This is a genomic window from Pseudomonas sp. B20, assembly GCF_020515755.1.
GTDB classification, from domain to species: domain Bacteria; phylum Pseudomonadota; class Gammaproteobacteria; order Pseudomonadales; family Pseudomonadaceae; genus Aquipseudomonas; species Aquipseudomonas syringae.
Genome location: NZ_JAHPJG010000002.1, coordinates 57,672 through 114,686 on the forward strand (window position 1 = coordinate 57,672; position 57,015 = coordinate 114,686).

The 57,015-nt window shown below is 59.5% G+C and carries 53 protein-coding genes and 2 tRNA genes (2 of these 55 running past the window's edge); 26 read left to right on the forward strand and 29 right to left on the reverse strand.

Annotation, left to right across the window (positions count from 1 at the left end; all coding sequences use genetic code 11):
• The 10 genes from murB to LIX91_RS03095 form a co-directional block, all read right to left on the reverse strand.
• Positions 1–236: the beginning of a UDP-N-acetylmuramate dehydrogenase gene (gene murB, locus LIX91_RS03050; protein WP_046270564.1), read on the reverse strand. The gene continues 784 nt to the left of window position 1, outside the view; only the first 236 of its 1,020 coding nucleotides appear in the window; the start codon lies at positions 234–236; its stop codon lies off the left edge, out of view.
• A 34-nt stretch (positions 237–270) separates the two neighbouring features.
• A complete protein-coding gene (kdsB, locus tag LIX91_RS03055; RefSeq protein WP_103688291.1) occupies positions 271–1,035 on the reverse strand; it encodes a 3-deoxy-manno-octulosonate cytidylyltransferase in 765 nt (254 codons plus the stop codon).
• Entirely contained in the window at positions 1,032–1,217 is a 186-nt protein-coding gene (locus LIX91_RS03060) for a Trm112 family protein (RefSeq protein WP_002552679.1), read from the reverse strand. Before LIX91_RS03060 ends, kdsB begins: the two co-directional genes overlap by 4 nt.
• A 17-nt stretch (positions 1,218–1,234) precedes the next feature.
• Positions 1,235–2,230, reverse strand: coding sequence for a tetraacyldisaccharide 4'-kinase (gene lpxK / locus LIX91_RS03065; RefSeq protein ID WP_226487958.1), 996 nt, complete (start codon positions 2,228–2,230; stop codon positions 1,235–1,237).
• On the reverse strand, positions 2,230–2,661 hold the full coding sequence (locus LIX91_RS03070; protein ID WP_003409582.1) for an ExbD/TolR family protein: 432 nt from the start codon (positions 2,659–2,661) through the stop codon (positions 2,230–2,232). Before LIX91_RS03070 ends, lpxK begins: the two co-directional genes overlap by 1 nt.
• On the reverse strand, positions 2,658–3,335 hold the full coding sequence (locus tag LIX91_RS03075; protein WP_002552676.1) for a MotA/TolQ/ExbB proton channel family protein: 678 nt from the start codon (positions 3,333–3,335) through the stop codon (positions 2,658–2,660). The genes LIX91_RS03070 and LIX91_RS03075 overlap by 4 nt, the downstream gene beginning before the upstream one ends.
• 81 nt (positions 3,336–3,416) lie before the next feature.
• Complete coding sequence (locus LIX91_RS03080) at positions 3,417–5,633, reverse strand: DNA internalization-related competence protein ComEC/Rec2 (protein ID WP_226487959.1); 2,217 nt, start codon at positions 5,631–5,633, stop codon at positions 3,417–3,419.
• 137 nt (positions 5,634–5,770) lie between these two features.
• Positions 5,771–6,559: an ABC transporter permease gene (locus LIX91_RS03085; protein WP_226487960.1), complete on the reverse strand. Its 789-nt coding sequence runs from the start codon at positions 6,557–6,559 to the stop codon at positions 5,771–5,773.
• Positions 6,556–7,488: an ABC transporter ATP-binding protein gene (locus tag LIX91_RS03090; RefSeq protein WP_003317464.1), complete on the reverse strand. Its 933-nt coding sequence runs from the start codon at positions 7,486–7,488 to the stop codon at positions 6,556–6,558. The genes LIX91_RS03085 and LIX91_RS03090 overlap by 4 nt, the downstream gene beginning before the upstream one ends.
• Positions 7,489–7,671: 183 nt before the next feature.
• Complete coding sequence (locus tag LIX91_RS03095) at positions 7,672–8,295, reverse strand: glutathione S-transferase (RefSeq protein WP_226487961.1); 624 nt, start codon at positions 8,293–8,295, stop codon at positions 7,672–7,674.
• 162 nt (positions 8,296–8,457) lie between these two features.
• Between LIX91_RS03095 and LIX91_RS03100 the strand changes: the two genes are divergently transcribed.
• From LIX91_RS03100 to LIX91_RS03110, 3 genes are all read left to right on the forward strand, one after another.
• Positions 8,458–10,905, forward strand: a complete 2,448-nt coding sequence (locus tag LIX91_RS03100; protein ID WP_003415665.1) for an acyl-CoA dehydrogenase — start codon at positions 8,458–8,460, stop codon at positions 10,903–10,905.
• Positions 10,906–10,981: 76 nt separating this feature from the next.
• Positions 10,982–11,392, forward strand: a complete 411-nt coding sequence (locus tag LIX91_RS03105; RefSeq protein ID WP_003317460.1) for a PA2817 family protein — start codon at positions 10,982–10,984, stop codon at positions 11,390–11,392.
• Between the two features lie 188 nt (positions 11,393–11,580).
• Positions 11,581–12,435, forward strand: coding sequence for a pirin family protein (locus LIX91_RS03110; protein ID WP_032698159.1), 855 nt, complete (start codon positions 11,581–11,583; stop codon positions 12,433–12,435).
• Between the two features lie 97 nt (positions 12,436–12,532).
• Here the strand turns inward: LIX91_RS03110 and aceE are convergent, their stop codons facing one another.
• Complete coding sequence (gene aceE / locus LIX91_RS03115; protein WP_226487962.1) at positions 12,533–15,202, reverse strand: pyruvate dehydrogenase (acetyl-transferring), homodimeric type; 2,670 nt, start codon at positions 15,200–15,202, stop codon at positions 12,533–12,535.
• A gap of 144 nt (positions 15,203–15,346) precedes the next feature.
• Here aceE and LIX91_RS03120 point away from each other — a divergent pair, with 144 nt between their 5' ends.
• A complete protein-coding gene (locus tag LIX91_RS03120) occupies positions 15,347–15,799 on the forward strand; it encodes a MarR family winged helix-turn-helix transcriptional regulator (protein WP_003415661.1) in 453 nt (150 codons plus the stop codon).
• Positions 15,800–15,801: 2 nt separating this feature from the next.
• Here the strand turns inward: LIX91_RS03120 and LIX91_RS03125 are convergent, their stop codons facing one another.
• The gene (locus LIX91_RS03125; RefSeq protein ID WP_003415660.1) at positions 15,802–16,905 is read right to left on the reverse strand and encodes a transketolase-like TK C-terminal-containing protein; all 1,104 of its coding nucleotides are present in this window, start codon (positions 16,903–16,905) and stop codon (positions 15,802–15,804) included.
• A gap of 287 nt (positions 16,906–17,192) precedes the next feature.
• Between LIX91_RS03125 and LIX91_RS03130 the strand changes: the two genes are divergently transcribed.
• A complete protein-coding gene (locus LIX91_RS03130) occupies positions 17,193–17,936 on the forward strand; it encodes a helix-turn-helix transcriptional regulator (protein WP_003409569.1) in 744 nt (247 codons plus the stop codon).
• Between the two features lies 1 nt (position 17,937).
• Here LIX91_RS03130 and LIX91_RS03135 read toward each other — a convergent pair whose 3' ends face one another.
• Complete coding sequence (locus LIX91_RS03135) at positions 17,938–18,618, reverse strand: acyl-homoserine-lactone synthase (protein WP_226487964.1); 681 nt, start codon at positions 18,616–18,618, stop codon at positions 17,938–17,940.
• A gap of 219 nt (positions 18,619–18,837) precedes the next feature.
• Between LIX91_RS03135 and LIX91_RS03140 the strand changes: the two genes are divergently transcribed.
• Genes LIX91_RS03140 through LIX91_RS03160 form a run of 5 tightly spaced genes read left to right on the forward strand, consistent with a single transcriptional unit; the run spans position 18,838 to position 22,409 of the window.
• Entirely contained in the window at positions 18,838–20,034 is a 1,197-nt protein-coding gene (locus LIX91_RS03140) for an aminotransferase class I/II-fold pyridoxal phosphate-dependent enzyme (RefSeq protein ID WP_003409565.1), read from the forward strand.
• Positions 20,027–20,545 carry a DUF6190 family protein gene (locus LIX91_RS03145; RefSeq protein WP_003415657.1) on the forward strand — a complete coding sequence of 173 codons (519 nt, stop codon included), beginning with the start codon at positions 20,027–20,029 and terminating at the stop codon, positions 20,543–20,545. The genes LIX91_RS03140 and LIX91_RS03145 overlap by 8 nt, the downstream gene beginning before the upstream one ends.
• Positions 20,535–21,332 (forward strand): dihydrodipicolinate synthase family protein, encoded by a 798-nt coding sequence (locus LIX91_RS03150; protein WP_046237672.1) that lies wholly within the window; start codon positions 20,535–20,537, stop codon positions 21,330–21,332. Before LIX91_RS03145 ends, LIX91_RS03150 begins: the two co-directional genes overlap by 11 nt.
• On the forward strand, positions 21,332–22,189 hold the full coding sequence (locus LIX91_RS03155; protein ID WP_226487965.1) for an iron-containing redox enzyme family protein: 858 nt from the start codon (positions 21,332–21,334) through the stop codon (positions 22,187–22,189). The genes LIX91_RS03150 and LIX91_RS03155 overlap by 1 nt, the downstream gene beginning before the upstream one ends.
• Positions 22,173–22,409 carry a Rieske (2Fe-2S) protein gene (locus LIX91_RS03160; RefSeq protein ID WP_080115709.1) on the forward strand — a complete coding sequence of 79 codons (237 nt, stop codon included), beginning with the start codon at positions 22,173–22,175 and terminating at the stop codon, positions 22,407–22,409. Before LIX91_RS03155 ends, LIX91_RS03160 begins: the two co-directional genes overlap by 17 nt.
• Before the next feature lie 41 nt (positions 22,410–22,450).
• On the opposite strand, the gene LIX91_RS03165 is transcribed toward LIX91_RS03160, so the two are convergent.
• Positions 22,451–23,632, reverse strand: coding sequence for a patatin-like phospholipase family protein (locus LIX91_RS03165; RefSeq protein ID WP_226487966.1), 1,182 nt, complete (start codon positions 23,630–23,632; stop codon positions 22,451–22,453).
• A gap of 32 nt (positions 23,633–23,664) precedes the next feature.
• Positions 23,665–24,597 (reverse strand): lipid A biosynthesis lauroyl acyltransferase, encoded by a 933-nt coding sequence (locus tag LIX91_RS03170; protein ID WP_003415653.1) that lies wholly within the window; start codon positions 24,595–24,597, stop codon positions 23,665–23,667.
• A 120-nt stretch (positions 24,598–24,717) separates the two neighbouring features.
• Here LIX91_RS03170 and minC point away from each other — a divergent pair, with 120 nt between their 5' ends.
• The 5 genes from minC (at position 24,718) to LIX91_RS03195 (ending at position 29,134) form a co-directional block, all read left to right on the forward strand.
• Positions 24,718–25,458 carry a septum site-determining protein MinC gene (gene minC, locus LIX91_RS03175; RefSeq protein WP_003415652.1) on the forward strand — a complete coding sequence of 247 codons (741 nt, stop codon included), beginning with the start codon at positions 24,718–24,720 and terminating at the stop codon, positions 25,456–25,458.
• 231 nt (positions 25,459–25,689) lie between these two features.
• Positions 25,690–26,502 (forward strand): septum site-determining protein MinD, encoded by an 813-nt coding sequence (minD, locus tag LIX91_RS03180; protein WP_003317454.1) that lies wholly within the window; start codon positions 25,690–25,692, stop codon positions 26,500–26,502.
• A complete protein-coding gene (gene minE / locus LIX91_RS03185; RefSeq protein ID WP_003317453.1) occupies positions 26,502–26,756 on the forward strand; it encodes a cell division topological specificity factor MinE in 255 nt (84 codons plus the stop codon). Before minD ends, minE begins: the two co-directional genes overlap by 1 nt.
• 90 nt (positions 26,757–26,846) lie before the next feature.
• Positions 26,847–27,482: an RluA family pseudouridine synthase gene (locus LIX91_RS03190; RefSeq protein ID WP_003317452.1), complete on the forward strand. Its 636-nt coding sequence runs from the start codon at positions 26,847–26,849 to the stop codon at positions 27,480–27,482.
• Positions 27,483–27,844: 362 nt separating this feature from the next.
• Positions 27,845–29,134, forward strand: a complete 1,290-nt coding sequence (locus tag LIX91_RS03195) for a M18 family aminopeptidase (RefSeq protein WP_226487967.1) — start codon at positions 27,845–27,847, stop codon at positions 29,132–29,134.
• Positions 29,135–29,389: 255 nt separating this feature from the next.
• Here the strand turns inward: LIX91_RS03195 and LIX91_RS03200 are convergent, their stop codons facing one another.
• Both LIX91_RS03200 and LIX91_RS03205 read right to left on the reverse strand, forming a co-directional pair.
• A complete protein-coding gene (locus LIX91_RS03200) occupies positions 29,390–33,292 on the reverse strand; it encodes an Ice nucleation protein (RefSeq protein ID WP_226487968.1) in 3,903 nt (1,300 codons plus the stop codon).
• Positions 33,293–33,749: 457 nt separating this feature from the next.
• A complete protein-coding gene (locus LIX91_RS03205) occupies positions 33,750–34,469 on the reverse strand; it encodes a UTRA domain-containing protein (RefSeq protein WP_003390893.1) in 720 nt (239 codons plus the stop codon).
• 354 nt (positions 34,470–34,823) lie between these two features.
• Here LIX91_RS03205 and LIX91_RS03210 point away from each other — a divergent pair, with 354 nt between their 5' ends.
• The 6 genes from LIX91_RS03210 (at position 34,824) to LIX91_RS03235 (ending at position 40,122) form a co-directional block, all read left to right on the forward strand.
• Positions 34,824–35,891, forward strand: coding sequence for an ABC transporter substrate-binding protein (locus LIX91_RS03210; protein WP_226487969.1), 1,068 nt, complete (start codon positions 34,824–34,826; stop codon positions 35,889–35,891).
• Between the two features lie 78 nt (positions 35,892–35,969).
• Entirely contained in the window at positions 35,970–36,776 is an 807-nt protein-coding gene (locus LIX91_RS03215; RefSeq protein ID WP_024662222.1) for an alkaline phosphatase family protein, read from the forward strand.
• Positions 36,773–37,615: an ABC transporter permease gene (locus LIX91_RS03220; protein WP_003421288.1), complete on the forward strand. Its 843-nt coding sequence runs from the start codon at positions 36,773–36,775 to the stop codon at positions 37,613–37,615. Before LIX91_RS03215 ends, LIX91_RS03220 begins: the two co-directional genes overlap by 4 nt.
• The gene (locus tag LIX91_RS03225; RefSeq protein WP_003346546.1) at positions 37,602–38,399 is read left to right on the forward strand and encodes an ABC transporter permease; all 798 of its coding nucleotides are present in this window, start codon (positions 37,602–37,604) and stop codon (positions 38,397–38,399) included. The genes LIX91_RS03220 and LIX91_RS03225 overlap by 14 nt, the downstream gene beginning before the upstream one ends.
• 1 nt (position 38,400) lies before the next feature.
• The gene (locus LIX91_RS03230; protein WP_003346544.1) at positions 38,401–39,390 is read left to right on the forward strand and encodes an ABC transporter ATP-binding protein; all 990 of its coding nucleotides are present in this window, start codon (positions 38,401–38,403) and stop codon (positions 39,388–39,390) included.
• Positions 39,391–39,468: 78 nt separating this feature from the next.
• Positions 39,469–40,122: an HAD family hydrolase gene (locus LIX91_RS03235; RefSeq protein WP_003415645.1), complete on the forward strand. Its 654-nt coding sequence runs from the start codon at positions 39,469–39,471 to the stop codon at positions 40,120–40,122.
• 19 nt (positions 40,123–40,141) lie between these two features.
• On the opposite strand, the gene LIX91_RS03240 is transcribed toward LIX91_RS03235, so the two are convergent.
• Positions 40,142–41,104, reverse strand: coding sequence for an NAD(P)H-quinone oxidoreductase (locus tag LIX91_RS03240; RefSeq protein ID WP_003409516.1), 963 nt, complete (start codon positions 41,102–41,104; stop codon positions 40,142–40,144).
• A gap of 138 nt (positions 41,105–41,242) precedes the next feature.
• Between LIX91_RS03240 and LIX91_RS03245 the strand changes: the two genes are divergently transcribed.
• Both LIX91_RS03245 and LIX91_RS03250 read left to right on the forward strand, forming a co-directional pair.
• The gene (locus LIX91_RS03245) at positions 41,243–43,324 is read left to right on the forward strand and encodes a carboxy terminal-processing peptidase (RefSeq protein WP_181016356.1); all 2,082 of its coding nucleotides are present in this window, start codon (positions 41,243–41,245) and stop codon (positions 43,322–43,324) included.
• Between the two features lie 117 nt (positions 43,325–43,441).
• Positions 43,442–45,214, forward strand: a complete 1,773-nt coding sequence (locus LIX91_RS03250) for a bifunctional diguanylate cyclase/phosphodiesterase (protein WP_100072385.1) — start codon at positions 43,442–43,444, stop codon at positions 45,212–45,214.
• Between the two features lie 17 nt (positions 45,215–45,231).
• Here the strand turns inward: LIX91_RS03250 and LIX91_RS03255 are convergent, their stop codons facing one another.
• From LIX91_RS03255 to LIX91_RS03275, 5 genes are all read right to left on the reverse strand, one after another.
• Positions 45,232–45,603 carry a hypothetical protein gene (locus LIX91_RS03255; protein ID WP_003317436.1) on the reverse strand — a complete coding sequence of 124 codons (372 nt, stop codon included), beginning with the start codon at positions 45,601–45,603 and terminating at the stop codon, positions 45,232–45,234.
• Positions 45,600–45,941, reverse strand: coding sequence for a multiprotein-bridging factor 1 family protein (locus tag LIX91_RS03260; RefSeq protein WP_003415640.1), 342 nt, complete (start codon positions 45,939–45,941; stop codon positions 45,600–45,602). Before LIX91_RS03260 ends, LIX91_RS03255 begins: the two co-directional genes overlap by 4 nt.
• 100 nt (positions 45,942–46,041) lie before the next feature.
• Positions 46,042–46,494 carry a YkvA family protein gene (locus tag LIX91_RS03265; RefSeq protein ID WP_226487970.1) on the reverse strand — a complete coding sequence of 151 codons (453 nt, stop codon included), beginning with the start codon at positions 46,492–46,494 and terminating at the stop codon, positions 46,042–46,044.
• A 366-nt stretch (positions 46,495–46,860) separates the two neighbouring features.
• On the reverse strand, positions 46,861–47,631 hold the full coding sequence (locus LIX91_RS03270) for an FKBP-type peptidyl-prolyl cis-trans isomerase (protein ID WP_226487971.1): 771 nt from the start codon (positions 47,629–47,631) through the stop codon (positions 46,861–46,863).
• A gap of 206 nt (positions 47,632–47,837) precedes the next feature.
• A complete protein-coding gene (locus LIX91_RS03275) occupies positions 47,838–49,247 on the reverse strand; it encodes a DUF4329 domain-containing protein (RefSeq protein ID WP_226487972.1) in 1,410 nt (469 codons plus the stop codon).
• A 247-nt stretch (positions 49,248–49,494) separates the two neighbouring features.
• On the opposite strand from LIX91_RS03275, the gene LIX91_RS03280 reads away from it, so the two are divergent.
• Positions 49,495–50,013, forward strand: a complete 519-nt coding sequence (locus LIX91_RS03280) for a hypothetical protein (protein ID WP_226487973.1) — start codon at positions 49,495–49,497, stop codon at positions 50,011–50,013.
• 32 nt (positions 50,014–50,045) lie between these two features.
• On the opposite strand, the gene LIX91_RS03285 is transcribed toward LIX91_RS03280, so the two are convergent.
• From LIX91_RS03285 to LIX91_RS03305, 5 genes are all read right to left on the reverse strand, one after another.
• On the reverse strand, positions 50,046–50,438 hold the full coding sequence (locus tag LIX91_RS03285; protein WP_003368327.1) for a VOC family protein: 393 nt from the start codon (positions 50,436–50,438) through the stop codon (positions 50,046–50,048).
• Positions 50,439–50,494: 56 nt separating this feature from the next.
• Positions 50,495–51,685 (reverse strand): CaiB/BaiF CoA transferase family protein, encoded by a 1,191-nt coding sequence (locus LIX91_RS03290; RefSeq protein ID WP_226487974.1) that lies wholly within the window; start codon positions 51,683–51,685, stop codon positions 50,495–50,497.
• A gap of 125 nt (positions 51,686–51,810) precedes the next feature.
• A complete protein-coding gene (locus tag LIX91_RS03295) occupies positions 51,811–52,206 on the reverse strand; it encodes a hypothetical protein (protein WP_003415634.1) in 396 nt (131 codons plus the stop codon).
• 361 nt (positions 52,207–52,567) lie between these two features.
• Positions 52,568–52,644: transfer RNA gene (locus LIX91_RS03300), tRNA-Asp, on the reverse strand.
• Between the two features lie 21 nt (positions 52,645–52,665).
• Positions 52,666–52,741, reverse strand: a tRNA-Val gene (locus LIX91_RS03305).
• Between the two features lie 171 nt (positions 52,742–52,912).
• Between LIX91_RS03305 and rdgC the strand changes: the two genes are divergently transcribed.
• Together rdgC and LIX91_RS03315 are read left to right on the forward strand one after the other, a co-directional pair.
• Positions 52,913–53,833 carry a recombination-associated protein RdgC gene (rdgC, locus tag LIX91_RS03310; protein ID WP_003317427.1) on the forward strand — a complete coding sequence of 307 codons (921 nt, stop codon included), beginning with the start codon at positions 52,913–52,915 and terminating at the stop codon, positions 53,831–53,833.
• A 96-nt stretch (positions 53,834–53,929) separates the two neighbouring features.
• Positions 53,930–54,883 (forward strand): bile acid:sodium symporter family protein, encoded by a 954-nt coding sequence (locus tag LIX91_RS03315; protein WP_100072130.1) that lies wholly within the window; start codon positions 53,930–53,932, stop codon positions 54,881–54,883.
• A gap of 438 nt (positions 54,884–55,321) precedes the next feature.
• On the opposite strand, the gene LIX91_RS03320 is transcribed toward LIX91_RS03315, so the two are convergent.
• Positions 55,322–57,015, reverse strand: partial view of an MFS transporter gene (locus LIX91_RS03320; protein ID WP_003415632.1) — the 3' portion only. 181 nt of this gene lie beyond the right edge of the window; the window shows 1,694 of its 1,875 coding nt (coding positions 182–1,875); its start codon lies off the right edge, out of view — the gene reads right to left on this strand; the stop codon is at positions 55,322–55,324.

Here is a 57,015-nt window from a genome sequence, read left to right on the forward strand (position 1 = left end):
ACGATGCGAATGCCGCGGCTGGCCATGCGCACCACCAGTGACTGCACGTCAGCGCTGAGCAGCAGGTTGCTGCCACCGCCAATCACCAGCAGTGGCACATCGTGCTCGGCCGAATAAGCCAGCGCCTCGCGAACGTCATCATCGCTATGCGCTTCGGCAAATAACCGGGCTTGCACATCAACACCGAACGTATTGAACGGCTTGAGGGAAATCGCGGACTGCACCTGCAAGGTCATACCCTCGCCTTCCCGGACCACTGGACGAAGCGCATCAACCCTCCAGCAAGCGCCTTACGCGCTCTAGGTCTTCGGGCGTATCGACGCCACCGGGTGGCGCTTCGAGCGCGTCGGCAACGTGAATCCGCACGCCATTCCACAGCGCACGCAATTGTTCCAGGCTTTCGGTGTTTTCCAGCCAGCACGGCCCCCAACTGACGAAGTCATGCAGGAAGCCCGCACGGTAGGCGTAGATACCGATGTGCCGACGATAAGGCACGCCGGCAGGCAACTGGTCGCGGTTTGCTGCGAGCGCATCGCGTGCCCACGGCAAGGGAGCCCGGCTGAACGTCAGCGCCAGGCCGTTGATGTCCGCAGCCACCTTGACGATGTTGGGGTTGAACAACGCGGCCACGTCGTCGATAGGCTCGGCCAGCGTAGACATGCCGGCTTCGGGATGGGCGGCCAGATTGGACGCCACCTGATCGATCACCGCAGGCGGGATCATCGGCTCGTCGCCCTGCACATTGACCACAATCGCGTCAGCCGCCAGGCCCAATTGCGCAGCCACCTCAGCCAGACGATCGGTACCGGAGTTGTGATCGTTGCGCGTCAGCAGCACTTCGGCACCAAAAGCCTGACAGGCTTCGACAATGCGTGCATCGTCAGTGGCAATCACCACGCGTTCGGCGCTGCTCTTGCAGGCCTGCTCCCAGACCAGCTGAACCATGGGTTTGCCGGCAATGGTTTTCAGCGGCTTGCCCGGAAAGCGGCTGGAGCCATAGCGCGCGGGAATGACAACGGTAAACGCTGCGGTCATTTTTCCAGCCGCTCGTCGGTGCTCAGGGTGCGAGCTTCGCTTTCGAGCATCACCGGGATGCCGTCGCGCACCGGATAGGCAAGACCTGCGCCCTTGCTGATCAGCTCGGTCTTGTCGGCGCTGAGCTTCAATGGTCCCTTGCAGACGGGGCAAGCGAGGATATCGAGTAGTTTGGTGTCCATAGGAGATCCTGAAGCAATCATGGAGAAAGACGTAGCAGTTGCTGGTCGAACCAACCGACAAAGGCATCGGAAGGTACTGCATCCACTGCCAGATACCACCAGTCATCAGCGGCAAAGGCACGACATTTAACCGCATCCTTTTCGGTCATGACCAAGGGCAGCGCGGGGGTAAATGTCAGCGCCTCGGCACTGTAGACAGCATGGTCGGCGAATGCGTGAGTCACCGGCCGCCAGTGTAATCCTTCGAGGGTATTGAAGAAACGTTGGGGATTGCCGATTCCGGCGACCGCATGCAGCGCCTGCCCGGCCGGAAAATAATCCACCGGCTGACGTTCGCCACTGCGCAGATTGATCAGTGCCGAAGGCTTGAGCCTGAAGGCGTAGCCATCGTCCCTGTCAGCCGTCGCGCCGTTATAAAGCAGGGCGTCGACACTGCTCAGCCGCTCGACCGGTTCGCGCAATGGCCCGGCCGGCAGACAACGGCGATTGCCCAGACCACGGGCGGCATCGATCAGCACCAGTTCCAGGTCGCGGGCCAGACGGTAGTGCTGCAAGCCGTCGTCGGAAAGAATCACATCCAGCGGTTCGGCAGCGAGCAAGGCCTGTACGGCGCGACTGCGATCCGGATCGATCATCAGCGGCACGCCGCAGCGCTGCACGATGAGCAGGGGCTCGTCCCCTGCCTCGCTGGCACTTTGTTCAGGCAGGACGCGCCACGGCAGGCTTGGCGGCTTGGCGCCGTAACCACGGCTGACCACACCGACACGCAGGCCGCTACGGCGGCAGTGCTCGATCATCCAGAGAATCAACGGCGTCTTGCCAGTGCCACCGACGGTGATATTACCCACCACGATGACCGGCACCGGCGCGCGATAGATATCACCCTCGCCCGCCAGAAACCGTGCCCGTTTGCGCTCTACGACACGCCGGTAAAGGCCCTCGAGCGGGCGCAACAGCGTCAGCGCAGGGTGGCCCTTGTACCAGGCATCGAGCAAACGGTCAGTGAATGCCATCAGTTAGCCGGTGTGGCCTCGACGGTGGTCATGCGCAGATGACTGAAGCCCAGCTTGCCCGCCGCATCCATGGCCGTGATGACCGACTGGTGCGGGGTCTTGCCGTCGGCGCTGATCGACAGCGGCAAGCTGGTATCGCCCGCCGACTCGCGCTGCAGCGCCTCGATCAGCGTCGCCAGATCGTTTTTCGGCAACAACTGATTGTTCAGCGAGAAAATCCCGTCGGCGTTGATGGCTATGTCCAGCTGTTTGGCGCTGGCGTCCACGTCCGGCGTTCCGGTAACGGCCTGTGGCAGATCGACCCGCAACTGGGTTTCGCGAGTGAAGGTGGTCGTCACAATGAAGAACAGCAGCAGGATGAACACCACATCAATCAGAGAGACCAGATTGATGTCGATGTTTTCCCGGGGTCTGCGACGGCGAAATTTCACTTCTTCTTGCCCCCGCCCGCTCTGGCCAGCGACTTGAGATCGATCTTGGCGTCGATCAGATCGACATCGCGGTCGCCCTGCACCACTTCAACCAGACGAATGGCCTGTTGTTCCATGCCGACCACCAGCTCATCAACGCGGCTCTGCAGAAAGCGATGAAAGAAGATCGCCGGGATCGCGACGATAAGACCCGACGCCGTACAGATCAGCGCCTTGGAAATACCACCTGCCAGCACGCCGGCGTTGGCGGTGGCCCCGGAGCTGTTGAACGAGCCGAAGATATCGATCATGCCCAGCACGGTGCCCAGCAAACCAAGCAACGGCGCCATGGCAGCGATCGAGCCCAGTGCGCTGAGGTAGCGCTCCAGCTCATGAATGACCCGGGCGGCGGCTTCTTCGATGCACTCCTTCATGATCTCGCGACCATGCCTGGAATTGGCCAGACCTGCGGCCAGGATTTCACCCAGCGGCGAGTCAGCGCGCAGCTGCTTGAGTTTTTCGCCGTCCAGTTTCTTTTCCTGAATCCACTGCCAGACCTGCCCGAGCAGGTGCGGTGGCGTGATACGGCTGGCACGCAACGTCCACAGGCGCTCGATGATGATGCCGGCGGCGGCGATGGAGCTCAGAATAATCGGCAGCATCATCCAGCCGCCAGATTTGACCAGTTCCCACACAGTGATCACTCCCTCGAAAAATTGGCGCCACTCTACCATAGGGTCGCCAAGTGCCGAACGCCGAGATCGATATCCATTCACTCAATCACGCCAAAAGCGCCGTTGCGCACGCTCGGCTTGCGGCGCTCCGAACGTACCCAGTTGCAGACGCACAGCGCCCAGCTCGGCACTGTCGTAACTGGCGATGCCCAAGCCTCGATAGCGCGCCATGACCAACGGGTGCGGGTGACCGAACGTATTGTTGCGACCGCGGGAAATCAGCACGCCAACCGGTGCCACTGCGCGAAGAAATGCTTTGGACGACGAGGTCCGGCTGCCGTGATGTGGCGACTGCAACCAGTGAGCACGCAGGTCGAACCCGCTGTCGATTGCCGCGCGCTCGGCGCTCACGTCGATATCGCCCGCCAGCAGCAGACGCTCGCCCCTGGCGTCAACGCTGAGGATGCAGGAGGCTGGATTGCCATTAGGCCCTTGCTCCCAGCGCCACGTGGAAAACACCACGCCATCCCACTCCCAGCGTGCACCGCTCTCGCACAATCGGGCGTCGAGTTGCGGCGCGAGTCTGGCCAGCTCGCCGCCCAGCACCCGGCTCACCGGAAAGGCCTGATGAACCGCTGCTGCGCCGCCGGCATGGTCTGCGTCGGAATGGCTGATCAACATCAGGTCAAGATGGCGAACACCCGCCTTGCGCATGGCGGGCACGACCACGCGCTGACCGATATCGAACTCACCGAAACGCGGACCTGCGTCATACAGGAGGGTGTGATTGCGGGTGCGCAGGAGAATCGCCAGGCCCTGCCCCACATCCAGTTGCAACACGTCTACCTGACCTTCAGTCACTGATTCGAGCGGCGGAAAAACGCACAGCAACAGCAACGGCCAGCCCAGCGGACGCATGGGCACACCCTTGGGCAGCAACAAGAGCAAGGCCCCGAGCAAACTCAACCACCATGCCCAGACCGGCACCGCAGTGGGCAGCCAGGCCGGCAATGCTGCAGCCACCGCGCCGAGGAACACGAACAGCCACTGCAGCGCCCCGCCCGCCAGCCACAGCAGACCTTCCCCGACCACAGGGACTGGCAGCAACAGCGTTCCGAGCAATGCCGGAGGCAGGACGATCACGCTGACCCAAGGCACGGCAAGCAGGTTGGCAAACGGGCCGCTGAGGCTGATCGGCAGGTTGAGCGCCAGCAGAATCGGCAACAAGCCGACGGCGATCAGCCATTGCGCCCGTGTCCAGCTCTGCCACCAGCGCCAGGCGCCGAGACGCCCGCTGAAAATCAGGATCAGAATGCCGACCGCCGCGAAGGACAGCCAGAAACCCGGCTGCAGCGTCACCAGCGGCTCGAAGATCAGCACCGCGTTGAAGGACAGCAACAAGGGCCAGACCACGCCCAGGTGCCGAAAACGCAAGCGCCACAGCAGCACCATCGCGACCATCACACAGGCGCGCCGGACTGGCACCTCGAAACCGGCCAGCAGTCCATAGCCCAGTGCAGCGCTGAACGCCAGTGCACACGCCCACGGCAGCCAGGGCAAAGAGCGTGGCCACAGCCCCCAGCGCGCCAGCCCTGCGACCAAAGCGTAAATCACCCCGGCCAGCAAACCGATGTGCTGGCCGGAAATGACCAGCAGATGCACAGTGCCGGTATCCTGCAACACCTGCCAGTCGGTACTCGATAGCCCTGATCCATCGCCCAGCACCAGCGCTGCCAGACCGCCCTCCCGGCCCTGCGCATCGACCGCCAGCAGGCGCTGACGAATCGCGTCGCGCCAGGCGGCACGCGCGGGTGCCAATAGCTGACCATCCACCACCGTGCCAGTCGCACCGATGCGCTGCGCCAGCAGCCAGGCCTCATAGTCGAAAGCATCCGGATTGACCAGCCCGGACGGTCGCTTGAGTTTGACCGCCATGCGCCAGCGCTCGCCGCTGTTCACCGGCTGGCCGCCGTACCAGGCCACCCGGATTCGTACGGGCAACTTGGCGCGTCGTGACCAGGCGCCTTCCAGCTCGAAACGCACCACACCTTCGGCGACACTCGGCAAACCGACCACTTTGCCTTGCACCCACAGCGTCTGACCATCCAGACGCGGCGCCAACCGGTCACTCAGCGCCCACTGCGCCGACACGCAGGCCCAAGTGAAACCGAGCAGGAACAACGCCAGTGGATAGGTACGGAACGGCAGCAGCATCAACGCCAGTATCGGCATCAGCAGCAATAGCCAGGTCGGCGGCAGCGCCGGTAGAAAACGCAGGGCAAGCAGCCCGAGCGCGAGCGCGATCATCCCTGTGCGCATGACGGTTCCTTGCAGCGGAAAGCCTCAAGAATCAGTGCACTGGGGAAATGTCGGAAGAGGTGGTGTGTTGCAGAATCTGAACGGCCGGTCCCGGCCAACGCTCGACCCGCCAGCCTGGCGGGTCGAAAGCCAATGTGTTACTGACGCATACCGCGACCGCTCACCAGCAACCTGGCGCAGCCGATATACAGCACGAAGGTCGCCACGATCATGAACGCCAGAGCGATGCTGATCTTGATGTCAGAGACGCCCAGAATGCCGTAACGGAAGGCATTGACCATGTGCAGGACCGGGTTGGCCAGCGACACGGTCTGCCAGAACGGCGGCAACAGGTTGATCGAGTAGAACACGCCGCCCAGGTAGGTCAGCGGGGTCAGGACGAAGGTCGGAATGATCGAGATGTCATCGAAGTTGCGCGCAAACACAGCATTGATGAAGCCCAGCAGCGAGAAAATCGTCGCGGTCAGCACCACCACCAGGATGGTCACGCCCAAGTGGTGCACTTGCAGGTCGGTGAAAAACATCGACAGCATGGTGACGATGAAACCGACCATCAGACCACGCAACACACCGCCCAGGGTGTAACCGACCAGAATGGTGTGCGGCGAGACCGGCGACACCATCAGCTCTTCGATGGAGTGCTGAAACTTGGCACCGAAGAAGCTCGACACCACGTTGCCGTAGGAGTTGGTGATCACTGACATCATGATCAGCCCCGGCACGATGTACTGCATGTAGGTAAAGCCGCCCATGTCACCGATCTGGCGACCGATGAGGTTACCGAAGATGACGAAGTACAGAACCATGGTGATGGCTGGCGGCAGCAGGGTCTGCGGCCAGATCCGCATGAAGCGGTGCACTTCACGGTAGACGATGGTTTTCAGGGCAATCAGGTTGGGGCGCAACTCGCCGCTGGCTACGGTCATACCGCCACCTTCGCGAGGTTTTTTTCCACCAGGGACACAAACAACTCCTCAAGGCGATTGGATTTATTACGCAGGCTCAAGACTTCGATGTTCTGGAAGGCCAACTGGCTGAACAGCGCAGTGATGCCGACGTTCTTGTCGACCTGCACTTCCAGGGTGTGGCTGTCGAGCAGGCGGCAAGGGAAACCGGGCAATTGTGGCGCGGTTTGCCAGGAGGCCTTGAGATCGAGCACGAACGTCTCGACGGTCAACGTGCTGAGCAGCTGCTTCATGCCGGTGTTCTGCACGATCACCCCGTGGTCGATGATGCCGATGTTGCGGCACAGCTGTTCAGCCTCTTCCAGATAGTGCGTGGTGAGGATGATGGTGATGCCTTTGCTGTTCAGCTCGGTCAGAAAGGTCCACATCGAACGGCGCAACTCGATGTCCACGCCTGCGGTGGGTTCGTCGAGGATCAGCAGGCGCGGCTCGTGAATCAGCGCACGGGCTATCATCAGACGCCGCTTCATGCCGCCGGACAGCGAACGTGAAGGCACATCGCGCTTTTCCCACAGCCCCAGTTGCGTCAGGTACTGCTCGGCGCGCTCCTTGGCGATTTTCGCCGGGATGCCGTAGTAGCCCGCCTGAGTGACGACGATGTCCAGGGTCTTCTCGAACTGGTTGAAGTTGAACTCCTGCGGCACGACACCGATGCAACGCTTGAGCGCAGCAGGCTCGCGATCCAGGTCGTGGCCAAAGATGTTCACCGTACCGCTGGTCTTGTTGACCAGTGTCGAGATGATGCCGATGGTGGTGGATTTGCCAGCGCCGTTGGGGCCCAGCAAAGCGAAGAAATCACCTTCGGCGACGTCCAGATCGATGCCATTCAAGGCCTGGAAACCGTTGCCGTAGGTTTTGGTTAACTGCCGAATGGACAGAGCGGAAGACATATCGGGAAAGGTACTCATCAGAAAAAGGAATTGAAGATGACTGTCACCAGCCGCCTGCCGTGACGACCCAGCCGCGCAATGGTGCTCGGCTGCGCCGTTCAAGTACAGACACATCTGTTAATAGTAAATATCGAGCGCCGGACATGCACCCGATCAGCCCTTTCACCTGCTCACATCACATGCTCAGGTCAGGGGGGTCATGACCGCCTTGCGATAAGCCGGGCGCGTCTTGAGACGCTCATACCAGGCTTGGAGGTGAGGCAGCGGCGGACGTTCAATCGGCATTTCAAACCAGCCGTAGGCAAAGCATCCCAAGGGAATATCGCCCATGCCGAACGCATCGCCAGACAGATAGGGCTGTCGCAACAGCGCCTCGTCGGCCACCAGCAGCAGGCTGTGCAGCGTCTTGATGCCTTGCTCGATGGCTGGCCAGTCCTGCTTGTCGGCCGGCGTGCGCACCACGCCCCAGAACACCGGGCTGAACGGCGCGGCGATGGTCGAGGTGGTCCAGTCCATCCATTTGTCTGCGTTGGCGCGGGCCTGCAGGTCTGCGGGGTATAAATCAGAATCGGGGGCATGGCGGGCGGCCAGATAGCGCACGATGGCGTTGGACTCCCACATCACGAAGTCGCCGTCTTCGATCATCGGAATCCGGCCGTTGGGGTTTTTCGCGCGATAGGCCGCTTCGTTGACCAGGCCGAATGCACCACCGGCGTCCTGCGTCTCGTAGGGCACGCCCACTTCCTCGGCAATCCAGAGTGCCTTGCGCACATTGCTGGAATTCTTCCGCCCCCAGATCTTGAGCATTGCGTTCCCCTCGCACTCGCTGATAAATAAAGGCTCACAGTCTACCCCGAAGCGGCGGCAACTTACTCGTCAACCAGGGGTCACTATCGATGTCGCCCCACCACTGCCTGGCGACCAGTTCTTGATCGCTGCCACAGCGGCGGTCATCACGGAGGAATACTTATGCTGTTGTTGTGGATTGTTGTGCTGGTCGTCGGCATTGCCTGGCTGGCTCATCGGCGAACCGCCCCGCTCCCGGCGCTTGGCGTGGTAGCTGTCTACCTGCTGGCCATGGGCATTTTCAGTCACGCGCCAGGATGGCTGCTGACAGTGTTCTGGTTGCTCTGGCTGGCAGTGTTCATACCGGTAATGCTGCCCGATCTGCGCCGCAAGCATTTCACTGCGCCGATGTTCAGCTGGTTTCAAAAAGTCCTGCCGCCAATGTCGCAAACCGAGCGTGATGCGATCGATGCCGGCACGGTCTGGTGGGATGGCGAGCTGTTCAGCGGTCGCCCGGACTGGGATAAGCTGCTGGCCTACCCGAAAGTCCAGCTGACCGAAGAGGAACAGGCCTTTATCGACGGGCCGACCGAAGAACTCTGCGCGATGGTCAGCGACTGGGAAATCGGCCAGGCCATGGACCTGCCGCCTGAAGCCTGGGCGCACATGAAAGCGCACGGCTTCTTCGCGCTGATCATTCCCAAGGAATTCGGTGGCAAGGGCTTCTCCGCCTACGCCCACTCTCAGGTGGCCATGAAGCTGGCCACCCGCAGCGGCGACCTGGCCTCCACAGTGATGGTACCCAACTCCCTCGGCCCGGCTGAATTGCTGCTGCATTACGGCACCGACGAGCAACGCAATCATTACCTGCCACGTCTGGCACGCGGTGAAGACATTCCCTGCTTCGCGCTGACCGGTCCGCTGGCCGGTTCCGATGCAGGTGCGATGACCGACACCGGGATCATCTGCAAAGGTCAGTGGCAGGGTGAAGAAGTCATCGGCCTGCGCCTGACCTGGGAAAAACGCTACATCACCCTCGGCCCGGTCGCGACCCTGCTCGGTCTGGCTTTCAAGGCCCACGACCCTGAGCACCTGCTCGGCGAAAAAGAAGATCTGGGCATCAGCCTGGCGCTGATTCCGACCGAGACGCCCGGCGTGGAAATCGGCCGCCGTCACCTGCCTCTGGGCGCAGCGTTCATGAACGGCCCCAATTCGGGCAAGGACGTGTTCATCCCGCTGAGCTACTTGATCGGTGGTCAGCCGATGCTGGGCAAGGGCTGGATGATGCTGATGAACTGCCTGTCGGTGGGTCGTTCGATCTCGCTGCCGGCCGTCGGCACCGGCGCTGCCAAGTACACCAGCCTGGTTACTGGCCAGTACGCGAAGGTGCGTGAGCAGTTCAACGTGCCTATCTCGGCATTCGAAGGCATCCAGGAAGCGCTGGCGCGTATCGGCGGCAATGCCTGGCTGATGGACAGTGCGCGCATGCTGACGGCCAATGCGGTCGATCTGGGCGAGAAGCCATCGGTGCTCTCGGCGATCCTCAAGTACCACCTGACAGAGCGTGGCCGCGAGTGTATCGGTCACGCCATGGACGTGCATGGCGGCAAGGGCATCATCATGGGCCCGAACAATTACCTGGGTCGCAACTGGCAAGGCGCGCCGATCTTCATCACCGTCGAGGGCGCCAACATCCTCTCGCGCAACCTGATGATCTTCGGCCAGGGCGCGATTCGCTGCCATCCTTTCGTGCTCAAGGAAATGGCCTTGGCCGGGCGTGAGGACAAACAGCAGGCGCTGATCGAGTTTGACAGCCTGCTGCTCAAACACATCGGTTTTGCGGTGAGCAATGCCGCCAGCACCTTCATCCTCAACCTGGGCTTCGGTCATTTCGAAAGAGCGCCGGGCAACGGCCTCAGCCAGGGCTACTTCCGCGCGCTTAACCGCCAGGCAGCCGCGTTCGCGATGCTCGCCGACTTGAGCATGATGCTGCTGGGTGGCGAACTGAAACGCCGCGAACGCCTGTCGGCCCGCCTGGGTGACGTGCTCAGCCATATGTACCTGGCCTCGGCGGCGCTCAAGCGTTATCACGACCTCGGATCGCCAGACCACATGAGCCCCTTGTTCCGCTGGGCCATGGAAGAAAGCCTGGGGCATTCGGAACGTGCGATGGACGAGATCCTCAGCAACTTTCCCAACCGCATACTGGGCGGGGTGCTGCGTGCCGTAGTGTTCCCGTTCGGTCGCCGGCACAAGGGGCCGTCGGACAGACTGGATGCCGAAGTTGCCCAGGTACTGGGCCGCGCCAAGGGCGATCCGACGCTGGAAGAGTTGCTGGCAGGCTGCTATCGCCCGCAATCGGCAGACGATCCGGTCGGCGCACTGCAACAGGCCATCGACCTGCTCAGCGCTGCGTATCCGCTGCACAAGAAGCTGCAAGTGGCAATCAAGAGTGGTCAGGTCAAGCCGGACGCTGGCGAGCCTGTCATCGACGCCGCGCTACGCATCGGTGTGTTGCAGGCCGACGAAGCGCAGACCCTGCGTACCGCCGAGGCAGCCCGCCGCAAGGTGATCGATGTGGATGATTTCGACAAGGAAGAGCTGACCCTGGCAGCCGGCAAGATTCGCTGATAGTCAGGTCGCACCACACAGCAGGCGCGTAGAGCTTTATACTCTCGCGCCTGTTTTTGCATTTGAGGATTACCCAATGGCCGACGCCACTCTCGATCACCAACTTGGCCTGCTGGCACACCTGCGCAGCATTCTGGTCGCGCTGGGCGAGGCCGAGCAGGTTCCGGAAGAAAGCCACGCGCTGTTCATGGAGCGTTTCGACGAACTGGTCGAGCTGCTGCCGCAGGATCCCATCGAAAGCCAGTACCTGGGTCAGGACATCCTCTGCCAGGTCATCCAGCGCTACCCGCAAATCGCGCACCTGGTACCGCGCGACTTGCTGTGGTTCTTCGCCGGAGACTGCCTGCATTTCATGCCGGATGATGAAATCGAGCTGTATCAGGCGCTGGAAGAACGCCGCTACGAAGCCGAGCAGAACGAAGAACCGTTCGACTGGAATCAGGAGAAACAGCTGCTGAGCATGTCGACACAGGGCAGCAAGCACTGAGCATTCCCTACTTCAAGCCTGCTCCGGAGGTCATCCGGGCAGGTGGCCAGTCAACCCGCGCCAATGCGCCATACCGTGCTAACCATCGATTAATACGATAATTCTGTCCTGCCATTCGAATAAATTTATCGAATAAACAGGTATACCATGACACTTCGTATCACCTGATAAGGAGTGCTCTCTCTCCCATGACTCAATTTCGTAAAGTCCTGTCCATTCAAACGGGTCAACCAGCGTCCGATGGCGCGGGCGTCAAGCTGACGCGTGTTTTTGGCGGGCGTGGCGTGGAGCAGTTCGACCCTTTTCTGATGCTGGACGAGTTCGGGTCGGACAAGCCGGATGACTACATCGCCGGCTTTCCACCTCACCCGCACCGGGGCTTCGAAACGGTGACCTACATGCTTGAAGGCCGTATGCGTCATGAAGACCATATGGGCAATGTCGGCCTTCTGCAGGGCGGCGGTGTGCAGTGGATGACTGCGGCACGCGGGATCATTCACAGCGAAATGCCTGAACAGGAAGAAGGCACCATGCGCGGCTTTCAGCTGTGGCTGAACCTGCCGGGCAAGAACAAGCTGAGCGATGCCAGCTACCAGGACATCCAGCCGGAAAACGTTCCGAGTGTGACCACTCAGGCCGGTGTGCAGGTGGTGGTATTGGCCGGGCATTTCGACGATGGCCAGATTCGCCAGGCCGGGGCGGTACAGCGCCCGGACACCGAGCCGTTGTACTTTGACTTTGATATGCCTGCCGGCAGCCGTATCAGCCCGCACGTACCCGAAGGGCACCTTGTGCTGCTGTACGTCTATGAAGGCAGTGTCGAGCTGGAAGGCAGCACCCAGCCGATCGGTAAACGCCAAATGGCACGCCTGTCCGACAGCGGTGAGGTGCAGATCAGCAGCGCCGCTGGTGCGCGGCTGTTACTGATTGCAGGCAAGCCGTTGCGTGAGCCGATCGTGCAATACGGCCCCTTCGTGATGAACACCAAGGAAGAGATCGAGCAGGCGATTCGTGACTTCCGGGAAGATCGTCTGACGGCGTGAAACCGGTTCAAGCCGTCAGACTCCCCTTCGTCTGTACTGGCCCCTTCACCGGCAAGGCAAATCGCCTTGCCGGTTTCAGAGCAGATACGAGCGCGACTCAGACCAGCACAGGATTCTGCTTGCCTGGGTCGATCTTGTAACGTTCGATGGCCTGCGCTACCACCTTGCGCTCGACTTTGCCATCATCGGCCAGCGCCTTGAGCGCAGCCACCGTCACGAAGTAACGGTCCACCTCGAAAAAATGACGCAGTGATTCACGCGTATCGGACTGGCCAAAGCCGTCAGTACCCAGTGCCACGAAACGGCGCATGGGTACAAACGGACGGATCTGGTCGGCGAAGATTTTCATGTAATCGGTCGCCACGATCACCGGCCCTTCCCTGTCTGCCAGACAGCTTTCCACGTAACTCAGACGCGGCTCCTGCTCGGGATTCAGCAGGTTCCAGCGCTCGGCATTCTGGCCTTCACGACGCAGTTCGGTCAGGCTGGTGACGCTCCAGATTTCGCTGCTCACGCCAAAGTCGTCTTCGAGCAATCTGGCGGCCGCGATGACTTCCAGAAGGATCGACCCGCAGCCCATCAACTGCACATGCTTGCCGGTATTGATCGATGCACTGGCCTGCAACGGGTACATGCCCTTGAGAATGCCGGCCTCGGCGCCTTCGGGCAGATCCGGGTGCGGGTAGTTCTCGTTGAGCAAGGTGATGTAGTAATAGATGTCCTCATTTTCGGCAAACATACGACGCATGCCGTCCTGAATGATCACCGCCAGCTCGAAGGCAAACGTCGGGTCGTAAGACACGCAGCAAGGTATCGTCGACGACATGACATGGCTGTGCCCGTCATCATGCTGCAGCCCCTCGCCCATCAGTGTGGTTCGACCTGACGTGGCGCCCAGCAGGAAGCCTCGCGCCCTGGCGTCGCCCGCAGCCCAGGCAAGATCGCCCACCCGCTGGAAGCCGAACATCGAGTAGAAGATATAGAACGGCACGGTCATCACACCGTGGTTGGCGTAGGAGGTACTGGCCGCGATCCATGAAGAAATGGCACCTGACTCATTCAGCCCTTCCTGCATGATCTGCCCGTCGGTGCTTTCCTTGTAGTAGCTCAGCTGCCCTGCATCCTGCGGCGTGTACAACTGACCGACGTGGGAATGAATACCGATCTGACGGAACAGATTTTCCATACCGAAGGTTCGTGACTCATCCGGCACGATCGGCACGATCAGTTTGCCGATGTTCGGATCCTTGAGCAGCGTCGAGAGGATGCGCACAAAGGCCATGGTCGTGGATATGCCGCGATCGCCGGTGTTCTTGAGCTGGGTATCCAGCACCGAGAGCGGCGGAATCTGCAGGGTGGCGGCGTCACTGAAACGGGCCGGAATGTAACCGCCCAGTTGAGCCCGGCGGGCCTTGAGGTACAGCGCTTCGGTACTGCCCTCGGCCGGTTTCAGGTACGGCATGTCGCCCAGCTGGTCATCGGTGATGTCCAGCGAGAAGCGGTCGCGGAAGGCCTTGATCGCCTCTGCCCCGAGCTTCTTCAACTGGTGGTTGATGTTCTGCCCCTCACCCGCCTCGCCCATGCCGAAACCTTTGACGGTCTTGGCCAGGATCACGGTCGGCCCACCCTTGTGGCGCATCGCGGCAGCGTAGGCGTTGTAGACTTTTTCCGGATCGTGGCCGCCACGCGAGAGCTTCCAGATGTCGTCATCGCTCATGTCGCTGACCAGTTCCAGCAACTCCGGGTATTTGCCGAAGAAATGCTCGCGAACGTAGGCGCCATTCTGGGATTTGTAGTTCTGGTACTCGCCGTCCACGCATTCCATCATGCGCTGACGCAGCAGCCCGCTCTTGTCCTTCTCGAGCAGCGCATCCCAGCCGCCGCCCCAGATCACCTTGATCACGTTCCAGCCAGCGGCGCGATACAGACTTTCGAACTCCTGGATGACCTTGCTGTTGCCGCGTACCGGCCCGTCAAGGCGTTGCAGGTTGCAGTTGACCACGAAAATGATGTTGTCGAGTTTCTCGCGCCCGGCCAGAGCAATGGCTGCCTGTGACTCAGGCTGATCCATTTCGCCATCGCCCAGGAACGCCCAGACCTTGCGTCCTTGATGCTCCTTGAGCCCGCGATTCTCCAGGTAGCGCATGAAGCGTGCCTGATACGCCGCGGTGATGGGCCCCAGCCCCATGGAGACGGTGGGGAACTGCCAGAAGTCAGGCATCAGGCGCGGGTGCGGATAGGAAGAAATGCCGTCACGATCGGTTTCGCGACGGAAGTTGTCCAGTTGCTCCTCGCTCAGACGACCTTCCAGATACGCCCGGCCGTAAATGCCTGGCGAAGAATGGCCCTGAATATAAACAAGGTCACCGGCGAACTGCTCGGTACGCCCCCGGAAGAAGTGGTCGAACCCGACGTCGTAGAGCACGGCAGCAGATGCATAGGAAGCGATATGGCCGCCCACGCCGGAATGTTTACCGGCACGCAGCACCATCACCAGGGCGTTCCAGCGGATGAACGCGTTGATACGTTTTTCAACCTGAAGGTCGCCCGGATAAGGCTGCTGGCGGTCACTGGGAATGGTGTTGACGTAAGGCGTGGTGACCCGACCGTAGAAATCGCCATGTTGGGCGACGTCGAAGTCCAGCAACTGATCGATCAGATAGTGCGCGCGCGGGCGCCCTTCAGTGTTGAGTACCGACTCAATCGATTCGAGCCATTCGCGGGTTTCTTGCGGATCCTCGTCAAGAAACCGGGGTTGCTGTGCCATCGTCGCCTCCTACTGTGATGCGGCAGTGGACGCCGGACAGGCGTCTGCCTTGAAAAATCTGATTGCAATTGCAATCACATACCGGAATTTATCCCGCGCTCGGTTACTATTGCAACCCTCAAGAATTTCAGACAAAGGTGAATCATGTCGTCAGCCGAACCGGATACGTGGTTCAGATTCGTCAGGGCACACCGCTGTCTGATTCGCGAAATCGAACGACGTCTGGCGGCGGCCGAGCTGCCGCCCTATGCGTGGTATGACGCGCTCTGGGGCATTGAAAGCGGCCCGCAAGGCATGCGCCGCATGCATGAACTGGCCGATGTCATGGCCATTGAACGCTACAACCTGACTCGTCTGGTCGACCGACTCGAAAGTGAAGGACTGGTGGCACGCCACAGGTCCGACAGCGATGGCCGAGGCGCCGTGGCAGCGATCACCGACAAGGGCCGGACCCTGCGCAAACAGATGTGGCAGGTTTACGAAACGGCAGTCGACGAGCTGTTTCTGGCGCAATTCGACGACCAGCAGCGCCGCGTGTTCGCCGACGCGCTGGAGCGTGCCGCGCTGGCCGCCCGGCAAAGCGGTGGAAAAGGCTGACATCAGACGAATTGATAGCGTTGCAAGGCGAGTTTCAGCGGCTCGTAGCCCAATTGCCCGCCTTCCGCAAGCGCCGTCAGGGCCTGTATGACGATCCACTTCGCACTGGTTGCAGACGTATCCTGCGGGGCCGCGGAATCGGCACCCAGCCCGACGAACCGCCCCGGAACATGCTCACGCAGCTGTTCAACCACGGCCTGCGGGTAGCCGGTGACGGCCACCACAGCATCCTGCTCTTCGCCAAGGCAATCACGCAGATGCCAGGATCGTGCGGGTTGCGTGGGGTGGAAACGGTTCCAGCGTCGCGCGGCTTCGGCATCACGCGCGACTCGGGTATAGCTGGGGCAGCTCCAGATTTCGCAATCGACGTCCCAGTGTTCCCGGAGCAGGCAGGCAGCCTGGCGTACCGAGCGCAGCGCCAGGCCCGCCCCCAGAAGGCGTACGCGACGACCTTCATGACTGCAAACGGCGTCGCTAATCCGGTACATGCCTTGCACAGCCGCCACCGCCTGAGCCTCACTCAGTTCACTGACTTCCTCATTGGATTCGTCGTGCAACGCCATGTAATAGAAACCGCTACGGCCTTCGACATACAGACTGTGCAGGGCGTGCAGTGTGATCGCCCGCGCTTCGGCAGCATCCGCAGGATCGAACGGCTGGCACTTGCGGTTCGACAGCAGCCACAGCGGCAACCAGGGATGAGCCCCCTTGGGCCAGCGTGACGGCAGCGTCTCGATGTCATTGCAGAAGATGCCCCGCTGGAACGACTCCGACGCCAGCGCGCTCAACTCGGCGGACGTTTCGCTGCTGGTCATGTAAATCAGCGGCAACTCTGCCGCCCCGGCCTGCGCAGCAAATCTCATGGGCCAGGCGCTGGCAAGCAAGCCTTCCTGCCCGCATGACATGTGCTTGCTGGCCCGCACCACCGATATCCGCCGCGAGGTGGACGGATCTCTGGTCAGGCGCTCGACGATATCGGCCATCGCAAACAGGGGCGAACAGCACCCACGCAGCGCAAGCCCCGCAACCGCCTGAATCTTTTCCATGCAGGCCAACGCCGCGGATCGGGTCTGAGGTGCCAACGAGTGGCTATTTGCGCTGTTCATCACTACTCCTTGCTGTCGGACAAGCATCCTTGCACCTTGATGGAACCAAGAATATGATTGCAATCGCAATAAAAATCACTGGCCCGCCTTACCGTAGGGCGATGGCCAGTACCCGAACACACATGCGTTCGCAGCTCGGCAGGTCGATGAGCGTATTATTTTCAACGGCCAAGCCCTTGTTCAAAAACAAAAGACACACGCCGTCCATGTTTTCATGTACGGCTGAAAGTACAAATGAGGATAATGAATACGGCCAGGCCGCAAACAAACAATGAACAAGGTATTACATGGAGGTTCGTACCGTGCACAACCAACTTGACTGCCCGCCCTTAAAGATCAACGGAGCCCCTGCTCCTCTGCGTCAACTGATTGAAGACTTTGAAAACGATCTGCACCGTATTGGCGATTTCACCTATGCCTACTTTTCCAGCCCAAAGACACGCACTGTCAAACCGGTCATCCTGTCCAATTATCCTGATTCGTGGTTGAAATCGTATATTGCCTCCAACTATCACCTTATTGATCCCATCATCAAACATGCTTGGCATAGCATTACGCCATTTTTCTGGAGAGAAGCCCGGCATGCCATTCAGGGCGTCGAAACCGATGATTTCCTGAAGCGCTCGGCCAAATATCAGCTGTCCTCCGGGGCCACTTTCACCCTGCACGATGCCAGTGGGCTTTTCGCCGCGCTGAGTCTTTGCAATGCCAGGCAACAGACTGACTTCGATCAGCGAATCCGCGACAAGGCCGCTGATATCCAGATGAGCCTCATCCGCTTCCATGATCGTTTGACCAAGACCCAGGCGCCCCACGAACTCTTTCCGCAACCCGCGCAGTGCAAGTTGTCCAGCCGCGAGATAGGCGTGCTGAAATGGGTGGCCATGGGCAAGGCATACAGCGAAATCGCCGAGATATTTTCCATTTCGGAACGCACGGTGAAATTTCACATGTCCAACGTTTCCAGCAAACTCGAAGTGCGCACCGCCAAACAGGCCGTGTACAAAGCCATCAATATGGGAATGGTCTGACTCAGGCTGCGCTGTCCATGCGTGCTTGCTGCAACGATACCGACGCATCGAGCGGTGTCGGCCAGCGCAGCAAGCCGTCCGTGACAGAGTGCCTGAGGGCAATGCTGCCGAGCAGCCGTTGATGGTTGTCGGCGTTTACAGGCATGTCCAGCAACAATACCGTCTCGCCTGGCGAAGCCTCCCCCGTTGCCAGAACATGGTACTCCCAGCCGCACTTGCGCACGATCCGCGCCATCGCCTTGCTGACCACCGTAATGATGGATTGCAGACCCGCCGAGGTTGCGTGATTGTGCATCGAGAACAGCAGCATTTCAGTCAGTGGCGCGTGCAGAATACCCAGCGACCGGGCACGCTCCGTGTCGACAAAGAACCGGCTCGACTCTGCCATGGCAGCATTCCTGGGCGCCGCATAGTCGAAAAAGCTGCGAAATGGCCCATCCAGCATGTACGGGTCGCAGGTATTGATCAGCCGGAGCCCGGCCAGCGGGACCCCATTCCAGCGGCCTATCAGGTAAGTCGCAGCGGCACTGTCGTACTCATCGAACTCGAACGCATGACTGACGCGAACCTTCCATTCAAGGCGATCCGAAAAGATCTTCTTGCGCAGGGCGTACAGCGTTTCCAGCAACGTGACGGGCACTTGACTGTAACTGGCTACCTGAAATTCAAACCCGCTCGACATAATAAACCCCACCCGACGCAACCAGCGTAAAGCATCACGTATTTAAATAAGTAAATCTACTGTACTTAAGAACAGGTCAACACTTTGAAACACTAACGCTCAACAGTGTGCACTTAGGTACAGTGTTATTTTTGCCAAAAATAAGGAAATCTGCTCCAGCGTTCTGGCTATCCAGGACGGCGACTTCCCAAACAATAATGACGCCACAGGGATAATGGTATGAATAGTCTATATGCCGGTATCGACACGTTGAGCGCAGTTCCTGTTCTGGACGATATTACTCAACACGAAATTTCTGCCCTCAAGACCCGCTTCAATCTGGCCGATGCCCACACGCATCAAGATCAGAGCGAGACCCAGCGCATGATCGTCGCCAGCCTGCCCGAGCTGTGGTATCGGGCACAGAACCAGACCCAATATCAGAGTGAACAGGCATTCATTCAGGCCTTCTTCACCTTCCACGGCCAGCACCATGCGTTGAAGCGCCACGACGAAATCTATCTCGTCTACGCAGCGTCCATCGCCATGCATATCACCGCAACCTATTTGCGCAAAAAGAACATGAGTGTCGGGCTGATCGAGCCCTGCTTCGACAACCTGCATGACCTGTTGAAACACATGGAAGTGCCCATGTCGGCCCTGGATGAAAGCCTGTTCACGTCATCGACCGAGGTGTACGCAAAGTTGCAGAAGGCCGCCATCGGACTGGATGCGATCTTTCTGGTCGATCCCAACAACCCGACAGGTTCCAGCCTGTTTGCCGAGGGGCCGGACGCGTTTGTCGAAGTGGCCCGCTACTGCCGGGACTACAACAAGCTGCTGATCCTCGATTTCTGTTTCGCCTCGTTCTTCAAGGCCGCCGGCAAGCATCGCGTGGATGCCTACGCGATTCTCGACGACATCGGCACTCAGTACCTGGTCATGGAAGACACTGGCAAGACCTGGCCCCTGCAGGACACCAAATGCGCAACACTCATGGCCAGCCGCGACATCAACGCCGATATCTACAGCATCGTCACCAGCGTCCTGCTGAATGTCTCGCCGTTCATCCTCAACGTCGTGACCCGTTACATCGAGGACAGCAACGACGATGACTTCGACTCCGTGCGCTCGGTGCTGGACATCAACCGCAGCAAAGCGCGGGCCTGTCTTGAGGGCAAGGTCTTGAAGTATGTGCAACCGATGATCGATACCAGCGTGGCGTGGTTCGAGATCCTGCCCGCCAGCGTAAACGCCGATGACTTGCAGGCTTACCTGCTGCAATCAGACGTCTACGTGCTGCCCGGCAAGTATTTCTACTGGAGCCAGCCGGAAAAAGGCCAGCGCTACATACGCCTGGCACTGGCACGCAAACCGGACGAATTCGAGGCCGCCGTTCAGGCAATTGCGCAGGCACTGGAGAACGTTCATGTCTGACTTCGACCTGCCGATGATCGATGCGACCGTTTTCATGGGCATGCACCATGCCGATCCGGGCGTGCGTGACAAATCCCTGGGGTTCTTCTCCCGGTTCTACGAGAGCAGCGTGCAGATGAATTTCGCCCAGATAGGTATTTGCGACGCAATCATCTGGAAAAAAGGCCGTGCCTTGCAGGATGCCTATTACCCGTTCATGGATGTTTTGCATACCGACATGGCGATCCAGCGTCAGGGCTATAGCGAACAAGTGCTCCAGCGCGCAGCGGGTGAGACGCAGTTCAAGGGCCTGCCAGCCGACAAGAAACTGCTGGCGGCTCAGGTACTGGAGCAGGAAATCCCGTTTTATACCCACGATCTGGAGTTGCTGCGCCTGCAAGTCCTGCAGCCTTTCCTCCAGCCATTCGAAAGCGCCATTCGACGACAGACGTTTCCGGAGACGCTGCAGCGTCTCTATGACCAGTCCTGCGCCATGGTGATCCGCAACGAGGACTTTCAACATGTCTGGTAAGAGCATTCTGGTGCCCCTGATAACGCCTCTGAACGAGCAGGATCAGGTCTGCGAAGCCAGTCTCGAACGCCTTTTGGGCAGCCTCGCGCCGCATGTCGACGGCTACATTCCGTGCCTGACCTCCGGCGAGGGCTGGCGGCTGTCACGTCAGCAATGGCTGCAGATGCTGAGGCTGACCCTCAGGCACGCGGGCGACCGCAGCGTCATCGCCGGGATTGAACGCCACTCTACGCAAGAGGTGCTGGACTTTGCCCGCCTGGCTGAGGTTGCCGGTGCTCGAGCAGTGATGTTCACCTCACCCTTGACGCCCGGTATCAGCCAGCAGGCGATCATCGAGCATTACCAGACCATCCATGACGCGACGCACCTGGATATCTTCATGTACAACGAGGCCGCCCTGTCGGGCAACGAAAAGTCCTTCGACACCCTCAAGGCCATCGCGCAGTTACCCAGAGTCATTGGTTTGAAGGACTCGCCCTCGATGTCTCGCCCGCAGGCTCAGGTAGATGCCATCCGGCAGGAGGGCGTCGACTACTTCATCGGCTGGGAAATGCAACTGGCCAAAGACCTGGAGTCCGACGGCAATGTGGTTTCGCTGGCCAATCTGGAACCGCTGCTGTGCCGGACAGCGGCTACCCGGCAACAGCCCGCACTCAGCGACGAAGTCGCAATGCTTAACCAGCGTTATCTGCTCAATGCCCCGGACTGGTACGCGCATATCAAGCGCGAGCTCAAAGCCAGGGGCGTGATCAACAGCGAACGAGTCGTGACCGAGGAGGCTGCCTGATGAAAGACCTGCACAAGCAACTGTTTCTGGCCAACCGTGCGCTTATCGAAAAGCTGGTGCCTATTCCACCGGAGATTCTGGCGTTCGAGCAACGCTGGATCGACGATGCCATCGAACGCAGCATGACGGCAGATGCGCCTGATGATCTTGCCGGCCTGCGCAGGATGCTGACCGAGCTGGTCGAACGGGAGAGCAGCGAAGTACCGCCCAGCGCACAGTATGTCGCCAACGACATGACCCTCGACGAATTCAGGATTCTGGTTCAGGAGTTTGCGCTGGATGGTCTGACCGAAGCACAGGTGTTCTATCACCTGATGCCCAGGCTCAGCCTTCCCGCACAGATGCCCATGCTGCGCATGATGATCGACGAGTTCGGTTCGGGAAACCTCAAGCGCTCGCATACCACGCTCTATCAGGACCTGTTGCGCGAACTGGAAATGCCGCTGGACCTGCAGTTTTACGTAGATGCCAACTCCAGCGCCGGTTTCACCTTTCCCAATATGTTCTGCTGGCTGGCGATTCGGGCGGACGATGCGTCATGGTTCGCCGGAGTCATCACTTACTTCGAGACCGTGGTGCCGTTCTTTTTCGAGTGCTACACGCAGCTTTGCGAGCGCTTGCAGATCAAGGCTCATACCTACTATTCAGAGCACGTTCATATCGACGTTTTCCACGCCATCGAGGGGCAGCGCCTGCTCAAGGCCATGGACGTCAATGGGGATCTGGATCCGGTAAAAGCCTGGCGGGGCATCTGCATGGGACGCGAGATCACCAACCTGGCGTTCGACCTGGCGGTAGACAAAGCCCGTCGGCTCAAACACTTCAACAAGGAGGTCAGCCTTGAACGAGCCTGCTGAGTTTCGTCGTCCCGACACGTTCACCGTAAACATCGGCCAGGAACAATACCTGATACCAAGCAGTTGCCCGCATCGTGAAGGATGGCTGGAGCATGGAGTGGTCAACGAGAAACGCCGGTCGATCACCTGTCCCCTGCACTTTTCGGTGTTCAGTCTCGAAACCGGGGAGCAACTGAGCGGTCCGCCGTGCGGTCAGTTGCAAGTACGCAGAGTGAGATGACAGCACGTGCTACGGCAGGGATCGCCCCTGCCGTAGCGACGTCAGGTCAGACGCAAAAAGCGCTTCAGTTCCGCACCCTGAGCAATCGCATCGTGACGACCCAGTTCGATCAATTCGCTGCAATAACCTGACTCGAACAGCAGATAGCTCAGCACACTGGCGCCGCTGCTCTTGGTCGCGCCCGGCCCGCGCAGAAACGTGCGCAGTGCGGGGGGCAGTTCGCGACGGTGACGGGCCGCGATTTCATCCAGCGGACGGCTCGGCGAAATCACCAGCACTTCCACCGGCTCCATACCCGGCTGCCGGGCCTGATCCTCGGGCAGCAACGCACTGGCGGTGTTCAAGCGTTCCAGCAGTTCGATATCGCTTTCCAGATTGTCGATGAAGGTGCTGTTGAGCATGTGCCCGCTGATCTGCGCCAGGCTCGGCTGAACGCCGCGGGGCGCGCGGGGGGCCGGTCTTTCTATTTTGAGGCCGCGCGGGTTGCCGCTGACGCCGACCACCAGAACACGATTGGCGCCCAGGTGCAGCGCCGGGCTGATCGGTGCCGACTGACGCACGGCCCCGTCGCCAAAGTATTCCTCGTCCAGCATCACGGGGGCGAACAGCAAGGGAATGGCTGAGCTGGCGAGCAAGTGATCCACGGTCAGTTGTGTCGGACGGCCGATACGGCGATGGCGCAGCCAGGGTTCGATCGTACCGCGGCCCTGATAGAACGTGACCGCCTGACCCGATTCGTAACCGAAGGCCGTCACCGCCACTGCACGCAAATGATGGGCGTCGATGGCCGCTTCGATTCCGGACAGGTCCAGCCGCTCATTGAGCAGATCACGCAGGGGCGAACTGTTGAGCAAGGCGACCGGGATATTGCGTCCGAAACCCAGCAGGCTGCGACCGAAAAAACGGCTGGCCTGATGAATCACTCCGGACCAGTCGCTGCGCAGCACCTGATGGCTGCGAAACGACTGCCAGAATTCGGTCAATTGATGGATGGCGATTCGAAAATGCAACGCGCCACTGGCCAGCTTGACGGCATTGATCGCGCCAGCCGACGTACCGACGATGACCGGGAAGGGATTGGGCGAACCGGGCGGCAGCAGGTCGGCAATGCCTGCCAGCACGCCGACCTGATAGGCCGCACGCGCCCCGCCACCTGACAAAATCAGCCCTGTTACAGGCTCGACACCACTTACTGCACTGCTCGTTAATGCGCGATCCTGCATCTACAACTGACCTCAGTGATCAACGACGCTTTTTATCTATGCTTCTCGTATAGCTTCTGTTCACCGGCTGGTCGACTTTTAAAGCGTCGATGGGCCCAAAGATACTGTTCCGGGCATTCAGTGACAGCCTTTTCTACCCATTGATTGATGCGCAGGCAATCGGCTTCGTCGCTTTCACCCGGAAAGTTTTCCAGCGGCGGATGAATCACCAGCCGGTAACCACTGCCGTCTGCCAGACGCCGCTGAGTGAAGGGCACAACCTGCGCACGTCCCAGGCGGGCGAACTTGCTGGTGGCGGTCACCGTCGCGGCTTGGATGCCGAACAGCGGCACAAAAATACTCTGTTTGGCGCCATAGTCCTGATCCGGCGCGTACCAGATCGCCCGGCCGGCGCGCAGCAACTTGAGCATGCCGCGCACGTCGTCTCGCTCGACAGCCAGTGAATCAAGGTTATGGCGCTCGCGTCCGCGACGCTGGACGAAGTCGAACAATGGGCTCTTGTGTTCGCGATACATGCCGTCGATGGTGTGCTGCTGGCCTAGCAGCGCCGCGCCGATTTCCAGCGTGGTGAAATGCAGCGCCATCAGAATCACGCCCTCGCCTTTTTCCTGGGCATTCTGCAAATGCTCGAGCCCTTCGACGTGGGCAAGCCTGGCCAGACGTTTTTTCGACCACCACCAGCTCATGGCCATCTCGAAGAAGGCAATCCCGGTGGAGGCGAAGTTTGCCTTGAGCAGACGCTTGCGCTCGGCCGCGGACAAATGCGGGAAGCACAGCTCCAGATTGCGTGACGCGATTTTTTTTCGATCAGTGGCCACCCGGTACATGATGGCGCCCAGTGCCCGACCGATGACCAGCAGAACGCGAAATGGCAATTGGATAATCAGCCACAAGAGCCCCAGCCCCAGCCATAGCAGCCAGAAACGGGGGTGAAGGAAACTGGCTTTAAAGCGCGGGCGATCCATTTGGGCTTCCGTCAGAACAAAGGCCGCGCATTCTACAACGGTTCTAGCCGCTTGCGGCTCGCGGGCGTTCTCGCTATAAGTCTCGGCACTTTTAGCGACAAGCTGTTGTGTATATCAACCATGAGCCAGATTGAATCGCAAAACCCGGAACCTGTATTTCAGCTCAAGGGCAGCATGCTCGCCATCACCGTGATGGAGCTGGCCCGAACCAACCTTGAAGTGCTCGACAGGCAGTTGGCGGCCAAGGTGGCACAAGCCCCCAACTTCTTCAGCAATACGCCATTGATCCTGGCTCTGGACAAACTCGCACCGAACGAAGGCCCGGTGGATCTCCCGGGTCTGGTGCGTATCTGTCGCCAGCACGGCCTGCGCACCCTGGCGATCCGCGCCAACCGTATCGAAGACATTGCTGCAGCGATTGCCGTCGACCTCCCGGTCCTGCCGCCGTCCGGCGCACGTGAACGCGTGATCGACCCGGTTGAAACCGAAGCACCGAAAAAAATGCCGGAAAAACCGCCCGAGCCCCTGATCAAACCGACCCGCGTGATAACCGCTCCAGTACGCGGCGGTCAGCAGATCTACGCCCAGGGCGGCGACCTGGTGGTGGTCGCGCCGGTCAGTCCCGGTGCGGAACTTCTCGCCGATGGAAACATCCATGTCTACGGCCCGATGCGTGGCAGGGCACTGGCGGGAATAAAGGGCGATACCAAGGCACGCATCTTCTGTCAGCAGTTGAGTGCCGAGCTGATTTCGATTGCCGGACAATACAAGGTGTCCGAGGACCTGCGCAGGGACCCGTTATGGGGCTCGCCGGTCCAGATCAGCTTGTCAGGTGATGTGTTGAACATCATTCGTCTTTAACGGATACTGCCGCAATTTTCAAAGCATCTCTGATTCGTCGCGAAGTTGTCGTGAAGGCGGCAGGAAGTTCTGAAAAGCACTGCTTTTCAGCGGGTATATGAGTCGAAAGTAATAGCTTAGTGCTAGCTTTCCGGAATCAGACCCCAGGACTTCCAGAATGCTTCGGCGGACGCGGCGCCAAGAGATGCCCTTCAGGGACTCAATGTCCTTTTCCTCTAGGGGTGATACACCTTGGCCAAGATTCTCGTTGTTACATCCGGCAAGGGTGGTGTGGGCAAGACCACCACCAGCGCCGCCATCGGTACCGGTCTCGCACTGCGCGGCCACAAGACAGTCATCGTCGACTTCGACGTCGGCCTGCGTAACCTCGACCTGATCATGGGTTGCGAACGCCGGGTCGTGTATGACTTCGTCAACGTGGTCAATGGCGAAGCCAACCTGCAACAGGCGCTGATCAAGGACAAGAAGATCGAAGGCCTGTTCGTGCTGGCCGCCAGCCAGACCCGCGACAAGGAAGCGCTGACCAAGGAGGGCGTTGAAAAAGTCCTCATGGAACTGAAGGAATCCTTCGAATACATCGTCTGCGATTCGCCGGCCGGTATCGAAACCGGTGCTCACCTGGCCATGTACTTCGCCGACGAAGCCATCGTCGTGACCAACCCTGAAGTCTCGTCGGTGCGCGATTCCGACCGCATGCTGGGCCTGCTGGCCAGCAAATCGCGTCGCGCCGAACGTGGCGAAGACCCGATCAAGGAACACTTGCTGCTGACCCGCTACAACCCTGAGCGCGTCAGCAAGGGCGAAATGCTCGGAGTGGAAGACGTCAAGGAAATCCTTGCCGTTACCCTGCTCGGCGTGATCCCAGAATCCCAGGCTGTACTGAAAGCTTCCAACCAGGGCGTGCCGGTCATTCTCGATGACCAGAGCGACGCGGGTCAGGCCTACAGCGATGCGGTTGACCGCCTGTTGGGCAAAACACTTGAGCACCGGTTTCTGGATGTGCATAAGAAAGGATTCTTTGAACGCCTGTTCGGGGGTAATTAATGAATATTTTTGACTTCTTTCGTGACCGCAAAAAAGGAAGCACGGCCTCGGTAGCGAAAGAGCGTCTACAGATCATCGTTGCTCACGAACGCGGCCAACGCAGTACCCCGGACTACCTTCCTGCGCTGCAGAAAGAGCTGGTGGAAGTGATCCGTAAATACGTCAATATCGAGTCTGACCAGGTACAGGTCGCTCTGGAAAGCCAGGGCAGCTGTTCGATTCTGGAACTCAATATCACCCTGCCCGATCGCTGATCAGGCAGTCGCTCGCGGCGGTATCGGCGCACTTCTACGGAGGCTGCGCCCTTGCCGCCGTTGGCGTTTCTAGCGTTTCGAGGCCGTTGCATGCCGTTGTCGAACATCCGCATCATTCATCAGGACGCCGCCGTTCTGGTGATCGATAAGCCTACCCTGCTGCTTTCCGTTCCCGGCCGTGCCGACGATAACAAGGATTGCCTGATTACCCGCCTGCAGGAAAACGGTTACCCCGAAGCGCGTATCGTCCATCGCCTGGACTGGGAAACCTCGGGCATCATTCTGCTGGCCCGTGATGCCGATACGCATCGCGAGCTGTCGCGTCAGTTTCATGACCGCGAAACCGAGAAAGCCTACACCGCGCTGTGTTGGGGCCAACCGTCCCTGGACAGCGGCAGTATCGATCTGCCATTGCGCTATGACCCGCCCACCAAGCCCCGGCATGTGGTGGATCACGAGGGTGGCAAACACGCGCTGACGTTCTGGAAGGTTGTCGAGCGGCATGATACTCACTGTCGTGTCGAGCTCACGCCGATCACTGGCCGCTCGCATCAGTTGCGGGTGCACATGCTGTCGATCGGGCATCCGCTGTTGGGTGATGGTCTGTACGCGCATCCGGAAGCGCTGGCGGCCTATCCGCGTCTGTGTCTGCATGCCAGCATGCTGAGCTTCACGCATCCAGGGACTGGCGAGCGAATGACCTTCGAGTGTGCTGCGCCGTTCTGATCTGAATGATGCGCTGACTATCTTGCAGATGCTCCGCGCCGGCATGCCGTTGACTATCGTTCCCACGCTCCGCGTGGTAATGCAGTTCGTGACGCTCCGCGTCACACAGTGGTTCTGCGATATCAGGTGGATTGGCGTTCGGCTCAGGTCACCTTTGCACCCTTGCGACGCCTCACTTTGGCCCCATCAAAGTAACTCGCCGAGGGGCGAAAAGGTGACTTGAGTCGAGCCTCACCCCCACTGGCACCGTAGAACCGTTGTGTAACGCAGCACATCGGCACGAGAGCTGTGCGATGAGCGCAACCCAAGGCAGCAAATCATCCAATACGGTAAACTCGCGCCATTGTTGTCTGGAGCTATTTATGCGCGCAGAGTTGAACAAAGGCCTCATTGATTTCCTGAAGGCTTCTCCTACCCCCTTCCACGCCACTGCCACACTCGTGCAACACTTCGAAGCCGCAGGCTTTCAGCGGCTGGACGAACGTGACACGTGGGCAGTAGAAACCGGGGGCCGTTATTTCGTCACCCGTAATGACTCTTCTATCGTCGCTTTCCGGATGGGTCGCCAGTCGCCCCTTACTGGCGGCATCCGCATGGTCGGCGCACACACCGACAGCCCGTGCCTGCGGGTCAAGCCGCAACCGGAACTGCAACGTCAGGGTTTTTGGCAGCTGGGCGTCGAAGTCTACGGCGGCGCCTTGCTGGCTCCCTGGTTTGATCGTGATCTGTCGCTGGCCGGTCGTGTCACTTTCCGCCGCGATGGCAAGGTCGAAAGCCAGCTGATCGACTTCAAACTGCCGATCGCCGTGATTCCCAATCTGGCGATTCACCTGAACCGCACGGCCAACGAAGGCTGGGCGATCAACGCGCAAAACGAACTGCCGCCCATCCTGGCGCAGGTTGCCGGTGACGAGCGAGCGGACTTCCGGGCGCTGCTGACCGACCAACTGGCCCGCGAACACGGACTCAATGCCGATGTGGTGCTCGATTACGAGCTGAGTTTCTACGACACCCAGGGCGCCGCCGTGGTCGGCCTCAACGGGGACTTCCTGGCAGGCGCACGCCTGGACAACCTGTTGTCGTGTTTCGCCGGGATGCAGGCACTGCTCAGCACCGAGAGCGACGAAACCGCCCTGCTGGTGTGCACCGATCACGAAGAAGTCGGCTCGTCTTCTGCTTGTGGCGCAGACGGTGCGATGCTCGAGCAGATCGTCCAGCGCCTGTTGCCGAGCAGCGAAGACTACGTGCGCACGATTCAGAAGTCGCTGCTGATATCGGCCGATAACGCCCACGGCATTCATCCCAACTACGCTGACAAGCACGACGCCAATCACGGTCCCAAGCTCAACGCCGGGCCGGTGATCAAGGTCAACAGCAACCAGCGTTACGCCACCAACAGTGAAACCGCCGGTTTCTTCCGCCATCTGTGCATGGCCGAAGAAGTCCCGGTGCAGAGCTTTGTGGTGCGCAGCGACATGGGTTGCGGTTCGACCATCGGACCGATCACTGCCAGCCATCTGGGTATTCGCACGGTAGACATCGGCTTGCCGACGTTCGCCATGCACTCGATTCGCGAACTGGCCGGCAGCCATGACCTGGCGCATCTGGTCAAGGTATTGAGCGCGTTCTATGCCAGCCACGAGTTGCCATAACGGCTGAGGCGATCACCGATAACGTGGGGGCGCCTGCTGCTCCCGCGTGTCGGTGTCGAAGCTCGCTAAAATGCCCATGGAAAGAAATAAAACTTTCTCTAATCACAACGATAAAAAAGATGCGTTTGCCTGCGTCAGGCATAACCCCCCTGGTACGCAACAACAAGTCGTTAGTTTATAAAGGGACTTCATGTCCCGAATTCCATCGACGCACCCTGTCGATGATTCAGTCGTGGAGTGTTTGAATAACGCGGGCTACTCGACCTCTATCCAGTCATCGTCCTCGTCGGGTTTATCGACAATATCGTCATCTTCGTTCACGTAATACGGTATGTCGGCTTCAACACCGTTCTCACCCGTTCTGGCAACCAGTTGCCTGTACCTCTTCCCGTCCCAGAGCCTGAAAATAAGTGTGGAGTCTTCTCCCGCCGAGAGCGTCGAGCCTTCACTGCCAATAAGTTTGCTACGCGCGCCTGCCGTCAAGACACTGTTCTTACCAGCGGTCAATCTGCTTTGGTCTCCCGCCATCAGGGTGCAGTCATGTCCGCCGGTCAGTTTGCTTCTATCGCCGGCAGTCAGATAACTGTTATTACCGGCCAGTAGTTTGCTGCGGTCACCCGCGGTCTGATTACTGTCTGCACCGGCAATCAACCTGCTGCGATCACCCGCCAGCTGTACGCTGCCCGCACCGGCAATCAGTGTGCTGCGAAAACCTGCTGTCTGCGAGCTGCCCTTGCCGGCGATCAGCATGCTTTTATTTCCGGCGACCTGAATGCTTTCATGGCCTGCAATCAACGAGCTGCCGTAACTTGCAATCTGGTTGCTGCCATAACCCGCAGTCAATGTGCTGCGAATGCCCGATGTAAGACTACTGCCATAACCGGCGATCAAAACGCTGCGAAGTCCGGCGATCAGCGTGCTGCCATAGCCTGCGGTCAGAAAACTCCTGATTCCGCTGGTCAGGGAGCTGCCATAACCGGCTATCAATGAACTGTCCTGCCCGGCCGTTGCAGTGCTGCCGTAGCCCGCAGTGAGCGAGCTTCCGTACTCTGCGGTCTGAGTACTGCCATAACCGGCCGTAAGGGTACTTTTATAGCCGGCTGTCTGCGTACTGCCATAACCGGCGATCAGCGAGCTGGCAAAGCCGGCAGTGGAAGTACTTCCGTAACCAGTGGTGAGCGAGCTGTTTTCCTGTGCGGTTTGCGTGCTGCCGTAACCGGCGGTCAAGGTGCTCTCGTAACCTGCTGTCTGCGTGCTGCCATAACCCGCAATCAGCGAACTCGCATATCCCGCAGTGGAAGTACTTCCATAACCTGTCACCAGGTCACTGCGCTCCTGCGCGGTTTGCGTACTGCCGTAACCGGCGGTCAACGTGCTCTCGTAGCCTGCCGTCTGAGTACTGCCGTAACCCGCGATCAGCGAGCTGGAATAGCCAGCAGTGGAGGTACTTCCGTAACCTGTGGTGAGCGAGCTGTTTTCCTGAGCGGTTTGCGTACTGCCATAACCGGTCGTCAGGGTGCTCCCATAGCCTGCCGTCTGCGTGCTGCCATAGCCAGCGATCAAGGAACTGGAATAGCCCGCAGTCGACGTGCTGCCGTAGCCTGCGACCAGGTCGCTGCGCTCCTGTGCGGTCTGGGTACTGCCATAACCTGCGGTCAGTATGCTTTTGAAACCCGCCGTCTGAGTGCTGCCGTAGCCGGCGATCAGCGAACTGTTTGACCCTGCCGTCGAAGTGCTGCCATAGCCTGTGACAAGGTCACTGTGTTCTCTGGCGGTCTGGGTACTGCCATAGCCGGCGGTCAGCATGCTTCTGTAGCTCGCGGTCTGGGTGCTGCCATAACCTGCGATCAGCGAACTGCCTGAGCCTGCGGTCCCCGTACTGCCATAGCCCGCAATCAGGTCGCTACCGTCCCTGGCCGTCTGGGTACTGCCATAACCAGCGGTCAGGATACTTTTGTGGCCCGCTGTCTGTGTACTCCCGTAACCCGCGATGATGAAGCTTTCATGCCCTGCGGTGCCTGTACTTCCGTAGCCGGTGGTGAGGTTACTGGCAGCCCCGGCCGTTTGCGTACTGCCATAGCCTGAGGTGAGTACGCTGCCCTGCTGTGCGGTCTGGGTACTGCCATAACCTGCCGTGAGCGAGCTTTCACTGCCCGAGGTTTGCGTGCTGCCGTAACCGGCGATCAACGAACTGTCAGCGCCAGCTGTTCCCGTACTGCCATACCCGGCCGTCAGGGTGCTGCCTTCACGCGCAGTCTGGGTACTGCCATAGCCTGCGGTGAGCGAACTTTCGCTGCCTGATGTCTGCGTGCTGCCATATCCTGCGATCAATGAACTGTCGGCACCTGCCGTTCCAGTACTGCCGTAGCCCGCAGTCAGGTTGCTGCCCTCCTGGGCGGTCTGTGTACTGCCGTAACCTGCCGTCAGCGCACTGTCACTTCCCGAGGTCTGCGTGCTGCCGTATCCCGCGATCAGCGAACTGTCGGCACCTGCTGTGCCAGTGCTGCCGTAACCCGCAGTCAGGTTGCTGCCTTCCTGAGCCGTCTGTGTACTGCCGTAACCTGCTGTCAGCGCACTGTCACTTCCCGAGGTCTGCGTGCTGCCGTATCCCGCGATCAGAGAGCTGTCGACACCTGCTGTACTCGTGCTGCCGTACCCCGCCGTCAGATTGCTGCCCTCCTGGGCCGTCTGCGTACTGCCGTAACCCGCCGTGAGCGAACTGTCGCTGCCCGAGGTTTGCGTGCTGCCGTAACCCGCGATCAGCGAGCTGTCGGAACCTGCCGTGCCGGTGCTGCCATACCCAGCGGTGAGATTGCTGCCTTCCTGAGCCGTTTGCGTGCTGCCGTAACCTGCGGTCAGGGCGCTGTCGCTTCCCGAAGTCTGCGTGCTGCCATAGCCGGCAATCAATGAGCTGTCGGCACCTGCGGTACCAGTGCTGCCGTACCCGGAGGTCAGGTTGCTGCCTTCCTGGGCCGTTTGCGTGCTGCCGTAGCCCGCAGTCAGCGAACTGTCGCCTCCCGAGGTTTGGGTACTGCCATAGCCGGCGATCAACGAGCTGTCCGAGCCTGCCGTGCCGGTGCTGCCGTAACCGGCGGTGAGATTGCTACCTTCCTGGGCCGTTTGCGTGCTGCCGTAACCCGCCGTCAGCGAGCTGTCTTCCCCGGAAGTCTGGGTACTGCCGTAGCCGGCGATCAACGAGCTGTCCGAGCCTGCCGTGCCGGTGCTGCCGTAACCTGCGGTGAGATTGCTGCCTTCCTGGGCCGTTTGCGTGCTGCCATAGCCTGCGGTCAGCGAACTGTCGCCTCCCGAGGTTTGTGTACTGCCGTAACCGGCGATCAACGAGCTATCCGAGCCCGCCGTGCCGGTGCTGCCATACCCTGCCGTCAGGTTGCTGCCTTCGCGGGCGGTCTGGGTGCTGCCGTAACCCGCCGTCAGCGCGCTGTCCCCACCGGCGGTCTGGGTGCTTCCATAGCCTGCTACCAGCGAGCTGTCGGAGCCGGCGGTGCCCGTACTTCCATAACCGGCAATCAGATCACTGTGGTTGCCAGCAGTCTCGTTACTGCCATAACCGGCAATGAGTCGACTGTGGTTGTCGCCGCTCAACGTGCTGCCGTAAGTGGCGGTCTGCAAATTCTGCGGCGTCGTCACCGGCAGGGTGTTTACCGGGGGGGCAGCCGCGCTGACCAACGCCACATCGAACACTTCATGACTGGCCTGCTCGGCCACCGGTAACGCGACATTTGCTGCCGCGGGCGTGGGTGTGGGCGTGGCCATTGGCGTCGGCGTCGGCGTCGGCGTCGGCGTCGGCGTCGGCGTTGATGCAGGGTCGGCCTGACGTGCCGAAATGAAGTGTGACGCGCTGATCCTGTCGCCGACATGAACCACCTCGGCTCGCGGAAACTTGACCATTCCGGGCTCTTCCAGAGTGATGATGTCTGCAACGGCGACTTCACAGACAATCCATCGCGCATCGGCATGCACGCTTAGAAAAGCGCTGGTTCCAGCGCCCCACAGTAAACCGACCAGACCATTCTCATGCCGCCTGGTTGACTGCCAGTATTTGGATTCCACCGTCCCGGAAGCGGGCCATATAAGGCCGCAATGATCGGCCATGTTATTTGCACAGGTACGCAGCACCAACGCCTTGTCGAGATTCATTACAGCATCCTCATAGATCCTTTAAATAAAAGCAGCTGCACTTATCAAGCATTGCTTTATAGGACAACCGCCATGTCAGCCTTAATCCCAACGTGGAACGATGGTGCACATAACACCAACTAAGCAGTGCACCACCTTCCACACTAAAAACCTACCACAACCTATTAGTAATCATTAATTAAGATTGAGATTTTTCTTACAACCCGCTAAAAATTAGAATAATTACTCTGAAAAATCTCGTGACAAAACCAACTAATTTAACCCTACCCCGCCAGCAGCAATAGAATAACGCCCATTGATTTTTTTTGTTAATCAAACGCATATATTATAAAAAACCTATTAAACAGGCCGTGCACTGCATAAGTTTTCATCAACGAAATGAGTATTTACGTATAGAAAACAGCGAACTAACGGTGGTACAGGTCGCGCTTGGGAAGTGGGTTTGCCACACCGGCATTCAGTCGCCATGCACCTCGGCGCGCACATGAATAGCATCATGACGCCAGTATTCGAGGTCACAGTCGATCAACCGATCTTTGCGATCATAATTGACACGTGCGATGCGCAGGCCCGGGCTGCCAAGCGAAACCTTCAGGGCGGCAGCCGCGTCGGCATGCAGCGCGGTCGGCACCATGTCGAAACGCACCTGCCCGTAATGCACGTCATAACTGCGAGCATAAAGCTCGGTGAGTGATTCGTTCAGATCATGCTCGAGAATGCCGGGAAACAACTCCGGCCTCAGGTAGTGCTCGACGTAGAGGACCAGCCGCTGATCGATACGACGCGCACGGCAGATCTGGATCACGCTCGACAGCGCCGGCAGTTCCAGCATTTCGCAGATCAGCGCTGAAGCAGGTTGCAGGCGTGCTGACAAAAGCTGGGTGTGCGGCACCCTTCCCTGAGCACAGACCATTGCGTGGAAATGGCTGCGTCTGATCAGGTCATAGGCCAGTCGCGGCGGGGAGATGAACCAGCCACGCCGCTCTTCCCGGTAGATCAGCCCCTGCGCTTCGAGCTGCAACAGCGCTTCACGCAAGGTAATGCGGGTGGTGGCGAATACCTCACTGAGCTTGCGCTCTGCGGGCAACTTGCTGCCATGCGGCAACAGGCCATGTTCGATCTGCTCCTGCAGCGCATGGCAAATCGTTGTTACCGCCCGTGGCACATCTTCGCGCATTCCGCTATCCATCTGGACTAGACCAGCCCTGTTACGAGGCATACATCAGTGCGGCCAACGCCGTTGGCTCCCTTGCAATGAGCCTAGGCCGGGTAGATGACTGTCCTGTTACAGGACAAATCACGTTCCATGCCAACTGCGCCGAAAACAGCCCTGAAACCCCTGCTCAGCGCGCACGTTGCGATGGTCTACGCTTAGCGCCAGGCACTGCCGGAGCCCGTGAAAAACGGTTTTGTCCGCGTAACACGACACGAAAATGTCATGCAAAACGCCTAACTTGGCTCAGGTATTGCTGATCTAGACCAAACAATCCGCAACGAACACTTCTCTCAAGAAGTGCACTAGGAGCTCCGAATGAAACATCTTTTGTTGGCATCACTCCTCGGTTCAGCCATGGCAATGAGTTCTCTGGTCATGGCTGCGGACACAGATCTTAAAACGCTGGAGGCTGCTGCCAAGGCTGAAGGCGCGGTCAACAGCCTCGGCATGCCGGATGACTGGGCAAACTGGGGCGGCATCTGGAAAGACCTGGAAGCCAAATATGGCCTCAAGCACATGGACACCGACATGAGTTCGGCCCAGGAGATCGCCAAGTTCGAGGCGGAAAAAGACAACGCCAGCGGTGACATTGGCGACGTAGGCGCAGCGTTCGGCCCTATCGCCACAGCAAAAGGCGTTACCCAGCCTTACAAGCCAACCACCTGGGAGCAAATCCCGACCTGGGCCAAGGACAAGGACGGCCACTGGGCGCTGGCCTACACCGGCACCATCGCCTTCATCGTTAACAAAAACCTGCTGCACGGTTCTGAAATCCCGAAAAGCTGGGCTGACCTGAAAACCGGCAAATACAAGGTTTCCATCGGCGACGTGAGCACTGCGGCTCAGGCTGCCAATGGTGTACTGGCAGCCGCCATCGCCATGAAAGGGGACGAAACCAACATCGCACCGGGCCTGGCACTGTTCACCGATCTGGCCAAACAGAAGCGTCTGTCACTGGCCAACCCGACCATTCAGACCATCGAGAAAGGCGAAATCGAAGTCGGTGTGGTCTGGGACTTCAATGGCCTGAGTTACAAAGCCAAGATGACCAAGCCCGATGATTACGTGGTGCTGATCCCGTCGGACGGCTCGGTGATTTCCGGCTACACCACCATCATCAACAAATACGCCAAGCACCCGAACGCCGCCAAGCTGGCGCGTGAGTACACCTTCAGCGATGCGGGTCAGATCAGGCTGGCAGAAGGCAATGCACGCCCGATTCGCGTAGAGCACATCAAACTGCCTGAAGACGTCGAAGCCAAACTGCTGCCGCAAGACCAGTACAAAAATGCCAAGCCGATCGAGAAAGCAGACGCGTGGGAGAAAACCTCCAAAGCGCTGCCGCAGATGTGGAACGAGCAGGTCATCATCGAGATGAACTGATTCTCTCCTGCGGCTCAGGGATGAAGTCGTGTACACCGGGCGAGCCAGTCTCGCCCGTTCTTTCAAAGCGAGTCGCCCATGAAACACAACGTCATCCTGATCGTGCTAGACGGCCTCAATTACGAAGTCGCCCGCCATGCGATGGGCCACCTTCAAGCCTGGCACGCTGCAGGCCGGGCCGCGCTCTACAAGATGGAATGCGAACTGCCCGCCCTCTCCCGCCCCCTTTACGAATGCATACTGACCGGTGTCGCGCCCATCGACAGCGGCATCGTGCATAACAACGTCTCGCGCCTTTCGAATCAGCGCAGCATCTTTCACTATGCTCGCGACGCCGGGCTGAGCACAGCAGCGGCGGCCTATCATTGGGTCAGCGAGCTGTACAACCGCACGCCGTTCGACCCGGCACGCGATCGCCACACCGAGGCAGCGGATCTGCCGATTCAGCACGGGCTGTTCTACTGGGCCGATCACTACCCTGATTCGCACCTGTTCGCCGACGCCGAAAGTCTGCGCCTCAGGCACGCCCCGAACTTTCTACTGATCCACCCCATGAACATTGACGACGCCGGGCACAAGCACGGCCTCGACACTGCGCAATACCGCAACAGCGCCCGCAGCGCCGACATCATTCTGGCTGACTACCTGCAACGCTGGCTGGACGCGGGTTATCAAGTGCTGGTGACGGCCGACCACGGCATGAACAATGACCGCTCGCACAACGGGCTGTTGCCGGAAGAGCGTGAAGTACCGCTGTTCGTCATCGGCGATGCCTTCAGCCTGAATGTCGACGCCGCGCCGCGCCAGACCGATCTGTGCGGCACCGTTTGCGAGCTGCTGGGTATCCCTCACGACAAACCGGTCTGCCGGGAGATCTTCAATTGACGACCTTTTCCCGAGGCAAGTGGCTGGGGCTGTTGTGCCTGCTGCCGTTCGCCGTATTTTTCATCGTGTTTCAGATCGCACCGCTGTTGTGGGTCGCGATCCACAGCCTGCAAAGCGATGCCGGCTGGGGCTGGGAAAACTTCACCCGGGCGTTCAGCTCGAAGTTCTATCGGCAGGCCATTCAGTACAGCCTGGAGATCAGCTTCTGGTCGAGCCTGTTCGGCATCATCATCTCCGTTCTGGGCGCCTATTCACTGCGCAAGGTGGATTCGCGGCTGCGCGATTTCGTCAACTCGTTCGCCAACATGACCAGCAATTTTGCCGGCGTTCCACTGGCGTTCGCGTTCATTATCCTGCTGGGGTTCAACGGCGCGCTGACCCTGATCCTCAAGCAGACCGGGATCATTGATGACTTCAACCTGTATTCCAAGACCGGACTGATCATCCTTTATACCTACTTCCAGATCCCCCTCGGCGTGCTGCTGCTCTACCCCGCATTCGATGCCGTGCGCGAAGACTGGAACGAGTCGGCAGCGCTGCTAGGGGCCAGCAGCTATCAGTTCTGGCGCTACATCGGCCTGCCGGTATTGACCCCGGCGCTGCTCGGTACTTTCGTCATTCTGCTGGCCAATGCGCTCGGCGCCTATGCCACGGTCTACGCGCTGACCACCGGCAATTTCAACGTATTGCCCATCCGTATCGCGGCGATGGTCGCGGGCGATATCACGCTGGACCCGAACATGGCCAGCGCGCTGGCGATGATTCTGGTCGGGCTCATGACCCTGGTGACCGTGGTCCATCAGTGGTTGTTGAGAAGGAGCTACCATGTCACGCGTTGAACGAGGGCCTGCGAGCATTTATCACAAGACGGTGGTCTACCTGCTGTTCCTGATCCTGTTGCTGCCGCTGGCTGGCACTTTCCTGTACTCGATCGCGACCAGTTGGTCGGCGACCATTCTGCCCAGCGGCCTGACCTTCAAATGGTACGTGGCGCTGTGGAGCGACCCACGCTTTCTGACGGCATTCGGCCAATCATTGCTGGTCTGCATCGGCGCACTGGTTCTTTCGGTGGTGCTGATTCTGCCCCTGCTGTTCGTCGTGCATTACTACTTTCCGCGCCTCGACGGGCTGATGAACATCCTCATCCTGCTGCCGTTCGCCGTGCCGCCTGTGGTCTCCTCGGTCGGCCTGCTACAGCTGTATGGCTCAGGTCCCATGGCGATGGTCGGCACACCGTGGATTCTGATCGGCTGTTACTTCACGGTCGCCCTGCCCTTCATGTACCGCGCCATCACCAACAACCTGCAGGCCATCAACCTGACAGACCTGATGGACGCCGCCCAGTTGCTCGGCGCCAGCACCTGGCAGGCGGCGTTCATGGTCGTGCTGCCCAACCTGCGCAAGGGCCTGATGATTGCCCTGCTGCTGTCGTTCTCGTTCCTGTTCGGCGAATTCGTGTTCGCCAACCTGCTGGTCGGCACGCGCTATGAAACCCTGCAGGTCTACCTCAACAACATGCGCAACAGCAGCGGTCACTTCAACAGTGCGCTGGTGATTTCCTATTTCCTCTTCGTGCTGGTGCTGACCTGGGCCGCCAATCGACTGAACAAGGACAAAGACTGAGATGAGTTTTGTCAGCATTGAAAACCTGCAGAAAAGCTACGCCAGCACGTCAGTGTTCAGCGACATCAACTGCAGCATCGCGAAGGGTGAATTCGTTACCTTGCTGGGCCCGTCGGGCTGTGGCAAATCCACCTTATTGCGCTGCATCGCCGGGCTGACCCCGGTCAACAGCGGGCGCATTCTGCTCGATGGCAGCGACCTGGTGCCGCTCACGCCGCAAAAGCGCAACATCGGCATGGTGTTCCAGAGCTATGCGCTGTTTCCCAACATGACCGTCGAGCAAAACGTTGCCTTCGGGCTGCGCATTCAGAAAGTCAGTGCCGACGAGAGCGCAAGGCGCGTTGCCGAGATTCTGCGCATGGTCGAGCTGCACGATTTCGCCACACGCTACCCGCATCAGTTGTCCGGCGGGCAATGCCAGCGTGTGGCGCTGGCACGCTCACTGGTCACTCGCCCGCGTCTGCTGCTGCTCGATGAGCCGCTGTCAGCGCTGGATGCGCGGATTCGCAAGAACCTGCGCGAACAGATCCGCGCCATTCAGCGCGAGTTGAGCCTGACCACTATTTTCGTGACCCACGACCAGGAAGAGGCACTGACCATGTCAGACCGTATCTTCCTGATGAACCAGGGCCGGATCGTGCAGAGCGGCGACGCCGAAACCCTCTACACCGCGCCCGTGGACGTGTTCGCCGCAGGCTTCATCGGCAACTACAACCTGCTGGAAGCCGACGACGCCACTCGCCTGATGCAACGCCCGATCAACAGCCGCGTAGCGATCCGCCCTGAGTCGATCCAATTGAGCCTGACGGGCGAACTGGAAGGCGAAGTACGCAGTCACAGTCTGCTCGGCAACGTCATCCGCTACCGGGTGCAGGCGCGTGGCGTAGACCTTGTGGTCGACGTACTGAACCGCAGCGCCGACGACCTGCACCCGGACGGAAGGCGTGTAACACTGAACATCGAACCGTCGGCGCTGTGCGCGCTTGACTGACGCAACCGCCGAGCTTTCGCTTGAAGCTTGAAGCTTGAAGCTTGAAGCTAACGTAACCAACACTGAGGATAAGCACACATGCCCCTGGCAATTTTCGACCTGGACGAGACCCTGATCGGTGGTGATTGCGCCACGCTCTGGAGCGAGCAGATGGGTCGCCTGGGCTGGGTTGACTCGACGTCGTTCATGCAACGCAACGACGAACTGATGGCGGCCTACAGCGCGGGCGAGCTCGCGATGGAAGACTACATGGCCTTCAGCCTGGAACCCATGGCTGGCCGTACCCCCGAAGAAATCGATCATCTGGTCGGCCCTTGGGTCGAGGACGTCATCGAGCCGATCATCTACAGCGACGCCTGCACGTGCATTGCAAGGCACCGCGCCAAGGGTGACCGCATCCTGGTGATCTCGGCGTCGGGTGTGCATCTGGTCAAGCCGATCGCCGAACGCCTCGGCATCGACGAAGTGCTGGGTATCGAGCTGGACGTGCAGCATGGCGTCTACAGCGGGGCCACCGTCGGCGTGCTGACTTATCGGGAAGGCAAGATCACGCGCCTGATGGAGTGGCTGGATGCCGAGGGGGAAAATCTCGAGGGTGCGAGTTTCTATTCGGATTCGCGCAATGACCTGCCGCTGCTGCTCAAGGTTGACCACCCTAACGTGGTCAACCCCGATGCCGTGTTACTGGAACACGCGCAGAAAGCCGGCTGGCCGGTGCACGACTGGAGCTGAGTCCAGAGGCACCGACGGGTCAGACCAGGCTTTCGTCGATGACCAGCACGATCTTGCCGGACACCGTGTTGGTCGCCAGCTCTTCGAACGCCGCTTCGGCATCCTTGATCGCAAAGGATTTCGCCAGTTGCGGCTTGAGGCGACCCTCAGTGAACAGCGGCCAGACGTGCTGACCCAGATCGCTGAGCAGGTCGGCCTTGAACGTGTCGTCGCGGCTGCGCAAGGTCGAACCCATCAACTGGATACGCTTGCCCAGTACGTGAGCCAGGTCCACCTGCGCCTCGCGGCCGCTCATGATGCCGATCAGCACCCAGCGACCGTCCAGGGCCAGCAGTTTGACGTTGAGCTCGGCGTAGCTCGCCCCCACCGGGTCGAGAATGACGTTGAACGGTGCAAAATCGCTCAGGCCTTCAAGACTTTCGCTGCGCACCACACCGCCCTGCGCACCCAGTTCGACGCAATAGGCCAGCCGTTCGGCCGAGCCGACGCTGACCCACACCGGGTTGCCAAACGCCTTGCAAAGCTGAATCCCGGCTGAACCAACCCCACTTGCGCCAGCGTGCAGCAAAACCTTCTCGCCAGGCTTGAGCCCGGCGAGTTCGAACAGGTTCAGCCACGCCGTGGCATAGACCTCGGGAATGGCCGCCGCCTCGTGCAGCGACAGACCTTCCGGGACCGGCAGCACGTGTCGCCCATCGACCACCACTTCTTCGGCCATCGCCCCGCCCGCCAACAGCGCACAGACGCGGTCTCCGACCACCCAGGACGAACCCGGACCGACTTCGGCGATCACGCCGGAGCATTCCAGACCCAGTGTCTGGGTGACTCCAGGCGGCGGCGGATACTTGCCTTCGCGCTGTAACAGATCGGCACGATTCAAACCTGCCGCAGCCACTTTGATACGTACCTGCCCCACATCGAGGGCCGGACTCGGCTCCTCGACCCATTCCACATGTCCTTCAACGCCTTGCAATGCCTTCACGGTGCCTCCATAGTGAGTCCAGACTGAGCCCGTGGCTGTTTTGCCCGGGCTTTTGCATTATGCGGCCGGGTCCAAAGGAACCGGCGACCTCAAAGACGGCCTAATATGCGTTATCAATTGTCCTCGCGTCGAATCAGCATGAAGCAATTATTCCCCAGCACTGCCCTCGCACTGTTTGTCGGCCTTAGCGTTTTGCCGATGTCAGCCAGTACCTTTGCCGCCAACAGCTGGGATAATCTTCAGCCGGACCGCGACGAAGTGATTGCCAGCCTCAACGTGGTTGAGCTGCTCAAACGACATCACTACAGCAAGCCGCCCCTGGACGACAAGCGTTCGGCGATTATTTACCAGAGCTACATCAAGCAACTGGACCCCTCGCGCAGCTATTTCATGGCCAGCGACATTGCCGATTTCGACAAATGGCAGTTCCAGTTCGACGACTTCCTGAAAAGCGGCGACCTGAACGCCGGCTTCATCATCTACAAGCGCTATCTGGACCGCGTCAACGCACGTCTGAACTTTGCGCTGGGCGAGTTGGCCAAGGGCGTCGACAAGCTCGACTTCAATACCAAGGAAACCCTGCTGGTCGACCGCAAGGACGCCGCATGGCCCAAGGATACAGCCGAGCTCGACGAACTGTGGCGCAAGCGCATCAAGGATGAAGTCCTGCGTTTGAAGATTGCAGGCAAGGACCCGGCGAAGATTCAGGAAACCCTGACCAAGCGCTACAAGAATCAGCAGGCGCGTCTGAATCAGACCCGTGCCGAAGATATCTTCCAGGCCTACATCAATACGTTCGCCATGTCCTATGACCCGCACACCAACTACCTGTCACCTGACAGCGCGGAGAACTTCGACATCAACATGAGCCTGTCGCTGGAAGGCATCGGCGCCGTGTTGCAGAGCGATAACGACAACGTCAAGATCGTGCGTCTGGTCCCGGCAGGTCCTGCGGCCAAGACCAAGCAAGTCGCACCGGCCGACAAGATCGTGGCCGTTGCCCAGGGCGACAAGGAAATGGTCGACGTGATCGGCTGGCGTCTGGATGAAGTGGTCAAGCTGATCCGCGGTCCGAAAGGCTCCGTGGTTCGCCTGGAGATCATCCCGGCCAGCAATGCGCCGAATGACCAGACCACCAAGATCGTCGCCATCACCCGTGAAGCGGTGAAGCTTGAAGAACAGGCGGCCAAGAAGTCGATCCTGCACCTCAAGCAGGATGGCAAGGACTACAAGCTCGGGGTCATCGACATTCCGGCCTTCTATCTGGACTTCAAGGCCTACCGTGCCGGCGATCCGGAATACAAGAGCACCACCCGTGACGTGAAGAAACTGCTCACCGAATTGCAGGCCGAGAAGGTCGACGGTGTGGTACTGGATCTGCGCAACAACGGTGGCGGTTCGTTGCAGGAAGCCACCGAGCTGACCAGCCTGTTCATCGACAAGGGCCCGACCGTGCTGGTGCGCAATGCCGACGGCAAGGTCGACGTGCTGGAAGACGAAGCCAAGGGCGCGTTCTACAAAGGGCCGATGGCACTGCTGGTCAACCGCCTGTCGGCGTCGGCGTCGGAGATTTTCGCCGGGGCGATGCAGGATTATCACCGCGCGCTGGTGATCGGTGGTCAGACCTTCGGTAAAGGCACCGTGCAGACCATTCAGCCGCTCAATCACGGCGAACTGAAGCTGACGCTGGCCAAGTTCTACCGGGTTTCCGGTCAGAGCACCCAGCATCAGGGCGTGGTACCGGACATCACTTACCCGTCGCTGATCGACACCAAGGAAATCGGCGAGAGCGCCCTGCCCGAGGCCATGCCGTGGGACAGCATCAAACCGGCGATCAAGCCGGCCATCGATCCGTTCAAGCCGTTCCTTGCCCAGCTGCAGGCGCGTCACGAAGCACGTTCGACCAAAGACGCCGAGTTCGTGTTCATCGAGGATCGCCTGGCGCTGGCCAAGAAGCTGATGAACGAGAAGACCGTCAGCCTCAATGAAGCCGACCGTCGTGCCGAGCATGCCTCTATCGAAAGCAAGCAACTTGCGCTGGAAAACACCCGCCGCAAGGCCAAGGGTGAAGAGCCGCTCAAAGAGCTGAAGAAGGAAGACGAAGACGCGCTGCCGGTGGAAGACGAGAAGACCAAACCCGAGGACGATGCCTATCTGGCAGAGACCGGGCGCATTCTCATCGACTACCTGGGTCTGAGTGCAGCGGTCGCGAAAAAGTAACACAGGCTCATTGATGGCCATTTAGCTTCAACGTCATCAAACAGTCATGAAGCTGTCGTGAAATACGGGGCTGAACGCGAAATCGTTCAGCCCTTTTTCATTCTCTCCGAGACGACCATGACCATAACAGAGCAGCTGAGCGCACTGAGTTCCATTCTGGCTCGTGGTGATTTGCACAGTTTGTTCCAGCCCATCGTCTCGCTGTCGGAGCACCGGATTCTGGGCTATGAAGCCCTGACCCGCGGCCCTTCCAACAGCGCCCTGCACTCACCCTTGAACCTGTTCGCCATAGCCCGCCAGGCCGGTCGTCTGAGCGAGCTGGAGCTGAGTTGCCGGGACAGCGCCTGCAGACGTTTCAGTCAGCAGAAATTGCCCGGCAAGCTGTTTCTAAACGTCTCTCCCGAATCGCTGCTCGAAACCTCTCACCCTCCGGGCCGGACCCTGGAAATGCTGCGTCGCTACCAGATCGCGCCCAAGGACGTGGTCATCGAACTGACCGAGCAGATGCCCACCGATGATTTCGACCTGCTGTACAACGCCTTGCACCATTACCGCGACATGGGTTTTTCCATCGCGCTGGACGATCTGGGTGCCGGTTATTCGAGCTTGCGACTCTGGTCGGAGCTGCGTCCGGACTACGTGAAAATCGATCGGCACTTCATCGACGGCATTCACCAGGATGCGGTGAAGCGCGAGTTCGTCGGCTCCATGCTGCAGATGGCCAAGGCCTCCAGGGCGACGGTGATTGCCGAAGGCATCGAATTGCCGGAAGAGCTGGCGACGCTGAAAGACATGGGCGTGAACCTGGTTCAAGGCTATCTGCTGGCGCGTCCTCAGGAGCGCCCGCCGCGTGACACCCGCGCCATGCTGCCCAGAACAGAGGTCACAGTGGTGCCGCTCAGCGAAGAGGCGGCCGACCTGTCTGCGCTGCTCAACCCGCAGCCATCGGTCAGCCAGTCCACCCCCACGGCTGAAGTGCTGGAAGCGTTTCGCAGGCAGGCCAACCTCAACTCGCTGGCGGTGCTGGATGACGACGCCCGACCGTGTGGCATCGTCCACCGGCACTCGTTGTCCGAGGCCCTGCTCAAGCCCTTCGGCACCGAGCTGTTTGCCCGCAAACCGATCAGCCGCCTGATGAGCAGTGACTTTCTGGCCGTGGAAGTCAGCCACTCGCTGCAACAGGTCAGCCGGCTGTTGACCAGCCGCGCCCGGCAGCGCATCGAGGAGGATTTCATCATAACCTCGAACGGTGCCTATCTCGGGCTGGGCCGGGTGATCGACGTGCTCAAGCTGATTACCGAAATGAAGATCCAGCAGGCACGTTACGCCAACCCGCTGACCCTGCTGCCCGGCAACGTTCCGATTCAGCAATGCCTGACTCGGCTGCTGCAGCAAGGCCGTGCGTCGATGATCTGCTACGTGGATATCGACAGCTTCAAGCCCTTCAACGACATCTACGGTTATGCGCGTGGCGACGAGGTGCTGTTGTGTCTGGCGCAATGCCTGAACGACCGCATCGATCCGGCCAGAGACTTTGTCGGGCATATCGGAGGGGATGATTTTCTGATGGTGCTGGGCTTTGATGACTGGGAACGACGCCTGAAAACCCTGCTGGATGATTTTCAGAATCAATGCCGTCGCTTCTACCGCGCAGAACACCTGGAAGCCGGTTGCTTCATCGCCCTCAACCGTCAGGGCCAACGCCAGGAATTCCCCCTGCTGTCGCTGTCGATTGGCGTGGTGCACCTGCATGAAGAAAGCTGCACGCTGGTCGATGCCAGCCAGTTGGCCGACCTCGCTTCACAGGCCAAGCACTTCGCCAAGGATGTCGCCGGCGCCAGCATTCACGTCATTGATTCGACGCGGCTGGATTTGTTGATGCAGGCGTGAGGGCCGGTGCCATAGCCCTACTGCGCTTCAGCTTCAGGATAACTGTACTCGAACACCCGAACCACTTCCGAGGCGTGCCATGAGGCTGCCGCGACGCCGTCCGAAGGTCCGGTGAAGCGGCCCAGCCGTTCAGCGCACTCGAAAAAACCGGGACGCGGCAGGCGGCTTGCGCCCTGGCTGATGACCAGCGAACTGCGCAAGGGCTGTTCAGCGCGGGCATCCATGGCGGCGAGGTGCTCAAGGGCGGCGGTCAGGGTCTGCATGGCCGGGCTGGGCAGTTGCAGGCGTTCCACCAGAGCGCGATAGGTCAGCAGATGCCGTTGGCGACGGGCCAGATCGAGCTCATTGAGCAGCCCATCCCAATGCTGACGACTGATGCGCACGCTCACGACTCACCTCGCCAGCCCGACACCCCAAGCTCCCACGCCAGGCTGCGCTTGATGGCACCGTCCGGCTCACGAGTACCGTTCTCGATCAATTCCAGATAGGACGGGCTGATCCCGACGGTACGCGCCAGGCTCGCCGCTTCAAGGCCCTTGGCCTCGCGCAGTGCACGCAACTGATCGAACCCGGGAAGCTCACTGGCAGTGGTGCCGGAAGTCGATGCAGCGGGCTCGCTGGAAGGTTTGCCGGCCAGTCCGGCAGCCTTGAGCAGCGCTTGATACTGCGCCCAGGGCAGCACTGCGTATTCAGGCTCCCCGTCACGGGATATCACTTGAAGATCCATAGAGTCACCTTGTACTACACGACTGCATACTGATCAGGCCTGATCCATAGGCAGGCATCTTAACAGCGGAACGCCAGGGCTTGTGTTCAATCCGTGAGACTTACACCTTGCCTCGCTCTTGCTCCAGCAATGCCTGAGTCTTCGGCAGTTGCTCGACCACGATGAGTTTCTCGGGCGATTGTTGCGCGCGCCACGCACGAAAGGCGTCCAGCTCATTGCTCAGGTGCTTGGTAACCCACGCCAGCACGGCGATGTCATCAAGCATGCCGAGGCCGGGTATCCAGTCGGGGATCGCATCCAGCGGGCTGAGGAAGTACATCAGACCGGCGACGATGGACAGGATCGCTTTAGGACTGATGGCGCGGTATTCGCCCCGCCAGTAAGCCAGGCACAAGGCCTGCAGCAAACGCAGGTCTTCCTTGAGTTTGCCCAGACGACTGCCTTCACTGTTGCCCTTGCGCGCGACAGCGAACAGCAATCTTGGCAATCGTCCAGCCGCCAGCAGACGCCGGGCTCCGGGCAGATAACGGATAAAATTCCACGGTGCTTTCATACCCACTCCCGTTCAGCAAAATGTCGTTCGATAAAAGCAGATCCGCCGAACCTGCCTGGCCAGTGCCACAAGGTTATCCACAATAATTGTGGATAACCTTGTGAACAGCGGCTTTTTTCCAGCCTCAACACCCCGTTTTCGGGGGGCCATAGTCAAATCGGGCGTTTTTTACTCACAAAAAAACTACAAACGTGTGAACCCGACACCCTCTATGAAACGAGTGCCTTGATATTGCCAGACTGTCGGACAATGCTTTTGCATGCATCCATGGTAGTGGGACTCCCCGAATGGCCAAGCGTTCGGCAAATAAGCCGGACACAAAAACGCCCTGTCGAGACAGGGCGTTTTCTGTAGCCAAGTGGTGCGTTACTTCTTGGCCGGAGCCGAAGCGGCAGGAGCTGCCTCTTCTTCGTCGGCATCAGTACCAGGCGTCGGTGCCGCTGCAGGGTCCTTGATACCCAGCAGTTCGAGATCGAACACCAGTACCGAGTTGGCAGGGATCGCCGGGCTCGGGCTCTGTGCGCCGTAAGCCAGATCACTCGGGATGAAGAGTTTGATCTTCTCGCCGACGTGCATCAGTTGCAGACCTTCGACCCAACCCGGAATCACACCGCCAACCGGCAGATCGATCGGGCTGCCGCGTTCAACGGAACTGTCGAAGACCTTGCCGTCGATCAGCTTGCCTTCGTAGTGAACAGTCACAACATCGGTAGGCTTGGGCTGAGCGCCATCGGCTTTCTTGATGATCTGATACTGCAGGCCGGAAGCGGTGGTGACCACGCCGTCCTTTTTACCGTTCTCTTCGAGGAATTTCTTGCCAGCGGCAGAAGCTTCTTCGCTCATCTTCGCCAGACGCTCTTCGGAACGCTTTTGCAGCGAGGAGAAGGCTTCAACCAGCTCTTCGTCCTTGAGTTTCTGATCTTTCTTGCCGACAGCATCTTCGATACCCAAGGCTACAGCCTTGGAATCCAGATCATCCATACCTTCCTGAGCCAGGCTTTTGCCCATGTTCAGACCGATGCCATAAGACGCTTTTTGTGCTGGGGTTTTCAGCTCTACGGTGCTGGCTTGCTTATCACAACCTGCGAGTACCAGACCGACCAGGGCAATCGCCGCTGCCAACCGATGCTGTTTCATGCTAATTCCTTGTTCATGCGCCAAAAGGGCAAACGAGTAAAGCCGCGAGCTTATCAGGCCGCCGCGATCAATGGCTACCGGCATGAGAGGCAGAAAACGCCGATAAGTTCAGGTATCCAAAGGTTTTCCCGGATCTGTACCGCATTGTTCAGTTGCAGTTCAGTTTGTGATTCGCGAAGGCAAGGCGCTGGCTCGCTGCAAAGGGCTCAGGCCAAGGGACTGATCACCCCGGCATCAGGCCAGCGCTCACTGGTCTGCAGCACGCGCAGAAGCCCGGCCCGCGCCACTCGAAGGACGAAATCCTGCACGCTGAGGGTACCGGCCGCGAGTTGCGCCTGAACGGACTCGGCCCCTGAGTACACGCGCGATACGCTTTGCAACAGTTGAAACTCCTCGGCGGACTGACTGGGGGTGTAACAGAGCAGCGCGCCGTCGGCTGCCGAGAAATAAACGGCGGACATCTCGAAACCATAGCGAATCGGCAAGCCTTTGCGGCGCTGTGCCGGTTTGTGCCGGTAACTGAACATCCGGTGCAGGTCATCCGGCTCGAAGAAATCGTTGATGACTTCACGCCCGCTCTCGACGGCCAGATTGGCAGAGCAGAAATACATGCCGTCCACACGATAGCCGTCAGGCAATGCAGGCCGGTAATACGCATCGGGATGGAACGCCGAACACGGCGCATACACCGGCATGCCGTCATCGAGAATCGGCTCGGCAATCCGATGGGCTCGCGTGAGCGGATTGAACAGAAGACAACCGATGATCTGTGAATGAATACGACTGCCGATACGGCCATGTGCGTAACGTGCAGCCTCATCGGCGCTGTCGAACGGCGCGCTGAGGCTCAGGGGTCGGGGTGGCCATTGCGCGTCGCAGCTTGCGGGCGATTTGGCGGGAGGTGTACGAGCGGCAGCGTCGTCCGGGTAAGGCTGCCAGTCGGCCGGCACTTTGCCTGCCCGCCCCCACAGTCGGCTGGGCACTATCACGTGCAGATCCCCGGCACCGGCCAGCAGGCGCACCACATCACTGGGCGTCATGCTGAGGTTCTGCAACGCCTTGTGGATCTGACTGAGTTCACACAGGTGCGGCATGCTCTGCGGACCGGAGACACGCGCAAACAGGGTGTCTTCGGCGGCAGAGCGAGACAGCGTGTATTTGATCAGGGAACCGTCAGGCCCGGAAAGATAGGTCGCCGCACACACCTCCTTATCGTCGATCACCGCATAAATGTCGCCGACTGAAAAACTGTTCGGGTAAGTAACCTTTTCACTCTCCGGCCATTCGTCCAGCCCTGCCTGCAGTGAAGGGTGAGAATGGTAAACCGCATAGTCGTCATGCCCTTGCGGGTAGAGCACATAACCTTCCTGCTCGTTGCGCGGGAACACTTCGTTGGGATCGAAGCTGAACTGGCTGCCGTTCATGGGTTCGGTCGCAACGTACTTGCCGTCCCTGCGAACCAGAATGAAACCGCCGTATTCGCGATCACGCCGGTCGCCGATCCGCTCATGGGCATAACGCGCCGCGTCGTCAGGATGATCGAACGGCGCGCTGAGCTCAGGCATGTCGGAATGGTGATCGATGGATCGTTTGTAGAGTCTTTTTCTGGGGTGCATCCGGGGCTCCTTGAAAGCCTGACTGATTGAGTCATGAGCGTAAGGAAACCCGGCACGGCGAGTGACATAGATGAATATGACGTTACGTAGGTTGGCCGGCGCCGAACAACATGAAATTAAAGATAATTTTTAAGCATTCCGGGATGTGCTTCGATCCGCGGCGTGGGCGAGTCTGCCCAGCCCCTGCGTCGACCATCGCGACTGGCGACCAGGGCTTACGCAGTTTGTCGTGCTCAGGAACGTTTTTATGCAACCGACCACTCGTTTTCGCTCAAAGCGCTCGACAGCTCGCCAGTTGGCAAGCCTGGCCGTGATCGCCGCAGCAGCCATGTTGCCGGTCAGCGCAGCCTATGCCACCAAGAAGCCGCCTCTGGTTGTCACTGAGGGCATCAAGGCCTACCGCCTGTGCACAGGCCCCGACAATCTGTCACACGTCATCGAGGGTTCGATCGATCAAAAAGCCATGACCGATGTCAGCGCCCTGCACTTCAAGGAAACCCCGGCGCACTCGTCCTTTGACTGGCATCCGGCACCCGAAGAGCAGTACGTGATCACCCTGTCCGGCACGCTGGAATTTTCCACCACCGGCGGCGAAAACTTTGTCCTGCACCCCGGGGAAGTGTTGCTGGCGCAGGACACCAAAGGCCCCGGCCATCGCTGGAAGCTGATCGATGATCAGCCCTGGCGACGTGCGTACATCATCACCAAGCCAGGCGACAAGGGCGCGTTCGTGCCGAAGGACGGAGCGCCTGCGAAGGGCTGCTGATGCTGTGATGCAGCCGCCCTCATCGAGCGCGATTAAATCGACACATCAGCCGCTGGCTCGGAAATTTCGATCAGGTTCAGATCCGGATCACGCACATACACCGACCAGATCGGCCCGGTAGCACCGGTGCGCTCGACTGGGCCTTCGACGATCGGCCAGTCCTGCTCCTGCAGGTGCACAATCACCTGCTCCAGCGGGATGGTGGCGATGAAACACAGATCCAGCGCACCCGGCACTGGCAAATGGGCCTTGGGCTCGAACTCCTTGCCGCGTTCATGGACATTGATTTTCTGATTGCCGAAGCGGAATGCCAGACGCCCCTGACGAAAGCGTTCAGGGGTCATACCCAGGACACGTACGTAAAAGTCCTTGCAGGCGTCGATATCGGCAGTGGTCAGTACCAGGTGGTCCAGATGATCAATCACGGGATCAGCTCCGTTTGGAATAGAGTTCTGTTTTACGACAACGGCCACGTTTCGGATCAGATAATGCCAAGCCGACGCCACTCGGCACGTGTAGCAGCGTCGATGCCATGTGCTTCAAGCACGGCATCGGTGTGTTGACCGAGTGTCGGCGCAGACGATCTTACCTGACCCGGCGTGTCTTGAAGTTTAGGCACAATCCCCGGAAGGGTGACGGGTGTTCCGTCATCCAGCGTGCCCTGCAACAGCATGTCCCGCGCCTGATAATGCGGGTCACTGGCGATGTCGGCAGCGTCGTAGATCTTGCCAGCCGGGATACGTGCTTCGTTGAGCGCTGCAAGGACTTCGTCCATCGAGCGTTCGGCGGTCCAGGTCGAAATGGCCGCATCGATACGCGCCACGTGCCTGACCCGCCCGTCGTTATGCTCAAGCTCGGGGTCGCTGGCCAGGTCCATACGGCCGATCTTTTCCATCAGGCGCCGGAAGATACTGTCGCCATTGCCCGCGATCAACGCGTACTTGCCGTCATTGCAACGATAGGCATTGCTCGGAGCGATGCCTGGCAGGCTGCTGCCAGCCGGCTCGCGGACAGTATCGAATACCGAGTACTCGGGAATCAGGCTTTCCATCATGTTGAACACTGACTCGTACAACGCGACATCTATCTGCTGCCCCTCGCCGCCATTCTGCTCGCGGTGACGAAGCGCCAGCAGAACGCCGATCACACCGTGTAGCGCAGACAGCGAATCACCAATCGATACGCCGACACGCACCGGCGTGCGCCCTGCCTCACCGGACAGATGACGCAAACCGCCCATCGCCTCGCCGATCACACCAAAACCCGGCCGGTCGCGATACGGGCCGGTCTGCCCGTAGCCAGAGACACGCAGCATGATCAGTTTTGGATTGAGGGCGTGCAGTGCTTCCCAGCTCAACCCCCAGCCTTCAAGTGTGCCGGGGCGGAAGTTCTCGACCAGTACATCGGCATCCCGGATCAGCCGCCGAGCCATTTCCTGCGCCTGAGGCTGGCGCAGATCGAGGGTCACCGACTGTTTGTTGCGGGACTGCACCGCCCACCAGACCGATGTGCCGTTATGCAGCAAACGCCATTTGCGCAGGGGATCCCCGGTCAGCGGCGGCTCAACCTTGATGACCTCGGCACCGAACTCGGCGAGGATCTTCGCCGCGAACGGCCCGGCAATGAGCTGACCCAGCTCCACCACCTTGATGCCGTGAAGAGGCAGGCTCATGACACGTCCTTTCTTGTTGGGAGGTGGAGGAATGATCTGCGCAAATGCGCTGGATGGAAAGCCGGACGGTGCGCTGCCAGATCGGACCGCCGTAAAAAACCCCGCGCCAGGCGGGGTTCATTGAATCAATTACTGCAAGCCAACTGAAAACTCATCGAGGAATCGCCCGAGGCACCTCGTTTACCGACCATAAGGCCCAACACATTGACCTCTTCTGCTGTAGCGGCTCCGCCCAACTTGGCGTGCCCGTAGAACAGCCGTTCATGATCACTGGTATCAATGGAAGAGACCGAACAGAAGCCAGGCGCCTTTTTAAAATGGCCTTCATTGAAGAGCACTTTATAAGTCGCGAAGTAGTCTTTCTGACTGCTGTAACTTACAGACTTGATCCAGGGAGACGACTGAGCAACGACATTGCCGTGCTGGTCGATGGTCGCGGTGTGCAGTGCTGGCGTGGCCAGCGCGCCCGCAGAGAGGATCAAGGCTGTGGTGCCTGCAAGCAGTTTAAAACGATTTTTCATAGTTATCCCTTAACTCACTACAGTATCAGACCGCCTCGATTCGGCGGTCGGCTTGGATTAATTATTCTGGGTAATCAAGAGCATTGCTGATGTCTGGATACCCGATCAACCCATTCAGCTAATACCAGCAAAGAGGATAAATCAAGCGTTCACCGAGGCTAACTAACAAGCCTGGTTTTAACTTCAATATTTAAGGAAATTACTTACATTCGCGAAGAATAATTCTTACAGAACTTCAATAGAACTGCCGCGGGGGCATTGCATGAGGGGGTTGGAATTTCCAAACGACGGAAAGCAAAAAGCCCGCACTGGGCGGGCTTTCTGTTTGCTTCAAGGAGTTCAAGGGCCTTGAAGCGGAATATGGCGCAGCGGACGGGACTCGAACCCGCGACCCCCGGCGTGACAGGCCGGTATTCTAACCGACTGAACTACCGCTGCGCGTAACACTAAAAGCGAGTTTGGTGGGTGATGACGGGATCGAACCGCCGACCCGCTGCTTGTAAGGCAGCTGCTCTCCCAGCTGAGCTAATCACCCTTCACTCTCGGTGTGGCGCGCATTCTACGGAGCGACCTGTACTCTGGCAAGCACTTTTTTAAATAATTTTTATAATCCTTCCAAAGGCTTACAAACGCTCTGTACAGGGTTGGCCCCAGCGGCTGAGGAGCGAATAATGCCCGCCTTTGTATAGAAAGAGAGATTCACCTCATGTGGTTCAAAAACCTGCTTGTCTATCGCCTGACCCAGGACGTGCCTTTTGATGCCGAAGCGCTGGAGACAGCACTGGCGACCAAGCCGGCGCGCGCCTGCGCCAGCCAGGAGGTAGCCACCTATGGTTTCGTCGCTCCTTTCGGCAAGGGCGAAGACGCTCCATTGGTACACATCAGTCAGGACTTCATGCTGATCGCCGCACGCAAGGAAGAACGCATTCTGCCGGGCAGCGTCGTGCGTGACGCGCTCAAGGAAAAGGTCGACGAGATCGAAGCCGAGCAGATGCGCAAGGTCTACAAGAAGGAACGCGATCAGCTCAAGGATGAAATCATCCAGGCCTTCCTGCCGCGCGCCTTTATCCGCCGTTCCGCCACCTTCGCCGCCATCGCGCCGAAACAGGGCCTGATCCTGGTCAATGCCTCCAGCCCGAAACGCGCCGAGGACCTGTTGTCCACCCTGCGCGAAGTCATCGGTTCGCTGCCGGTACGTCCGCTGACGGTCAAGGTTTCACCGAGTGCGACCATGACCGACTGGGTCAAGACCCAGAAAGCAGCCGACAACTTCTTCGTGCTGGACGAGTGCGAGCTGCGCGACACCCATGAAGACGGCGGCATCGTGCGCTGCAAGCGTCAGGACCTGACCGGCGACGAAATCCAGCTGCACCTGAGCACAGGCAAGGTCGTGACCCAGCTGTCGCTGGCCTGGCAGGACAAATTGTCGTTCGTGCTGGACGATAAACTGGTGGTCAAGCGTCTGAAGTTCGAGGACCTGCTGCAGGATCAGGCCGAACAGGACGGTGGTGACGAAGCGTTGGGGCAGCTGGACGCCAGCTTCACGCTGATGATGCTGACCTTCGGCGAGTTCCTGCCGGAGCTGTTCGAGGCATTGGGCGGCGAAGAGATTCCGCAGGGCATCTGATACACGCTCTCGCAGCACTGCCGCTCGAAACACCGCGCCGTCTCGTCAGACGGCGCATTCATTTCATCCCGGTTATTCAACAAGAAGGAACAGGCCATGCGTGCGTTGGCAGCCTTGAGTCGTTTTGTCGGCAACACGTTTGCCTACTGGGTGTTGTTGTTCGCCATTCTGGCGTTCCTTTTTCCGCAGGCATTCATTGGCCTCAAGAGCTGGATCGTGCCGCTACTCGGCCTGGTCATGTTCGGCATGGGCCTGACCCTGAAACTCGACGATTTTTCCGAAGTCGCACGCAACCCGTGGCGAGTGGCTCTGGGTGTGATTGCGCACTTCGTGATCATGCCCGGTGTGGCCTGGTTGCTGTGCCAGGTGTTTCAACTGCCGCCGGAGATTGCCGTGGGCGTGATTCTGGTCGGCTGCTGTCCGAGCGGCACTTCATCCAACGTCATGGCCTGGCTGGCAAAGGGTGATCTGGCGCTGGCGGTGGCGATCGCTGCGGTCACTACGCTGCTCGCCCCGCTGCTGACCCCGGCCTTGATCTGGTTCCTCGCTTCGGCGTGGCTGCCGGTGTCTTTCCTCGATATGTTCTGGTCAATCCTGCAACTGGTCATGCTGCCGATTGTGTTGGGTGTGGTTGCCCAGCGTCTGTTAGGCGCGCGGGTCAGCTATGCGGTAGACGTGCTGCCGCTGGTGTCGGTGGTCAGTATTGTGATGATCGTCTGTGCGGTGGTCGCCGCCAGTCAGGCGAAAATCGCTGAATCCGGCCTGCTGATCATGGCGGTGGTGATTCTTCATAACACGTTCGGTTTTCTGTTGGGTTATTTCACTGGCAAGGTTTTCAAGCTGCCATTGGCGCAACGCAAGTCGCTGGCGCTGGAGGTCGGTATGCAGAACTCGGGGCTGGGCGCTGCGCTGGCCAGTGCGCATTTCTCGCCGCTGGCGGCGGTGCCGAGCGCGCTGTTCAGTGTCTGGCACAATATTTCCGGGGCGTTGCTGTCGACGTATTTCAGGAAGATGCCGGAGGAAGAGAAGACGTCCGTTGATGCCAGTTGACTATCGTTCCCACGCTCCAGCGTGGGAATGCAGTTCGTGACGTTCCGCGTCACACGGCGGTTCTTTGATGTCAGGTGAATCGGGGTTCGGCTCAGGTCACCTTTTCGCCCCTCGGCGACTCACTTTGAGGGACCAAAGTGAGCAAAGTCCCCGCTCCTGTTTCCGGCCCGACTTCGTCGGGTTCCTTCGCCCTGTCACTGATCCGGGGGTCGCCGCAACGCGCCATCCATGGCACGGTGCGGCTAGCCTGGCGTCCTGCCAGGCTACCCCCGGATCAGCGCCAGGACTCAGCCGTCACTAACGTCGCACTCTGCGTCGTCTGTGCCATCGTGGTTGAAAAGCGCTTCAGAGCAATTTGGCTAAATGCACGGCTCGGGAACTGATGAATATCGTGCCAATGCGGAGTGATTGGCACGTCAGTCGTACGGAGCGCCGGCGCTACTGCACTTTCCCTCTCAGCGCTTTGACTTCTTCGCGCACGTCCACGGGGGTTGCCACGTCAGCGGCAATGGGCGAACCGGCAACCAGTACGACGCGAGACCAGAGGCGGCGAAACAGGGTCTTGCTCGGGTCGCGGCTGAAGAAGCTGCCCCACAGGCCTTGCAGTGCCAGTGGAATGACCGGTACCGGGGTTTCCTGGATGATGCGGCTCATGCCGTTCTTGAAGCCGTTGATTTCGCCGTCGGTGGTCAGTTTGCCTTCCGGGAAGATGCACACCAGTTCGCCTTCCGCGAGGTACTGGGCGATGCGCTTGAACGACTTTTCGTAGATGTCCATGTCTTCGTTACGCCCGGCAATGGGGATGGTCCCGGCTGTGCGAAAGATGAAGTTGAGCACGGGCAGCTGGTAGATCTTGTAGTACATGACAAAGCGGATCGGGCGCCTCACAGCACCGGCAATCAGCAACGCATCAACAAAGGACACATGGTTGCAGACCAGCAGCGCCGCGCCTTCGTCCGGGATGCGGTCCAGATTGCGGTGTTCGACGCGGTACATGGAATGGCCAAGCAGCCAGATCATGAAGCGCATGGTGAACTCGGGGACGATCTTGAAGATGTAGATGTTGACCGCGATGTTCATCACCGACACGGCCAGAAACAGCTGCGGAATCGACAGTTTGGCAACGCTCAGCAGCAGGATCGAGACAATCGCCGAGACCACCATGAACAGCGCGTTGAGAATGTTGTTGGCGGCGATGACGCGCGAGCGCTCTTTCAGCGGCGTGCGCGACTGGATCAAGGCGTACAGCGGCACGATGTAAAAGCCACCGAATACGCCGATACCCAGAATATCGAACAGCACCAGCCAGCCCTGCCCTGAGGACAGCACCGCCAGCCAGTCGTTGGCCTGCACGTTCTGCGGGAAACCGCCCGAATGCCACCACAGCAGCAGGCCAAAAATCGTCAGGCCCATCGAGCCGAACGGCACCAGCCCGATCTCGACCTTATGCCCGGACAAGCGCTCGCAGAGCAACGAGCCCAGCGCGATGCCAATCGAGAATACGGCCAGAATCAGCGTAACGACCGTTTCATCGCCGTACATCCATTCCTTGGCATAGGCCGGGATCTGCGTCAGGTAGATAGCGCCCACGAACCAGAACCACGAGTTACCGACAATCGAGCGCGAAACCGCGGGCGTCTGCCCAAGCCCCATGCGCAAGGTGGCCCATGACTGGGTAAAGATGTTCCAGTTGAGCTTCATCTCCGGCGAGGCAGCATCGGCGCGCGGGATACCGAAGCTGGCCAGGAACCCCAGGCAGGCGACCAGCACGATGGCAGCCGCCACCACCCAGGCATAGTGCGAAGAAGACATCATCACACCCGCGCTGATGGTGCCGGCCAGAATCGCCAGAAAGGTGCCCATCTCGACCAGCGCGTTGCCGCCGACCAACTCGCTCTCGCGCAGGTGCTGGGGCAGGATCGAATATTTGACCGGCCCGAACAGCGCCGAGTGCGTACCCATGGCGAACAGCGCGGCCAGCATCAACTCCAGATGATTGAACAGAAAGCCTGCGGCGCCGACCACCATGATGACGATCTCGCCGAACTTGATGATCCGGATCAACTTGTCCTTGGGGTACTTCTCACCGAACTGCCCGGCCAGCGCCGAGAACAGAAAGAACGGCAGGATGA

Excerpts from the sequence above, each read along its gene's own strand:
- minE (WP_003317453.1), top strand. The coding sequence starts at position 26,502 with ATGAATATTTTTGACTTCTTTCGTGACCGCAAAAAAGGAAGCACGGCC.
- LIX91_RS03275 (WP_226487972.1), bottom strand. The coding sequence starts at position 49,247 with ATGCACCCCAGAAAAAGACTCTACAAACGATCCATCGATCACCATTCC.
- LIX91_RS03315 (WP_100072130.1), top strand. The coding sequence starts at position 53,930 with ATGCGTGCGTTGGCAGCCTTGAGTCGTTTTGTCGGCAACACGTTTGCC.
- LIX91_RS03060 (WP_002552679.1), bottom strand. The coding sequence starts at position 1,217 with ATGGACACCAAACTACTCGATATCCTCGCTTGCCCCGTCTGCAAGGGA.
- aceE (WP_226487962.1), bottom strand. The coding sequence starts at position 15,202 with ATGGCACAGCAACCCCGGTTTCTTGACGAGGATCCGCAAGAAACCCGC.
- LIX91_RS03165 (WP_226487966.1), bottom strand. The coding sequence starts at position 23,632 with ATGCAGGATCGCGCATTAACGAGCAGTGCAGTAAGTGGTGTCGAGCCT.
- LIX91_RS03085 (WP_226487960.1), bottom strand. The coding sequence starts at position 6,559 with ATGACCGTAGCCAGCGGCGAGTTGCGCCCCAACCTGATTGCCCTGAAA.
- LIX91_RS03215 (WP_024662222.1), top strand. The coding sequence starts at position 35,970 with ATGAAACACAACGTCATCCTGATCGTGCTAGACGGCCTCAATTACGAA.
- LIX91_RS03110 (WP_032698159.1), top strand. The coding sequence starts at position 11,581 with ATGACTCAATTTCGTAAAGTCCTGTCCATTCAAACGGGTCAACCAGCG.
- rdgC (WP_003317427.1), top strand. The coding sequence starts at position 52,913 with ATGTGGTTCAAAAACCTGCTTGTCTATCGCCTGACCCAGGACGTGCCT.
- LIX91_RS03090 (WP_003317464.1), bottom strand. The coding sequence starts at position 7,488 with ATGTCTTCCGCTCTGTCCATTCGGCAGTTAACCAAAACCTACGGCAAC.
- LIX91_RS03260 (WP_003415640.1), bottom strand. The coding sequence starts at position 45,941 with ATGGATCTTCAAGTGATATCCCGTGACGGGGAGCCTGAATACGCAGTG.
- kdsB (WP_103688291.1), bottom strand. The coding sequence starts at position 1,035 with ATGACCGCAGCGTTTACCGTTGTCATTCCCGCGCGCTATGGCTCCAGC.
- LIX91_RS03120 (WP_003415661.1), top strand. The coding sequence starts at position 15,347 with ATGTCGTCAGCCGAACCGGATACGTGGTTCAGATTCGTCAGGGCACAC.
- LIX91_RS03140 (WP_003409565.1), top strand. The coding sequence starts at position 18,838 with ATGAATAGTCTATATGCCGGTATCGACACGTTGAGCGCAGTTCCTGTT.
- LIX91_RS03195 (WP_226487967.1), top strand. The coding sequence starts at position 27,845 with ATGCGCGCAGAGTTGAACAAAGGCCTCATTGATTTCCTGAAGGCTTCT.
- LIX91_RS03295 (WP_003415634.1), bottom strand. The coding sequence starts at position 52,206 with ATGAAAAATCGTTTTAAACTGCTTGCAGGCACCACAGCCTTGATCCTC.
- LIX91_RS03100 (WP_003415665.1), top strand. The coding sequence starts at position 8,458 with ATGCTGTTGTTGTGGATTGTTGTGCTGGTCGTCGGCATTGCCTGGCTG.
- LIX91_RS03205 (WP_003390893.1), bottom strand. The coding sequence starts at position 34,469 with ATGCGCGAAGATGTGCCACGGGCGGTAACAACGATTTGCCATGCGCTG.
- LIX91_RS03105 (WP_003317460.1), top strand. The coding sequence starts at position 10,982 with ATGGCCGACGCCACTCTCGATCACCAACTTGGCCTGCTGGCACACCTG.
- LIX91_RS03190 (WP_003317452.1), top strand. The coding sequence starts at position 26,847 with ATGCCGTTGTCGAACATCCGCATCATTCATCAGGACGCCGCCGTTCTG.
- LIX91_RS03210 (WP_226487969.1), top strand. The coding sequence starts at position 34,824 with ATGAAACATCTTTTGTTGGCATCACTCCTCGGTTCAGCCATGGCAATG.
- LIX91_RS03095 (WP_226487961.1), bottom strand. The coding sequence starts at position 8,295 with ATGCTCAAGATCTGGGGGCGGAAGAATTCCAGCAATGTGCGCAAGGCA.
- LIX91_RS03230 (WP_003346544.1), top strand. The coding sequence starts at position 38,401 with ATGAGTTTTGTCAGCATTGAAAACCTGCAGAAAAGCTACGCCAGCACG.
- LIX91_RS03170 (WP_003415653.1), bottom strand. The coding sequence starts at position 24,597 with ATGGATCGCCCGCGCTTTAAAGCCAGTTTCCTTCACCCCCGTTTCTGG.
- LIX91_RS03265 (WP_226487970.1), bottom strand. The coding sequence starts at position 46,494 with ATGAAAGCACCGTGGAATTTTATCCGTTATCTGCCCGGAGCCCGGCGT.
- LIX91_RS03270 (WP_226487971.1), bottom strand. The coding sequence starts at position 47,631 with ATGAAACAGCATCGGTTGGCAGCGGCGATTGCCCTGGTCGGTCTGGTA.
- LIX91_RS03155 (WP_226487965.1), top strand. The coding sequence starts at position 21,332 with ATGAAAGACCTGCACAAGCAACTGTTTCTGGCCAACCGTGCGCTTATC.
- LIX91_RS03130 (WP_003409569.1), top strand. The coding sequence starts at position 17,193 with ATGGAGGTTCGTACCGTGCACAACCAACTTGACTGCCCGCCCTTAAAG.
- LIX91_RS03145 (WP_003415657.1), top strand. The coding sequence starts at position 20,027 with ATGTCTGACTTCGACCTGCCGATGATCGATGCGACCGTTTTCATGGGC.
- LIX91_RS03235 (WP_003415645.1), top strand. The coding sequence starts at position 39,469 with ATGCCCCTGGCAATTTTCGACCTGGACGAGACCCTGATCGGTGGTGAT.
- LIX91_RS03150 (WP_046237672.1), top strand. The coding sequence starts at position 20,535 with ATGTCTGGTAAGAGCATTCTGGTGCCCCTGATAACGCCTCTGAACGAG.
- minC (WP_003415652.1), top strand. The coding sequence starts at position 24,718 with ATGAGCCAGATTGAATCGCAAAACCCGGAACCTGTATTTCAGCTCAAG.
- lpxK (WP_226487958.1), bottom strand. The coding sequence starts at position 2,230 with ATGGCATTCACTGACCGTTTGCTCGATGCCTGGTACAAGGGCCACCCT.
- LIX91_RS03225 (WP_003346546.1), top strand. The coding sequence starts at position 37,602 with ATGTCACGCGTTGAACGAGGGCCTGCGAGCATTTATCACAAGACGGTG.
- LIX91_RS03250 (WP_100072385.1), top strand. The coding sequence starts at position 43,442 with ATGACCATAACAGAGCAGCTGAGCGCACTGAGTTCCATTCTGGCTCGT.
- LIX91_RS03135 (WP_226487964.1), bottom strand. The coding sequence starts at position 18,618 with ATGTCGAGCGGGTTTGAATTTCAGGTAGCCAGTTACAGTCAAGTGCCC.
- LIX91_RS03245 (WP_181016356.1), top strand. The coding sequence starts at position 41,243 with ATGAAGCAATTATTCCCCAGCACTGCCCTCGCACTGTTTGTCGGCCTT.
- LIX91_RS03200 (WP_226487968.1), bottom strand. The coding sequence starts at position 33,292 with ATGAATCTCGACAAGGCGTTGGTGCTGCGTACCTGTGCAAATAACATG.
- LIX91_RS03290 (WP_226487974.1), bottom strand. The coding sequence starts at position 51,685 with ATGAGCCTGCCTCTTCACGGCATCAAGGTGGTGGAGCTGGGTCAGCTC.
- LIX91_RS03280 (WP_226487973.1), top strand. The coding sequence starts at position 49,495 with ATGCAACCGACCACTCGTTTTCGCTCAAAGCGCTCGACAGCTCGCCAG.
- LIX91_RS03125 (WP_003415660.1), bottom strand. The coding sequence starts at position 16,905 with ATGAACAGCGCAAATAGCCACTCGTTGGCACCTCAGACCCGATCCGCG.
- LIX91_RS03080 (WP_226487959.1), bottom strand. The coding sequence starts at position 5,633 with ATGCGCACAGGGATGATCGCGCTCGCGCTCGGGCTGCTTGCCCTGCGT.